The following is a 57,671-nucleotide window of genomic DNA, read 5'->3' as shown; positions in this document are numbered from 1 at the left end:
TTCAGTGTTACTGTCGTGCCTGAAATCGTCAGAACTCCGCTTTCATTCAGCCAGACAGCAAGCTGACGGATCAATGCAGAAACGATAAAGGTTATAACCCCTTTTTTAACGCTGAATTGCATGGCCACCGCAAGTGCCGGGAATGCCATAAAGGTAACGACGACCGGTGTTCCGACCGCTCCCATTGCTTCAAGGAAATTAAGAGGCAGATAATCGAACAGCTTCACAAAGCCTTCGAGCCCGATTAACAGCCCTGCTCCATAAGCACCGCCAATTACTGCCGCAAGCGGTGTTCCCCATTTATTCTTCGGCGTCAGCAAACCGATAATATCTGTTCCCAGCAGGATACTGTGAACGAGGATGATACTGGCCGAGAGTGTAAAAGGTATTCCAAATCCGATTACAAGTCCGAAACTCATCGCAAAGGCAGTAAAGGCCAGGTCCCTTCTCGTCATCCGCCCTTCCACATGTTCGGAGACAATTGGACGGAGCCCATCATTAAAAACGGCAATATTCATATTGGCCAAAACAGCAGCAACGGCACCGATCAGGATAATTAATGTCATTTCCATTTCTTTTTCCCCCTCAATTAAAATGGATTAGCTTTTATTCTTTAAAGCTTTGATAATCATAGGCACTGCGGCTTCTTTGTGGTCAGCTGTAAAGCCGAATGCTTTCTTCCCTTCGCTGACAGCGGTTACAATTTTTTCCTCAACAGGCTTTTTCCCCGGCATGGAAACTGTCTCGCAGTTTGGCTTGCCGAGAAGGGCAATCGCCATGGCTAAAGCACCGCCGCCGCCTGTATGGCAGGCTCCTACATAATAATCTGCCTGTCCCGTCTTAACAGCCATCGCTGCTTCCAGATCGGACTTGACCATCGTCGTTATGCTGCTATCAATCTCTTTTATTAAGCTCTCAATCTCTTTTTTATCCACCTGTCCGCCAACTACAATTTTCATCTTAATTTCCTCCTTTGTTGATTTGCAGTACATTTGTGTAATGTATAAGCAGAAAATCGATTTCCTCTTGGGGGAGCTGATTCTTCCATTGCTGCTGTACAAAATCGATTTCCTTCATTGCTGTGGATGCTTCCGGTGACTGTTTGACTTCATCCAGCAGGGCAGGATGAGGAGCCTCCACCTGTTCGCCATTTTCAATTCTCGTCAGAGCTGTCGGCAAATGGGTGAAAAGCATTTCCGCCCCTTCTATGGCATCCTTTTTCAAGTGTGACTGCAGGTGCATAAAAGCCAATGTCGTTATATCAGCGGCTATTGTGCTGACAACTGATGAGCTTAATAGGATATCCATTCTTTCTTTGAGTTGGTTTAGATCCATAATTTTAACCCCTCCAAAATACAGTATTTAGTATATTAATGGTGCTAAGAAACTAGAACTTCAGTTTCTTAATAGTGCGGATATTTTTCCCCTTCCTCTACCAGCCTTTGGATCTCTTCCACTTTATTGAACTGGAGGAGCTGGATTTGTTCCCTGATATTTGTTCTTTCACTTTCAATGACAATGGCTGCTCTGGTAGCTTTTACGGCCAGTTCCTTTGCTCTTTTCGATTTAAAATCAGAGGAAGCAAACGTTTTTAGCGCTCTCGCTTCATCTGCGTTCCAGACAGCTGCATCAATACTGCCGTTTTTCAGCATATTGAAAAGCTGCATATAGTCCACCTTTATCAATTCAACCTTGTGTTCTTCACATTCAAGGAGAGTGATATTGGCCTGATCGGCAGATGAATAATCGATTCCGATTTTCATGCCATCTGTAATCTTGCTGTTTTTGCTATCTGAAAAAAAGACTTTATGGGACGTGACATAGGTCTCCGGTCCAAGTGTATGAAGAATTTCCAGGCCATCAAACTCCTGTACGGCCTCTTCTGCCGCCAGCTGGGACATGATCGCAAAATCGTAGCGCCGGGTTTTTAATGATTCGACCCGCCTTCGGGCCCCTCTCATATAAGCAAGGCCAGACTTCTTGTTAATCTCTTCAAAACCTTCGACAATGCCAGTCGCCAATCCCTCATACTTGCGGGAATAAGGCAGCGGCATAACGCCCATCACCGGTCCGATGCCGGCAATCTCATACAGCAGGTTGATATCCCTCTTTTTCAAAAAAGTCCCCAGATGCCCTCTGGATTCAAGCGAGATGGCATGCAAATCCTCCAGCACTCTTAATGCCCCCTGCACAGTCCCGCGGCCCAGGGATAGCTTGTCTGTAAAATCACTTACCCGGGGGATTCTCTCTCCCTCTGAAAACTGAATAAGCTCCTTTGCAATAAACTTGGCAGCCAGCCCATTCTTTGAATATAAACTTTCCCAAATACGGCTCATATTGTAATACCTCTTTACTTTGATCAATATACGGAAAACTGTATATTATGAGTGTAGCGTTTTTATTTAAGTAATTCAAGCTAAAGTTTTTTCATTTGTTTGTTTATTTAGTCTATAAAGGATTCATATTTTGTTAAATTTCTGCTTATGTGATTAAGGTGTCCAATAAGCAATACGGTTACCCGGAACAGCTGCAATTAACCATTCCTCCTCGCCTTGACGGCAGCCATCGCCAGCTTGCCAGCACTCATACATTTCATGAGATCCGTTCACAGATAATATTTTTCCTGATTGAAAAGCTACATACAAATGCGGCATATTTTCACCTAACCAAATATCCACAACTTCCTCATTTAATAGACTATCTATAGACATGGTATTTTCTTTAATTGTTATTGTCTTTTCATGAAAGTTCACCGCCTGGTCAAAAACTGTCCATTTAGGATCCTCAATATGAAGCCAGGATTGGGATTGATTGGACGGATGTTTCAAAGAGAAATAGAGATAGAAAGAATCTGGCCCATCAGATTTTATCCTGATGACCATTCCTTTTACAAAGATCTGCTTTAAAGCTGCTTCAGCAAATTCCTTATCTTTTTTATCCAAAGAAACCATTTTTCTTCCCCTAAACCAGTTCACGTTCAATCCCCTTACTATATTGTAATGACCCCAACCCACTGACTTGTTTTTGAAGCTACTTGAAAGGTCCGGTTATCCACCCACTCCGGTTTTCCTAAAAATCTTCCATAAACGACATGGCTTGGCACCTCTTCAACAAGGACTTCTTCCTTAACCATCAGGCCGCTTTTGTGATAAATTTTGGCCATCAGCTTAAAGGACGTAACCGTATGGACTCCGACAACATAGGCAGTGTGTTCTTTATCAGGGCTCTTTTTGGGAGTGCCTTTTAATAAAAACTCTACCGAATACTTGTGTTCTTTAATTTTTTCAAGAGCATCCTTAACCGGAGTATAATTCCAGCTATTTTCTCGAAAAACTGGAGAAATAAACTCATTGAATACTCTGCAATACTCGATATATTTCTCTTCCGGATCACGTAAATCCAAGAATTCCTTTGGATTATATGGGATCTTGATGGTTAAACCATTCTCGATTGTATAGGAATCCACGATGGTTTCCTTCATACCTGCCAAACAGTAAACCATCAAAGATTCCACTTCATCAGTTAATGCCCCTTGCAAGTAACGGCTTACTATCAGTGAAAAAACATTCGTCTGGAGATTAAAGCCAACTTCATTCTTCTTTTGTCTATTGGTTGCGTCGTGAAGAATAATCTCTTTTAATTCCACCTAAATTCCCCTCTGCCTAACGTGATCGAAAGAACTCAATATCATACATTTACTCAAATTCATAGAATATCCTATTTGCTATATTGTTTTTCCCCTCCAAAATCACTTCCCTAAAAAAGAGTTCCAGATTTTTATAGGATTTCAGGATTTTTTTGGATCTATATTCTATCTCCAATATATTCTCGTTAAGCATATCAATCACATAGTACGTATTTTTCACAAGCGAATCAGCAAAAATAAAATGATTTTCCGGGGTTCCTTTTCTTCGGTATAAGTCCTGCATAACTTCTAAATCAAATGCCTGGTGAACCTGTTCTTCATAACTTAGCCCTCTGTAAGTCTCCGGGCCTATTCCTGACACTCTAAGGATGTCAAATAAGTAACAGCCATTGCAGTTTCTTAAAAATTCTTTATAAACTGATGGAAAGTGAACCTTTGTTTTTGTTTCATAATCCACGATCGCCTTAAGTACTAGGCCTGGCTGTATGTGGGTATGCCAGCAGCCTTCTCCTAAATGGCCATATAGGACAGTATTGGTTCGAAGCTTTTTCTTATCTGTCTCATAGATTTGATCTAATTCTTTTTTTAGAACATCAGCTTTGACTATTTTTGACATGTTTAATCCCCTTTTCCGAAAGACTGTATCAATAGGAATTAAATTTTCATTGTTTTAATGTATTATGCGCAAAGGCTCACATTCATAAAAACTTTCAGACTGATAAACATGATACGGGAATTTACTAGGTTCACCTAACAGCAATCCCAATTATAAAGGACATTAGTGAAATTCCTGTTTTTTAAATCTTCTTCTTTTATAAAGAAGTTTGCAACCCCGCTGTCCCCGAACATCAGGTCAATATCATCGTCCGTATCCGCCTGGAATAGCAGTATGGTATATTCTCCTGTTGGATCATTTTTTTCTCTCGGATCCTGCTGGGTGAAGTAAGGATAACCGCCTATTTTATGGCCCTCTGCACCTAACTCCTCAAAGTAGAGCTCATGTAAATCTTCATAGTCGGGATGATCGATGGATTCGAATAAGTCGATATTGACCATGTCCTCAAAACGGAAGTCATCAGCAGGTACAGGAGCGATCTTAAGCTGGAAACTCATCTTTGCTTCCTGGACGATCGGATCATATTCATTACTTAAATCAGGTACATACGAAAAGTCTGCCACCAGGTCTTCCTCATCTTTTACAATACTTGGATGATAAATAACCCGGAAGTTTCTTTGCGCAGTCGGGTTATCAAAATCAAGCCCGTACACATCATCAGCCGGCGAGAGATAGAATTGAAGAATCCCGCTTTCAGGCATCGGCTCAATGTGGGGAACTTCTTCGAAATTAATCTGTGCAAATAGATTCATATAATTCCCCTGCTTATCCTTTGGGTGATCGCTCAACTTTGGAAGGTAGGGATGTCCTCCAAACTTACTTTCAAAAAGGGTGGTCTCCCCTCTTTCTGCTTGGATGCTGACAAACGGTTTAGCTGTTTTTTCTAATTCGGCCCGATATTTTTCAAATTCCTTCGGCAGCTTTAATACTAAACTGGTCATAAGATTCTATCCTCCTGATTCTATTCAATCCACCTATTTAGTCTCTTCTGTTAAAATTTCATCCATATATTCCTTTAATTCTATGCTTATTTCTTCCGGCGATTCATCCAGGAGCTCTCCGGCCACTTTGGAACCAGGGAATTCCCGTAAGACTGGCATGCCTAAAAAGATGCGTTCGCATTCCCAAATTTTAATAATCTTTAAGTCTATGAGGTCACCGTTCTTGTCAGTAAATCCTACTGAAATGGAGGAACTGTATCCAGGCTGAAAGACATCATTGCCCTCTTGGTCAAAGGCAGCTTCCAATTTAAGGCCTTTCTTTGAAAAAGCAGTTCTATGCTCTTTTTGGAGTCTTTCAGCCTGTTCTTTGAGCTTCTGTTCAATATCTTCAATCTTCGTTTTTAACTGTGGGGTAAAGTCTTTATCCTGAATTCTCATACCATCAGCTACTCTCATTATTCTTAGAAACGCGGGTCAGCTCACCGATACTGCTCTTTAAAAATCAGCTTAAACTTGGGCCTTAATGTTATTTCTATAATGTTTTCATATAAATCTGATTCACCATGAAACAATCGAATGATCGCATATTCCTTTTCGTCCGCGGCAATTTCTATTTTCCTTACAGATAGCAGCTTCATATAGGAAAGAACTTCATTAGAGTTTTTTTCTTTTACATCCATTATAAATTCATCATAAAAAGGAGATAGCCTGACCTCCATTACTTCATTTTCGTTTTCAAAAATAAAAGATGAAGTGTCATAATAAAAATTCTCCGTCTCATCTTTTCTCCCCGGCAATGATTCAAACACCGATATTAGGTCAGCTTCTTCTGGAATATCCATGATTAAAACCTCCTTTCAAAAACAGCTATTACCATTCCCTCCACTCCTCTGTGATGTCCCCGTCAAACTCCAAACCCGCTATGCCTGCAGCTTCCATAATGTATTCACAGAGCTCTTCTCTTTCAAGTGTTTCAATAAAGTGAAACTTCAATCAGGGGGTTCCTTATCCCCCACTGATTGTTAGTTGAACCAATCGGGCCTTTACGGGCAGTTTGACCCCCGCTTATCCTCCTTTGATTCCTCTGAGTCTTGAAGTGGGGGTCTTACTGCCCGTTAGACTGCGATAAAGTAATCATACTTTTCATTTAGCTTGTTCAGCTTTAGAGTCACTTGTTTTACATATTTCTTGATCTCTTTTTCCGTCAAACCGCTATCTTGGGTCAGATTTTTCATAAACGAATCAAGAACCTTATTGGCAGCTCTTATATTTTCTTTTGTGAACAGATCATCACCATCTGCCATTCTCGTTTCCCACTCTTTTGTAGGCAGAGCCAGATCCCCAAGCTTCATATCCTTTTCCGGATCCCTATTCTTAATTTTCTGCTTGGTGTAATACACTTCCTCAATGTTTTCACACACAGAGAGATCGCCATCTTGTACATGCGTATCGGGAAAGATAACAGCCTTTAGCTTAGGCAGATTTTCAGTAAAGCGAATTGAGGGTATATCCCCACAATTAATCAGCTTTAATTGTTCCAAATGCATCAATTCACCAATAGACGAAAAATCTTCAACCCCCTTGCAGCTCTCAAACTCCACATCAATCAGCGGAGCCTTCACTTTGCGAAGCGCACTAACATCTTTTAAACTCCTAAGATAATTCAACTGAAGCATTTGCAGGCTCACTATCTCTTGGATTCCTTCAAGTGTGACAATATTTGATTGTGTTAAAATAAGCTCTTTTAAGCTTTTTAACCCACTAAATTCAGTGAGATTCCTGGCTTTCGGCTTATAGCTCCACAGCTGGGCTCTGTTTAGCTTACTTAATTCATTCAGTCCGGCCGTTTTACTCGGCAGTTGCCCGTATACTTCTTGCAGATTCTTAAGTTCTCCTATTTTAAAAACATTTTTAGTGGTTGTTTCATTTATCGATAGAATCCTTAGGTCCCTTAAGCTATAAATGCCGCTCAGGTCTTTTATAAAAGAATTAAAAACATCCAAATGTTCAATGCCCGGGCATTCATTCAAAAAATAAACATCTGGAGAATCAAAATCTGACACACCCACATGTTTAATGCTATGTTTATTGATATATTCCACACTCTCATTAATAGCGGCCGGATTTTCAAAGATTACCTTCTCTCCAGTTTCACTCCTGCGGATATATACATTCCCTTCATAATAAAATGGCATATGGATACCTCTTTTTCATTTAACTTACTGCATACTATAGAATTTCTCCGCCGCCATCCATTTTTCCTATCAACAAAAAAAGAGCTGCTATAAAAGCCGCCCCATCATAACGTTTTATACGTTTTCCTATAAAATACCCTTAAAACCTTTCGCCTGCTCATCCAGCTTTTTTGCTGCTTCCCCGATATCTTTAAATGCGGATACCGCCTGTTCATTAAGAACCTGATTTTCAGAGATGCCTGACTGCGATTGCAGGGTAGCGTCACTAATTTTGTTGATTTCAGTTGATATTCCTTCAATATGGGCGTTGACTTCCTGAATAGAGTCCTGCACCCGGTTTGCGAGCTTTCGCACTTCTCCGGCAACGACGTTGAAGCCTCTGCCATGCTCGCCTGCACGCGCGGCTTCTATGGCTGCATTTAAGGCGAGCAGGTTGGTTTGCGCCGCTATTTCCCGGATCGTTTTTACGATGCTTCCGATGGATTGTGCCTGTGATTTTAGAGAATGGAGGATTTCCAGGTTTCCTTTGGACTCATGAACGAGCTTGCCTATTGCCTGAGCGGCCTCTTCACTTCTCTCAATTCCAGCTTTTGCTTTTTCACTAAGGGCTTCTGACATTTCCTGAAGCTGGTATGCCACCTGTGCTGTATTCGTTTCCCGTTCTGTTATATCTGTTGCAATCTTCACGACACCAGCGACCTTGCCGTCATTCCCGAAGACCGGTGTGTATGTAGCCTCGAGCCAAATAAGGTTTCCCTGTTTGGTCACACGCTGGATTTTTTCCTGAAAGCTTTTGCCTTTGCGCAGATTTCTCCAAAGCTCCTGGTATTCCCTGCTGGCGGCAAATTCTGGGGTGCAAAATTGCTTATGCTGCATATTTGGCATCTCTTCTGCCCGATATTTCACAGTGCGGGCAAAATTTTCATTTGCCCAGAGCACTTTCCCATTCCCATCAAATTCAATCATCGCCAGAGAATTTTCAATTGCAGCCAAAACAGCTTCTTTTTCTAGGACCTGTGTGCTTTTAACATGATTAGGCTGATACGTTGTAAGCATGCTCTTCCTCTTTTCAAAAAAAGTTTGTCAGAACATATCCTTACAAAAGAACTGTTCCCCTGTAAGTGCTGGCCGGTTGCGCTACTAGCTCGAATTCATTCAAGCGCCCAAATTACCTTGAATTCTCATTGCTTCCAACTTGTTCTATTTATATGTCTATAGTACTAGTATCGGTTTGGTATCACAATTTTAAATGCTCTGCTATCCTATATGCTGAAAATTCTTATAATTAAACATTAAGACCCATGATTCCCATAATTAGTAAAAGTAGAATAGAACTGTAAGAGATAATGAAGAAGGGATGGATTTATCTGAAAAATAAGCTGATTGCGTTATCTTTGGCTTCTGTTTTAAGCTTTTCGCTTTTTCCGGAAAGTAGTTTTGCGGAGCAAACTGCTGTGGAAAACCAGGCGATCATACCTGGTGCGCACACAGTAACAGAACAATACTTTGACGGCGCCGGCACCAACTGGCTCACAACAAAGAATCCCCTGCAATATCAGCAGGCAACTCTTTACGGCAATATCGGCCTGACTCCTTATCTATGGGGAAATGCAGCGGAAGGAACCGGATGGCATCAAATGTACAAGCCCGCTTCTGTAACAGGGACTCAGGTAAATGGTGTTTTTGAGGATGCCCAGTTTGTCATCAGGGTTCCGGATCATTGGAATGGCCGGCTGGTTGTTTCGGGAATCCCGGCGACACGAAATGAAACGTCGACCGATCTGCTTTTCAGCGATTATGTATTGGAAAAAGGATATGCTTTTGCTGCGATCGATAAAGGCACCCAGGGGGAGGCTGATTCGGATGATCCATTTGCAAAAGTAAAAAATGCTTTGGTTAATGAAGATGATAGTGTAGCAGAATGGCATCAGCGGTTCCGCCAGGTTACGAAAGCCGCTCAGCAGTACTTAGCCAGCTCACATTCGGATGGGCTGATCGATCCGGCCGATTCTTCTGACCCGGCGAGCGATTTAGTATCCGCACAGCATAAGGTTCCTACATATGCGATGGGAATTTCCAATGGCGGATACGTCGTGCGTTATGCTCTTGAAAATGATGACCCGGAGAAAACCGGAGAACCGCGGCTTTTTGATGGAGGAGTCGATTGGGAAGGTGTTCTCTGGACGGAGAAAAAAGAAAACTTGATCAGTTCCCTGACCACTGTTGTGAATAATGCTGAGGAAGCTTTGTACGGCAACGGCAAAGACCAGCAAAAAGCGGTTAAAGAGCTATATAAAGCAGGTTTGCCAAAAGGGTCGGAAAAACTGTGGGCCTACCATGATCAGGTATACTGGTTTATCTCGCTGAATATCTATCGGGACCATTTCGATCCGGAAGCACCAGGCCGGACGGATTGGAGCAATTACCTGAACTTCGTTAATGGCGTGAGAGATCGTTCCTATGATCCTATTTTTGAAGATTATAAGTATGTGACCCGGCCGAAGGAAGTGAAAGAAAATATTAAGGCGGTGGCCAATACGGGCGATATTGATGTGCCGCTTATTTCTTTTACAGGTTCCCTTGATTCACTTATTTTCCCGGAGATCCATGCAAAGGGATATCAAAAGCTGGTCAAGAAAGCCGGAAAGCAGGATCTTCACCGGATGTATACGATTGAGAACGGCAACCATGTCGACAGCCTGGTCTGGAACCCCGGCACCGATCCGGATCAAGAGCTTCAGCCTCTGCTGCCTTATGCTCATCAATCATTTGACCTGCTAGTTGACTGGGTGGAAAACGGAAATGCGGCCCCTGCGAGCAAAACGGTTGATGCACCGGAGAACCCGGTTAAGGTCATTGATTTGAAAACTGGGCTGGAACGGGATCCTCGTTAGAGTGGCGGAGATGTGGTTCGGAAATTGGACAAATGCCTTCCGCACAGAAAAATTTCTATCCGCACAGAAATTTGGGTTAAAAGCACAGAAAAAATCTTATCCGCACAGAAATTGAGGCTATCCGCACATAACGATATTTATGAATGCATCTAGTTGCAGTTTTAGATAAAATATCTTCTAAATATGCTGCCCCAGTCGTTTTTGATTGGGGCTTTTAAGAGTTTTTTGGTTAATAAGCAGTTCTTTCCTGCTTTGGGTTTGTGCTGGAGGACAAATTAGATCGCTCTGGGCGAAGGTTACCCCCGGGTTCGGACTCTAACGGGCGCTTTCCTGCATTCTGTGTCCGAAGTTACCCCAGGTTCGGACTCTAACGGGCGCTTTCCTGCATTCTGTGTCCGAAGTTACCCCAGGTTCGGACTCTAAATGGCGCTTTCCTGCATTCTGTGTCTGAAGTTCCCCCAGCTTCAGACTCAAAGTGGATAATTTCTGCTTTCTCTGTCTGAAGTTGCTCCAAGTTCAGACTCAAACTACATCATTTCTGCTGATTCGGTCCGAAGTTACCCCAGTTAACCCCGCTCATCCCTCCCAAAACACCCTATCATTTCAGCGAAGAACCTTCCTGCTTCCTGTCAACAGCCACACCACTACCGGAATCAGTCCAAAGGAAACCACGGTAATCCCCGTCCAGCCTCCGGTCTGCCATACCAGACCGGCAAGCGTCCCACCGGTTGCGACTCCAAGATAATAGCTTACGAGATAGAGGCTCGAAGCACCGGCTTTGTGATGGGCAGCGCGCTCATTTACAATAGCCGCCATTAGTGAATGCGCCACAAAGAACCCCAGACAGGTCAGGCATAGGCCTATCACAATTACCGATAAGGATTGCACATTTGTAAGCAAGGTCCCTCCTATTAAAATGACAGTTCCAACCGAAACCAGTGTGGTTTGCCTGAAATAAGAGGATAACCTTCCGCCCAGAATGGAGCCTACTATACCAAAGCTGTACGCCAGGTAGGTAAAAGAAATATTTTTTACAGAGAGATTAAAGGGGTCCTGTTCCAGATAAAAGGCCAGGTACGTCCATACTCCTGTAAACGAGAATTGGAGGAGGATCCCCATCGCGAATGCAGGGAAAAGCTTCGTATTTTTCAGATGTGAGGCCATTCCTGACAAGTCTTTTTGTACAGATCTTTTACTGGGGCTAAAATAATGAGATTTTGGCAGAGTTATAAAATAAATGATGAATAGCAAAATGGAAAATCCAAACAGGCAGTAGACAGAAGTCTGCCAGCTGGCCATATCTGCAATGTACCCGACGAAGATGCGGCCGGCCATTCCGCCAATGGCATTCGCTGCAATATACATGGTGATGCCGAGACTGATGCTGCCTGGGGCGAGTTCCTCCCCTAAATAGGCGATGGCTGCTGCGGGCAGGCCCGCTATACAAAAGCCCTGCAGGAAGCGAAGCACCAGAAAGGTTTCAAAATTAGGCGCAATCGGCAATAGCGCCAGCGGAATCATGGTGCAGACAAGAGTGAAATTCATAATGGAAACCCGTCCGATTCGATCAGACAGAAATCCGAAAAATAATAATCCGAAAATCATAGAAACTACAGCAGCAGACAGTGATAAACCGGCTGCTGCAGATGTGACGTCAAATGAATCTGCCAGCAGCGGCATAATCGGCTGCACAAAGTATAAATTGGCAAATACTAAAATGGATGCACTCGTCATTGCAATCATCATTTTTTTGAAGCCTGCATCCTGCAGCGAATATTTATTTGATTCCTGTTGTCGAGCTTGTACGGCAGTCATTTTTTCACCCTGTTCCATTAAAGCGTTAAATTTATCATACCATTTCCTTTAAAAGGAATCGAAAATTTCCCCCTCTCGATTCCCGTTAAAAACTTCCCTCAACCTTTTTTTGAAACAGTGCGCACCTTCATTCCAGCTGTCCTAAATGTTATAATAAAGGAATGTACTTTACAGGGTCGACTAACCCGTTTTACGGGAGCCTTGTTCTAAATAGATTCGACAAAATTCGGTGGTGCCTGTTACCAATTAGGAGGTATGAATATGATTCCGGAGCGGTTTTTGGAGCCTTTGGAGTTTGCAGCGAATGAGCTGAAGGGGCTGCTGCGGGCTGAGGATGAGGAGGATGCGCGCCTGGTGCAGAAGGGGCTGATGCTTTTTCGGCAGGGGCTTGTGTATCAGCTTCGCTTTGAAGGTGATAAGGTGTTGGCGACCGTACAGGATGTGACTCCCGCAAAGGTAGAACTGGATCTTGAGTACATTCATTTAAGTGAGTGTTCCTGTCCGGCCGAAGGTTTTTGCCGCCATCAGACCGCGGTCTTTCTGCAGCTTCTTTCCAAGGCCAGGAGTGTGTCCACGTGGATTGAAGAGTGGCGGAAGCCGATTAAGGAAAAGCAGACCGCCAAGAATTGGGGACTTCAAAAAGCGAAGGATCTTTTAAAATCCTCCGGCCAGATGAAGGCGGATTATGATCTCTGGGCTGCTTCATTCGACGAAAGCTTTACCGAGCTGATGGAAAAACAGGGAGAGCCCCGTCCTTATGTCCTGCCTGAGCTTTTCCATGTGTATCTGCGCCGCATGAAAGCGGGAGCACCGGTGGAGCAGGAATGGAAGCTTCTTTACCTTCTGATCGGCTATGTTTTTTCATTCAAAAAGCTAATGGCGCTGAGCAGGAAGTACGGCCATGGCGAGGAATTGATTGACCGCTATTACCGCCATCTCTATCAGTCCCTGATGGAGGATTCCGTTGAGATCATGAATAAACTGTCGGTGCACTCCCTCCCGTTCGCGTTCGATCAATTTATCGAAAAGCTGAAGGATGATTCTGCCGGACTGATCACCGGTTCTTTTGGGATGGAATATGAACGAACACATTTATACCGGCTGCTATGGACGCATTTTTTCAAAAAGAAAGAATGGCGTGAAGCGGAGATCGAGAACCTGAAATCCTCCATGGAAGAGGAGCCTAACCTGCCGATATTGGCTGGCTATGTGCACCTTCAGATTCTTGAACGCAATGATGAACAGGCACTTAGTGTTTTAAATGTGCCAAATGTCTTAATGACACCTTACATGCTTTACTGGCTCGATTACTTTTCAGCCAATAAGGACTGGAATCGGATGGGCCCGTATGCAGAAGCATTTATCCATAAATTACGTGATTATCTGAAAGAAATTGATGACTATTACGCCTGCATGGATTTTACCCGGATGTCCGTCAAGGCGATTTCTCCTTATTGCCTGGAGAGCAGCAAAATGGATTTATACGAAAAAGCCTTGATGGAGACGCTGCCGTACAGCTACAGTGACTATGAGTATTTTCTTTTTGAAAAAGGTGAATTCATGAAATGGGCGGACTTGCAGGCATTTATTGGCTTTGATCTTGATTCTCTTGGCAAGGACCGGATCAGGGAAATCAGCAAAAAGGAGCCCTCCATCCTCCTGCCGCTTTATCATCAGTCCATCACAGGCCATATTAATATGAAAAACAGAGATCATTACCGCGAGGCCGTCCGGAAAATGAAAAAGCTTCGCACGCTGTACAACAAGCTGAAACGCCAGGAAGACTGGCAGCTTTTTCTTGAATTGCTGCTTGAAAAAACGAAACGTCTCCGCGCCTTTCAGGAAGAATGCAAAAGGGGTAAGCTAATCGATGCTTAAAACGAGATTTCTTCATGTGAAAGTGAAACCAATAAACAATGACCGCTACCTGATTTTTGCTGTTGATGAAGAGGGGCGCCTGCTTTCTCCGAAGGAATGGAAGCCGCTTCTTTTTAACCATCACAGGGAAAGCTTTTTCGGAACCATGCTTGATGCTGCAGAGGCAGACGGTATTAAAGGGATCTCTGTAAGCGGATGGCAGCTGGTTACCCTGTTTGCGGCAGAGCAATTCAACCGTTTGATTGATTGGAGCTGGGATGAAACGGCAGAAATTCTGCTGGCCTCCTCTCCTGCTCTTTATGACTCGATCGTGGACCAGGAATGGATGCCGGACTTTGCCGCCTGGGAACAGGATCAATTCCGCTGGGCACTGCCTGAAAGTGTGATCACCGAATTCGGCACAAGCTTTTGGGAGCAGGCAGTAGAGGGCTCTCCAGTCAGGGAGTTTATCGGGGATTTATTCCACCTTTCCCTTGATGGCTATATGAATCAAAACCAGGACGCAAAATCACAGTTCGGTGAGAAGCTTGAAGCTTTGCGGAGTGAGCATCTCTCACCGCGTGACCTTGCAGCTTATTTTGATGAAGAAAGCTGGCAGGAATGGATCGGTGTGAAAGCAAATGAAGCTCCTTTTTCAATCGGACTTAAGCTGGAAGAGCCCGGCGATATCAATACCAGCTGGGATTTGACGATTTTTCTGCGCGGAAAAAAGAACCCGGATGTATTTGCCGACTACAAGGATTATTCGAATTATCCGCATGACTGGCATGATTATGAGGACTCAATTGAAAAAGAAATCCAGCGCTGGCTGGAGCTTTTCCCTTGGCTTGAAGGCAAGCCTGGCGAGATTTCGACTATGCTGACGGAAGATGAAGCCTGGACTTTTCTGACAGAGGCTAGCGAAACCATGCTGGCACTTGGCGTGGAAATTCTGCTTCCATCCTGGTGGCAGGCAATGAAGAACGCAAGCCTCAAGGTAAAAGCAAAAGTGAAAGGAACAGGAGGCCATCGCCCCTCGTTTGTCGGCCTCCAGTCCATGCTGGATTATGATTGGCGCTTCAGCATGAATGGCGTTGACTTAACAGAGGAAGAATTCCGGGGCATGGTAGAGGAAAAAAGACGGCTCGTATACGTTCGCGGCCGCTGGATTAAGCTGGACCCCCACTTCGTCCGCCATATCCAGGATTTAATGAAGAAAGCGGAAAAAGAAGGTTTGCATGTCCGCGATTTGATTGAGCAGGAGCTTATGGCTGACGGGAGCCCGCAGGAAGATGATCTGGATAACCCTAAAACATTTGCCCGGATTCAGATCGAGCTTAACCGCCAATGGAAACAGATGGTGAAGCAGCTCCGCGATATTAAAAACCTTCCGCTTGAAGAGGTCCCGGCAAGCTTCAAGGGTGATCTCCGCCCTTACCAGAAGCTCGGGATGAGCTGGCTGCTGTTTTTGCGCCGCTATGGATTCGGCGCCATTTTGGCAGATGATATGGGTCTTGGAAAAACGATTCAGCTGATCTCCTATCTTTTAAAAGTTAAAAAAGAGGAAGACACCGGCCCATCTCTCATCGTTTGCCCTACATCGGTCCTTGGCAACTGGCAAAAGGAGATCGAGCGCTTTGCCCCCGGCATGAGCGTATATCTCCATTACGGATCCAACCGCCTAAAGGGAGAAAGCTTTTCTGAAAAAGTAATGGAGTCTGATATTGTGCTGACTTCCTATGGATTAACCCATATGGATCTGGAGGATTTTGAAGCAGTCCAGTGGAGCTCCATTTCGATTGACGAAGCCCAAAATATTAAAAATGCCCAGACAAAACAATCGAGGGCTGTCCGGAAGTTAAAGGGCAAGCATCATATTGCTCTCACCGGCACGCCGATGGAAAACCGTTTGACCGAACTCTGGTCCATTTTTGACTTCACGAACCACGGCTATCTTGGCAGTCTCGGTCAGTTCCAAAAGCGCTATGTTCTGCCGATTGAGAAGGATGACGACAAAAATAAAGTTAAGCAGCTGCAGGCCTATATTCGCCCCTTCCTGCTCCGCCGCACGAAGAAGGATGAAGATGTGGCCCTGAACCTGCCTGATAAGCTTGAGCAAAAGGAGTATTGTCCGCTGACTGCTGAACAGGCTTCCCTTTATGAGCAGCTTGTCCAGGATACATTCGCACAGATCGAAAAGCTTTCCGGGTTTGAGCGCAAAGGACTGATTCTGCAGTTATTAAGCCGCTTAAAGCAGCTGTGCAACCATCCGGCCCTTTATTTAAAAGAAGAGAAGCCTAAGCATGTCCTTGAGCGTTCTGTAAAGCTCGAGAAATTAAGCGAACTCGTCAGTGCTGTTCATGAACAGGGCGAAAGCTGCCTGATTTTCACCCAATATATCGAAATGGGGAATATGATCGCCGGCCTGCTGAAAAAACAATTCGGATTCGACGTGCCGTTTTTAAATGGAAGCGTGCCAAAGCAGGAGCGGGATTCTATGATCAGCCGTTTTCAGAATCATGATTTCCCGGTATTCCTGCTGTCTCTTAAAGCCGGCGGAACCGGTTTGAATCTGACGGCAGCAAACCATGTTATCCATTATGACCGCTGGTGGAATCCTGCTGTGGAAAATCAGGCGACTGACCGCGCCTACCGTATTGGGCAAAATCGCTTTGTTCATGTGCATAAAATGATTGCCACCGGCACACTCGAGGAAAAAATAGATGCTATGCTTGAAAAAAAGCAATCCCTTAATGACCAGATCATTACGAGCGAGAACTGGATTACCGAGCTTTCAACAGATGAGCTGCGGGATCTGGTTCACCTGACATAAAAATGGTTCAGTCTTCAAGTCCTTGATATGCATAAAGGCTTGGAGGCTGTTCTTCTATTTTCGCATATTCCGGCTTATTGGGCATTTGCGTCAGGAAAGTGACTTTGCTTCCTTCCTTTATAATGAAACAAGATAGCAGCTGGTATGTAGGTTTCTTGTCCCCGGCGTTAATTGCCACCTGACTTAATAAGAAGTTAAACTTGTAGTGAATAGTTCGTTCCGTATCGTTGAACATAAGTGAAGTATGGCTTCTAAGAGGAATTCTTTGATAGGATTTATTATTCTGGAGCTTAATGAGCTGAAGCGCATCAAAGAAGCTTGGCTGATGATTAGTATTAAGATTTTTATTTTCTGTTTGAAAATACAGGTACCCGGTTTTATCTCCTTTACCCACTAAATCCCCTCCTTTTTATTATTTTCAAAAAATATATTCGACATATTCCGTGAAAATCCTCCCTGGTTCTTAATACCTATACAGCAGTATTTACTATTCGTGAATAATAGTCACGTTTGTTAGCGTGACCACCGTTCACAAACAGCCTTTTTACACTTTATTCCCGCTAAGTTAAAAGAAAGAAAGCAAACGGCGGTGAAAAAGGATGTCTTTACCTGAAATACTGAAAAAGTTAAGAACAGACCGAAAGTGGACTCAGGATTTTGCAGCAGAAATGCTGAAAGTGGATCGCTCAACCATCAGCAAATACGAAACAGGCAAGGTCACCCCCACTTACCAAACCCTCGTACAAATGGCAGAAGTATATAAAGTGAATAAGACCTTATTGACTGATGAATTGGAGAGCCCGTCCTCCTACTCAGCGGCGGACAAGTCCGTTTTAAAAGAAAACCCGGATGATAAGGATATGGAAATGATCCGGGAGATCATCAGCCATTATCCGGACCTGAAAAAAGCCCTCCTGGATATATACACCTTTAACGAAAAGAAAAAAGCCCTCGCTGTGAGAATGATTAAGAACAACATTCATGCATTGAAGGAATTTTAGGTTATTCCCTGGCACTGAGTCTGAACTTCGGCCTTCTTCGGACTCAAAATGCGTAAACGCCTGCCGCTGTGTCCGAACCTTGGACTACTTCGGACTAAAAGTTGGGAACAACAGATGGATATTGGCGCCATGAACCCACCACCATAAAAATAACCCGGCACAGGAGTACCGGGTTCCAATTTGGGGAAGTTTTGGGGATATGATTGATTCTCTATATGGAAGAAAAATGTGTGGACAGCTGGATGGGGGATGCCGTCAATTCATGATGGAGAAGCCTTTAGCTGTTTGAAGCTTTTGTGTATGGCCGTTTTGCATGACCGTTTCACGGATGAGCGATTCAAGCTGGAGGACTCGTTTGTTCAGATCATCGACTCTGTGGTTTGATTTTCCGAGCATTTTGATGAGGCTTTCGAGCATATATTCCAATGCCTTTTCTCTTTCAGACACTTCATTCAAAACGGAAGCTCCTCCTTGGTTACAGTCACCAGAATGTCCTCTGCCTTCTTCCGTTCAAGAAAGCGGACGGATTCCGCTACCACCTCTGTTACATAAATGCGCTTCTTTTCCTGATTATCATAATGCCTTGTATGGATCCGCCCGGTTACTCCAATCAGGGTTCCTTTCCGGCAATACTGAGATGTATTTTCAGCCGTTTTCTTCCATAAGGTGCACTGCACAAAATCTGCATCGATTTCACCCTTCTGGTTGCGGTACTGGCGGTTAACTGCCAGTGTCACATTTGTTACCGGAATTCCCTCCTGTGTCCTTTTCAGCTCAGGATCCTTTGTCAGCCTTCCGACCAGGGTCACTTGATTGATCATGGTATTCATCTCCTCTCTTTGATAGCCTTATCATAGCCGGAACTTCTTCACTATGTAAAAAAGCGAAAATGTGTTTTTCACAGTGCTTTTTCGGCAAAAACACCGTTAAAATTTAATTTTCCGCCCCTTTTCCGCAAAAAACTGCCTCGATAATGCGATTTTCAGCATTAATAAAAAGAAAATTCGACAAACTGTCAAATTCGCTTTCAGTTTGGGCTGTGTTATAATTTTTTAAAGACAACTTATTTTAGAGATGGAGGTAAGCCATGAAAACATTTAAACTTGTTTCTCTGCAATTGGTGGAAGAAAAAGGCCTGATTGATATTGAACTGGATGATGGATTGATTATCAATAAAGAAGATGAGAAGAGCAGCTGGCTTCTGGAGGCATTTATTGATAAATCCTATCTTGAGTATTTCAAAAAGCGCGCTGATGATAAGGACGAGCTGACCATCCAAGTTGTTATTACCAAAAAAGAAAACGATCCAGCCGCATTCCAAACTAAAATTACCTCTATCAGCGAACTGGAAAACCATATCAGCATCCTTTTTGAGGGATCACTCAAAAGAACGAAAAATGATTACGCCGAATTGCTGCTTCAGGACCTCTTGGACAAGGGCTATATCGGCGACAATCTCCTCGATGAATTCAAGGTTAAGATGCAAAGCAAGCCGCGCCTTGCCACTGCTAAAAAGGAAAATAAAGAAACTCCCGCTCAGTCATGACGGGAGTTTTTTCTTAACTATTACTGATCCTTGTTATCTTCATCCTGCATATCAAGGTTATCTTCCACAGCATCTTCGCCCGGCTCGTTGTTGTCTTCCATCATGTCGCCGTCGTCATCTGTGTTGATGTCGTTGTCATCTGTGTTTTCATTTAGATCATTCGTCATATCGCCGTTGTCACCGTTCATATCGCCATCATTTACATCACCATTTTCCTCAGTGATTGTATCATCTTCCGGCGGCGGCTCCTGGTTGTCAGTAGCACAGCCTGCAAGTAGCATGGCGGAAAGAGCGGTTCCTCCGATAAGAGTTAAAAGCTTTTTATTCATCGTAAAAGCTCCTTTCAAAAGATGTATTGTTGACCTGCTGCATTGGTCTTCCTTTATATTTCCCAAAAACCGAAACAACTTGCATCTTTTTTTACAGAAAAAATCCCGCACATTGTGTACGGGATTACCAACTCTTATCTTTCAATCGCAAACATAATTTCCGCTTCCATCGCAACTTCGCCATCAACTGTCGCACGGGCTTTGCCTTTTCCGATTCCTCTGCGGACAGAGAGCAATTCGACTTCCATGATGAGTGTATCGCCGGGCCGCACCTGGCGTTTCCAGCGGCATTTTTCCACACCGGCGAAAAAGGCGAGTTTGCCTTTATATTCATCCAGTGACAGCAGTGCCACAGCACCTGTCTGCGCACAGGCTTCAAGCGTCAGGCATCCCGGGAATACATTGTAATTAGGGAAATGCCCATTGAACACTTCCTCGTTGGCACTTATATTTTTTTTGCCGACAGCTCTTTTTCCAGGCTCAAGCTCTTCAATGGAATCCACGAACAGGAATGGATATCGGTGAGGGATGATTTCTTTGATTTCTTCTACATTTAATTTCATATGTATCGCTCCCATGCATTATTTAGTACCAGATACTAATAGCTTATATTTATTTTACTAAAAAATTGATGATACGCAAAGTGCCAACAAAAAAAGAAGGGTTTGCAGCCCTCCTTTTCATTTCCTATTCTTTTTCCACCAGTTCAACTATATGCATCCAGGTGGACTTTGAAAAAATATCCTTTACTTCGCCGCCGCCAATGACACCATACCCGACCGCGGCTCCTGCCGTAACGCTCAGGAAAATTAAAAGCACGACAATAATAATCCGAAGCCAGATCGGAATGAGACGGATGCGAACCCGCCCTTTACGCGGTGACTCATCTTTGCTGCGTTCATTTTTCAGTTGTTCACGCGTCTTGACTGCTTCTTGATTACTGTTGTTTACTGACATTTTATTTCCCCTTTTTATCTAACGTATTCCATTGACCAGTCCCATCATTTGATCAGCCATGGAGACGGATCTGGACTGAAACTGATAAGCCCGCTGGAGGTTGATTAATTCTGTCATTTCCTTGGACAAATCCACATTGGACTGTTCCAGGGAACCCTGGGCCATTCCAATCTGTCCGCGAAGTGCACCGTTCAGCTCTGTAAAAATCCCCTCGCCGTCTATTCCATCCGGCAGGCCAAGAAGATTATCGCCTTTTTGTTCCAGGAATTGAGGCTTGTTGATCAGAACCACTCCAAGATTGAATTCCTGGTTGGCACCATTGGCTGCTTCTGCCAAAAAGCTCCCTGTATCAGTTAGTTTAAAATTTTTAGCCTGTCCATTTATTATAATCGAATTATTATTTTCATCAAGAACCGGCAGTCCGTCAGCTGTCACAAGCATGGTCTCATTTTCTGAAACCGGTGTTAAATAAAAAGCGCCTGCTCTGGTAAAACGCACCGCTGCTCCGTCTTCTGTCTGCTCCAGAACACGGAAATACTGGCCATCCTTTGTGATAGCAAAGTCGAGCGGCCGGTCTGTTGCCTTTAACGCACCCTGCATCATGACGATTTGGGACTGTGCCAGCTTTGCACCCACGCCCTGCCTGATGCCTGCCGGTGTCAGTCTTCCTGCCTCGGCAGCCGGATTCCGCTGATTATTGAACTGCTGAAAAAGCAAGTCAGTAAAATTGGCTTCCCGTCTTTTAAAGCCCGCTGTATCAATGTTGGCCACATTATGACTGACAATATCCATCTGCTTCTGCAGCTGGGCGAGCGTATTTGTTGCCGTGATCATCGTACGATTCATTGTTTTTCCCCCTTAGCGGGTCTGCCGCAGGTCATTACCCGATCCGCCCGATTTCATTTGCGGCTTTCTCCATACTGCGGTCATATGCCTGCAGAACCTTTTGATTTGCTTCAAAAGAGCGATAGGCGGCCATCATATCCGTCATTGTACGGGATGCATCCACATTGGAACGCTCCAAATAGCCCTGCTGAAGCTTGAATTGGATATTCTGTGCATTATAGGCATTTTCGAGGATGCTCTCTTCTGTCGCTGCAAAAAGTCCGTCGCCTTCTTTTCTCAGACTTTCGGGATTTTGGGCAAAAGTGATGCCTAGTCTGGCTGTTTCACCCGCTTCACCGGTAATCACACCATCTTCACTTACTGTAAAACGGTCACTGGAGAGCTGAATCCGCTCACCCGCATCATCTAAAATATATAATCCGCCTGCTGTCGTTAAATAGCCCCCGGCATCGATGGTAAAATTCCCATTCCTCGTATAGCGGGGTTCGCCGTCGTTTCCAGCTGCGTTATAAAAAACAGTCCCACTTAAGCCTGTTTCCGGATTAACCGGCAAATTAAGATCCAGCAATGCCAGGTCAGTACCCAGGCCTGTTTCCTTCATATCTCCCTGCATGAAGGACGGAAGCGTCTCCTGCATATAAACCCCCGTAGTCAGTCTGCCGACTTCATTATTATAAGGAAGGTTTAGTCCATTTTCAGTCGGCACGGTCTGTTGTCCCATGCGCTTGAGAAGCATTTCCGGAAAAGACCTCAGGCTCGTCTGATCTGCTTTAAAGCCGGGTGTATTGGCATTAGCCATATTATTTGTCAGTACTTCCGTTCTCCGCTGCTGTGCAAGCATTCCGGAAGCAGCCGTGTAGAAACCTCTAAACATCTTTTTCACCTCTATTTGTTCCGAACAATCTATTCTAGCTCTATTATAAAAAACTTTTCGACAATAAACATTAAAAATTTGAAGAATGAAGTCAGATTTTGAAAAAAGCTGTACCTTTTTTTCATCGGCTGAAATGGAAAAATGTTTACAGATAAAACCTTTCAGATGAGCCTAAAAGAAAAACCCGCCAGTGGCGGGTCCCTAAGTTATACAAGCTTCTTCTTCGGAAGCTTATCAATATTATCAAGCATGATGCCAGTTCCAACAGCTACGCAATCCATTGGATTTTCGGCAATTAAGACAGGGACTTTCAGCTCTTCCGCCAGAAGCTGGTCGATTCCGTGAAGAAGTGCGCCGCCTCCTGTTAAAATTACCCCGCGGTCAATGATGTCTGCAGACAATTCAGGCGGTGTGCGTTCCAGCACGCTTTTAGCAGCCTGGACGATGACATCAACCGATTCTGCCAAAGCACCCTGAACTTCCTCTGACCGAACTGTAATGGTTCTAGGAAGACCTGACACCATGTCGCGGCCGCGGATTTCCATTTCTTCGTTTTTGCCGCCAGGGAATACAGTCCCAATCGTTACTTTAATGTTTTCAGCTGTTCTTTCGCCGATTAAAAGCTTGTACTCTTTTTTGATGTATTGAAGAATTTCGTTGTCAAATTTATCTCCGGCCATTTTTATGGATGAAGATGTCACAATGTCTCCCATTGATAATACCGCGACATCCGTTGTTCCGCCGCCGATATCGACAACCATGTTACCGCTCGGCTGGAAGATGTCCATGCCTGCTCCGATAGCTGCAACCTTTGGCTCTTCTTCAAGGTAAATCTTTTTGCCGCCGCTTTTTTCAGCCGCTTCCTTGATCGCTTTCTGTTCAACACCTGTCACATTTGTGGGGCAGCAGATCAAAATGCGCGGCTTTGATAAGAAGCCTTTAACATTCAATTTGTTGATAAAATGCTTCAGCATCGCTTCTGTTACATCAAAGTCGGCAATAACCCCGTCTTTTAGCGGCCGGATCGCCACGATGTTCCCCGGCGTACGGCCAACCATGCGGCGTGCTTCTTCTCCTACGGCCAGCACCTTGTTTGTATTTCGGTCAATCGCCACTACCGATGGTTCATTCAGCACAATACCGCGGCCTTTAACGTGGATTAGCACGTTGGCAGTTCCTAAATCAATCCCAATATCCCTAGCAAACATTTCTTTTTTTCCTCCTTGCAACATGGCCAGCTTCTGTCCGCACCTTTGAAGGCTCTCTCTATTTAGGCATTCTTAAAGCGAACTTCGCTTATTAATTTTTTAGTTAGATGATCAAATCATTATTCGCAACAGCAGTTCAAGCCACGCAAAAAAATCAGTTCTTTAATAAAAGAAATGATTTTGCCTGGCGTCTCTTTAGGAGTCCTAGTCTTTACGAACCAAGTTCTATCCTAATTTTATATTTTATCACATTCCTTGTGAAAGCAGTAACATTTTGACAGAATTTGTGAGACTTTTTGCGGGTTTTTGTCGAAATGAGGGAAAGGATGCAGGCGACTTGAAAAGGGGCTTAAATCCATAGAGCAAAGCCAAGGTTTCAGGCTATGGAAACAGCTTATGAGCTTTTAGCCCCCGGAGCCGCAATTGAGGTTCATGTACAGCTTTGAAAATTAGCCGTGACACTTTTTAAAATGGCAGTCTTTAGCCTTTGACGCCTTTATCGGCGTCATTTGTTTCATTTCATTTAACTGGCTCTTCTTCCATTTCTTCTTTTTTATACTTCATTTTAGTGGCTTCTCCCCCGCGCAGATGGCGGATCGATTTATGATAATCCAGGATTTCCTTTACTTCGTTTGCCAGTTCAGGATTGATTTCAGGCAGTCTTTCCGTCAAGTCTTTATGGACTGTACTTTTGGATACGCCAAACTCCTTCGCGATTACGCGAACCGTTTTTTTCGTCTCCACGATATACTTTCCAATCTTGATAGTTCTCTCTTTGATGTAATCGTGCACACCACTCGCCCTCCCCAATTTGGATGTGAGAAGTGTGAAATGAGACTCGCTTTCTGTCTGGATTTTAACTGTATTCCGCATGGATTCCTGATTAATTGAAGTTAATCGTACATGCGCCTGAAATGCTTACTTTCAGTTTGCGATAATTAAACATGTCCTCAACATATTCATTAGTTTAGTAAAACGATCCCTCACCTCATACATTCTCTTTGTAAGGTTTGTAACAGTTTATTAGCTTGGTTGAGGGAATATGCACGAAAAACGCAATAAGGACAAGGTTTTGTTTAATTTTTTTGAAAATAGGACATCTGGAAGTCAAAATAAGAAATGTTTTCAAAAAATTCTATGGGGTATTTAAAAACTAAGCAGTCTAAAGACCAGTGATAATTTTCCTAATATCAATTGTTCCATGGATAAGACTCAGGACTTTCCCCACACATTCGACAAAATTCTTCATTCCTTGTTAATTCATTTCGATGTCAGCAAACTATTTCATTTGCATCAGATACTTGCATATATTTAGGAATTACAGAGCGCATTGAACTATATGGATTTTCGGAAACAAGGGAAAAGAGCCAGGAACTCCTCCCTATTGTGAAGCGGATCGTTATCCCGTACTATTTTTTCGGAAAACAATTCATTTAATTGGTTATGACACCATAATATTCCAAAGGATAGGTGAATATAGAATGCAAACACGCAAGGAAAGAATTCAAAATGATAAAAGAAAGAAGATGAAAGCTAGAGGAATGACGGCAGCCAGCACTGTTTTTGCGGCAGTAATTGCGTCAGCCGGTTTTAGCGCTTCAGCAAAAGAAGCCCAAGCTTTGACAGGATTCTATAAAGTGAAGCAGGGAGATACCTTATACAAAATCTCCAGAGAACATGATATGACTGTTAAAGAATTGAAAGCGGTTAACAACCTTAAGTCTGACAAGATCCAGCCCGGCCAAAAATTGGAGGTTCGGATTGAACGACATACAGAAGATTCCTTTGAGACAGCCGTTTATACTGTGGTGCCTGGCGATACACTTTGGGGAATCGCAAAGCGCTACCGTATGAGTGTCAATGAACTGAAAACATTGAACAAATTAAAAAGGGATATGGTCCTCATCAATCAAAAATTGACCATTAAAGGGGATATTTCCAGAACAAAGGCAATCATCACCGGTGCTGCAGACAATTTTACGGTGGAATTTAAAAACGGGGATGATTATTTCACATTAAAGGTACCGTATGGAACAGCACAGTCCTATCAAAAAATGTCAGGAAAAAAAATCCTCGTGATCTACAAGGACGATGCTCTGATCAATATTCAATAAAGGGATGGAAAGCCGGATTCAGCCGGCTTTTCTCTCGTTACCCACATCACCCACCCGCTCATCAACATTCCAACCACGTATGTCTGACGCTTAATAATGCAGTGATCTCATTTGACTGTCAGTTGCTTTAATCAACTCCCCCCAGGTTTTATGGCCCCTCTGCTGAAATTGATAAAGCAGCTCAACAAATAGATAAGCGGTCGTCAAAGCATCCCCAGCGGCACGATGCCGGTCATAAATGCGGGTGCCGAATGCCATGGCATACCTCTCAAGGTCGCGCATATCGCAGGACGGAGCGATAAAGCCAATCAGATCCAGCGTATCAATGGTCAGGAAATTTTTTAACGAAAGCTTTTCACGTCTACATTCACTTTTAATAGCCAAGGCATCGAAGCTTACATAATGCCCAATCAGGCATACCGCCTCCCTTGATTCGACATACTCAAAAAAGCTCTGAATAGCTTCCAAGGCCTGCGGGGCATCCTTTACCAGCTCATCGGAAATAGAGGTTAATTCTTTTATTTCCCGAGAAATTTGTCGTTTTGGGTTAACATATGTCTGAAAAAGGTCCTTTTCCTGCACTTGAAATCCTTTTACCGGGACGGCGCCAATTTCAATGATCCGGTCTGCTGCAGAAACCTGAAATCCTGTTGTTTCCGTATCAAAGACAATAAAATTCAGGTCTTCCAGGGGAGTGGATAACGGAATAGTTTCATACCTTAACGAACATGACAGATTTTTTCTGAGAAAAAACATACCAGCCTCCTTTTAAAGCTATAATGAAAATCTTGCAACTGCCTGGCTCTGCAGCTCCTTTAAGGTCTTTAAGCTTAGAATCAATTCTTCTTTTTCACGGGTAAACATTCTGGAAAATGAGACAACGGAAGATGGGGCGGCACCGTTTTGTTCCTGCTGCCAGCGCTGGGTGACATACAACGTAAGTATAGTGCTTACAGACCCTCTCAAATCGTGTGCAAACTCCTTTGAGAATACCTGCCTTTCCTGCAGGAAATCTATTTTTTCAAGCGGTGTGCCTGATAGTTTCCCATGCATTAGCGACAGTATCTGCAGACTATGGTGATAGGGAAATAAAACTTCTTTTTTCATATCCATGCTTTTGCGCTGCAGCTTAAATAGGGACCTGAGCGGCTGATCCAACGTGGGAATAGGATGTTCCCTTTCAAGGTGTGCCAGCCGGTACAAAAAAATTCTAGACCTTTTCATCTGCTCCTGAGCCATTGCTTCAAATTTTGCATTGAGCCCTTCACTCCCCGCAATGAACCGATAGGAGAAAAAGTTTTGCGCTAACAATAAATTGTCATTAGTGGATTGAAGCATCCAGGTTCGCAGCCGCTCCTCCCATACTGCCAGCGACCCCCGCCATTTCTCCTCACTGCACATCATGAGACCTTTGCACCGTGCGTAACCTGCACTCTCCATGTTAGAAGTGATCCTTTTCCCAAGCTCTTCAAAAAAATCGCCGGCTTCCTCCGATTGGCTTTCATAAACCAGGAAATGATCCTGATCTGTGAGCATGAACTGCTCTCCACGGCCGCTGGAGCCCATATGATAGAAAGAAAATTCGCATGGCTGCTGCAAGCCTTTTTTCCTCAGTTCAGAAAGAGATAGTGCTACAATTCTGCCGCTCATGCGATCGTATAGCTTTGTAACAATCTCAAGCGTTTTTAATATAGGAACACGATCTTTTATTAAAGAATCAATTAACTCATAGATGCCGGTTTTCACTTGCGGAAGGCTATCCCGATCGGCTTTTTCAATTTTTTGAATGGTCTTTATCACATTCTCATTTTTCTTTCTCAGCAAATCTGATAATGTCACAATCCCAGCGACCTTTGAATCTTCCATTACCGGCAGATGTTTTATTCCCTTAAAAAGAATCATTGAAAGGGCGTCATAATAATAAGCGGACCTTGATACCGTGACTGGACCCGCTGTCATAATGGTGCTTGCTGGAGCAGTAATATCTGCCCATTCAGCTGCCACCCCTTCCACAATGTCGCTTTCCGTAATAATTCCTTTTAAGCTGTCCTTTTCTGTAACGAGGACTGAACTAATCTTTCTTTTAAGCATGAGCCGGGCAGCTTCCTGAATGGTTGCAGCAGTGCTGACTGCGGCTGCCTCACTGCTCATGACATCCTGAACCCGGATCATGAATGCATCGTTTTCCCCATAATCTGTCGCAAGCTTGACCTGTTCTGCAAGTGATGTGTATACATCCTTCAATCTGACGGCTACCTGAGTCAGCAGGTAATCATGAACTGCAGGATCATCCCATCTTTTTCTCACCACTTCAAACGGAATGAATATTGCTCTTACCTCACTGGAAGCCTTGACTTCAACCAACTCTCCCGGGGTCTGTTTGGAAACACCCAGGAAATCAGCGAGGCTGGAGAATCCAATCAGCTCTCCTGTTTGGACCACCTCGAGCACTTCCTCCCTCCCGCTGTGATCATTTTTCACTAATACCTCTGAAAGACCTTCTAAAAGGAGCAGAAGGCCATCACGCGGTTTATTTTTTTTCAGGATCATATCATTCTTTTTGTAGTGGCGCACTTCACACATGGCTAGAAGTGAAAGGGCCGTGTCAGATTCCACCCCATGAAAAAAGGGGTGAAACCGCACAGCCTCCAAATTGTACAGGTTATACAGATTTTGATCCATCATCGTTCATCCATACTTCACCATCTTTATATACCATTTGCTCCGGATAGCGAAGATCCATAACTTCCTCCTGAATTTTTTGCGAAGGAGCAGCTGTCATTAGAGAAACAATGATATTAGCTGCAAATGCAGCTGTAGCACCAAACACGCCGGCACCTGTATCAATGATTCCCAGGATTGTAAATCCGCCATATTTAGCTGCAAAGATGTACGCCAAAGTAACACCTAACCCGACCAGCAGGCCGGCAATAACCCCCTGTGAGTTTGAACGCTTCCACCAGACACCCAGAACGAGCGCCGGGAAGAATGTCCCTGTCGCGAGCGCAAATGCCCAGGCAACAATTTGCGTAATGGCTCCTGGCGGGTTAAGCGCGATCACGCCGGCCAAAAGAGTGGCGATGACAATGGACCAGCGGGCAACGGAGAGACGTGTTTTTTCAGTTGAATTCGGTTTTAGCACCCTGTAAAAAATATCGTGAGCAAATGCGGAAGAAATCGCAATCATCAAACCTCCGGCCGTTGATAACGCAGCAGCCATTGCCCCTGCTGCCACCAGACCAATGACAAACATCCCAAGATTGGCAATTTCAGGTGTCGCCATAACCACGATATCATTTGAGATAATGAGTTCCTTCCATTGCAGGACTCCATCGCCATTGCCATCCGCTACCTGAAGCTTGCCTGTATCCACCCAGGTTTTCGTCCAGGCTGGGAGCTCCGTAATTTTGCTTCCGGCAACCTGTGTCATTAAAATGAAACGGGAGAATGCTGCGTATGCAGGTGCAGACAGATAAAGCAAGCCGATGAACAGCAATGCCCATGCTCCCGACCAGCGGGCTGCCTTCATCGTTGATACCGTATAGAAACGGACAATAACGTGCGGAAGTCCTGCTGTACCAGCCATGAGTGTAAACATAAGGGCAAGGAACTGCCACTTCGTTCCATTGGTGAATGGCGCAAAGTATTCAGAGATCCCAAGCTCCCGGTCGAGTTCACCCATTTTTCCGACAAGTTCACCGTAGGAAATCCACGGCATAGGGTTCCCTGTTAATTGCAGTGCCATGAAAATAACCGGAATTAAGTAAGCGATAATTAAAATGACATACTGAGCAACCTGCGTCCAAGTAATCCCTTTCATGCCTCCGAATGCAGCATAAAAGGCAATCAGAACGACACCGATCATGGTTCCAAGCTTTGCATCAATTTCAAAAAGACGGCCAATAACTACTCCGGAACCGGAAAGCTGACCAATCGAATAGGTGAAACTGATGATGATTGTACAAAGGGCCGCAATCACCCGTGCAGTATGGCTGTCAAAGCGGTCGCCGATGAATTCAGGAACCGTGTAGCGGCCGTATTTCCGCAGCTGCGGTGCCAGCAGGAAGGTTAAGAGCAGATACCCGCCCGTCCAGCCCATAATATAGGCAAGACCGTCATAGCCCAGAAGCATGATTGTTCCCGCCATCCCAATAAAGGAAGCGGCACTCATCCAGTCAGCACCAATCGCCATTCCATTGAAGATCGGCGGCACTCCGCGGCCGGCAACATAGAACTCAGAAGTTTCTTTTGCCTTATTGTAAATGGCTATGCCAATATACAAAGCAAATGTAGCTAAAATGATAGATAATGAGACCAAAAACTGTGTATCCAAGAACATCCCCCTTTTTTTCGATCGATTTTTTGACGCCCCTTTTCTCTCTCTGTATAGCGGAAGCTTGAACAGCCGCTCATTTTTTCGTTAATTAATGATCAAGAACTTTTCCTGAACTGATTTGTTCATTTTTGTTTTCATCAATTCCATATTTCCGGTCAATCGCATCTCCCATTTTTGCATTAACAAACAGCAGAATGATAAATGTCAGTACTGCTCCCTGTGCGCCCATAAAGTAATGGAATGGGAATCCGTTAATGGTAATATCACTTAATGGTTCTGCAAAGAAGACCACGCCAAAAGAGGCAAGAAAGCCAATAGCAAAATAAATGATCATATTCCGAGTCTTTTCACGGAAATAACTGTCTGCTACTTTTTTATCGATTTTCTTCAAAACTCCACCCCCGGTAAAAATGATATGTTTGCAGTTTTAATTTTGATGAAAAGATATTATGGGTCCAAAATCACTCCTTATATTGCGATATGTGCAGCCGAATCGCTGCTATTTTACCGGATCCATTTTCCGGATCCGGACAAAACCATTACCTTAAACTGAAAATAAATTTGACTGTATCCATGAAAGGTGCGGGAACAAGGATGATTTGAACGAGGAAGTAAGCAAAGATGGATAGAAATGGGACTGCCAGGAAGATTGGTCTTTTCTTCCTTAAAGCAAGAAAAAGGCAAGTACCTGTAATGATCATCATAGCCAGTAACGGAAGCAATTCGGTTTCCCCCTTTTTGGAAAGCGCTGTCATTTTCCTGCTGCTTTCCGCTTTAAGTTTTAAAATGAATACTCCATTTTCTGATTTCATTTAATTTTAAGAAAATTCATACTTCATTATGTACAAAAATCTTTTTCAGGTCAAGTACATGCTGGAAAAAAATATAAATATTTTTGAAAGACTTTGATATATAAGGTTTTTTCAGCAAAAATAGTTGGTGAAGGCTTTAGGGTATTAGAGGAAAACACTATAGTAATAATGAAAAATGTCCAGAAAAAAGAGCCAATTCGGCTCCTTAGTCTAATTCTTTTATGATCAGCGTAATTGCCTCCAGCAGATCGGCATCTGACCAGCTTGCCATGCTTTTTTTACTGGCAGCCGCCAGTGCATGGGATGCAGGTATGTGCACAAACCCCGCTGGTATTTCAGTGTTTGTCGATTTTAGCAGGTGAAGCACGGAATACATAACGTTATTGCATAGATAAGTTCCCGCTGTGTTTGAGATTGCTGCAGGATATCCTGCTTCCTTAAGTCTATTTACCATCCGCCGGATCGGCAGGGTGGAAAAATAGCCATCGGGACCACTTTCCTCTATCAGCTTGTCTTCAGGTGCGACTCCGCTATTATCCGGCTCGCCGTCCTGGCAATTGATCGCGATTCTCTCAGGAGTGATGGCTGTCCGCCCGGCAGCCAGCCCGAGAGAAATCACTGCATCCGGCTTCTTCCCGGCCACTTCCTCTACTATTTTCTTTGGTGCGAGATTAAAATCAACCGGCAGAAGATGTCCTATAATCTCATAGTTTCCAACCGTTTTGCCATCCAATGCATTCACAATCTTTTCTGTAGGATTGATCGGAAAATCAAGAAAAGGTTCAAAACCGGTTAATAGCAGCTTCTTCATGTCTTCTCCCCCTATATAACACTTCGTTTATCGAAATATTATACAGGATAATGGAAGAATTGTCGAAATAATGATATTCGAATAAAAACGGGATGGTGCCTGTCAAAAGAAAAGCGGAATCGCCTTGCCCACGAACGAACGCAGACTAAGAACGCCACGTCCTCCCAAAAGCTGCCGCTTTCGGTCGTGCGATGTATCGCTGCCGTAGCTTTCCTTGTCCTGGGGGCCTCACCTCGAGGGGGTAGGCGCTCCTCCTAAAAGCTAACGCTTTTAGTCCTGCGATGTTTATGCTCCCGAAGCGTCCCTTGTGGAGCTAGACATCACCAAAAAAGAGCCTGCCATTTCGGCAGACTCCCTATTATTATGCGTCAGTTGATTCAGTTGCAGTGTCTTCTTCAACTTGGTCGTCAGTTTGACCTTCGTCTTCAGAAGTTCCAGCTGGGTCTTCTTCTGTATCAGCAGATTCGTCTTCGTCCGTATTTCCGGCATTTTCATCTGCAGATTCTTCAGCAGAACCTTCGTCTTCCGTATTGCCGGACTCTTCAGAGGACTTGTCCTCAGAAGGAGCAGCCTCATCATTTTCTTCAGTTGCCCCGCTGTTTTCTTCAGCATCTGCTTTGTCAGCTGTGTCAAGCTCCTGTAAAGAGCTTAGCGGCTTATTGAAGAAATCAAGCGGATTGACCGGTGTTCCGTCTTTGCGGATCTCAAAGTGTACATGTACGCCTGCTTCTTCATTAAACAAGCTTTCGCCTGCCTTTGCAAGGACATCACCTTGTTCTACCTGGTCGCCAACCTCAACATTCATCTCTGTAACAGATTGATATTGTGTTACAATTCCTTTGTCATGCTCCACTTCAATGACATTACCCAACAGTGAATCTTCTTCTACCTTGGTAACTTTTCCGCTTAATGCAGCAAGGACATCAAATGTTTCCCCATCCTTAGTGGCAATATCAATACCTGTGTTCGGATGGTATGTGTTATTGTAAAATACTAGAGCAGCTTCCTGTTCTTCAGCCTTGCCGTCATAGTCATAGAATTGTTTTTGAATGACAGCAGAGTCTGAGTCTTTGACAGGCATTACGAAGTTTTCCATTGCACGGTTAACTTCCAATGCTGGCTCGTCGTACTTTTTGCCGGTAATATCAGTGGCTTCGTAATCGTAGCTGTCAGTGTCTGTAGCGTTGTCGCTAGTCTGGTACCAAAGAACACCGGTTAGAATGATTGCTGCACTTGCAATGTAGATTGCTGGGAATGCCCACCGCTTTTTCATAAAGCGTTTAAAGCTGGAATCTTGAGAAGATCGTTTCTTTTCTTCCTCTCTCATTTATCATCACCTCAGCAATCAGTCTGAACAGATTGAGAGGATTATATACATTTCTCTAAAAAAATTTTTTGGGCTTATTTTTCGACAAACGTTTTTGGATTATGCATAATCTGAGAAAATATTTTTAAAGGAGTTACTGAAGAATGGTTAAGTGGATAATACGGGTGCTGCCTTTCCTGTATATGGCGCTAATATGGATCCTGTCCAGCATGCCTGCTGATGCTGTGGTGGAGCTGCCGGATTTGGCAGTAGACCGGTTTATAAAAGAATCTATGCATCTGATTGAGTTTGGTATTTTATATGTTCTTTTGGTTCTGGCAGCGTTGACTGCCGTTAAGCTGACGCCGGGAGTGAATATTCTTTTGGTTTTTTTTGCGTGCTTCTACGGGGTTCTCGATGAGATCCATCAGTCATTTGTACCGTACCGGTCTGCTACTGTGATTGACGCTGTTAAGGATATTACAGGTGTGGCGGTGTGCTGGTATTTTATCAGCAGAGCTCTTTTTTATGGGAAGTTTGAAAGGCTTGGAAATTTTTTGTTATTAATAAGGCGTCTTTGAATTGTGCCCGTTGATTTCCGCTGCGGGCACTTGCTTTCCGCGGTGAGGAACAGAGCTCCTCGGCTTCGCCTGTGGGGTCTCCCGCTCCCTCTCCTCCCGCAGGACATTGTATATGCTTCCTCGAATGAACACCGCACGAAGGAAATGCGTTAGCATTTTCGAGGATCAATTGCCCTCCGCTACAATCAACTCAGTAGATCATACCAGCCAATACAAACAGAAAGAGCTGATTCCAAGAATCAGCTCTTTCATTTATTTTTTAGCCGTTACTTTCGTCAGCAGTTGGTCAGAAGCTGCAATTTCCACTCCTTTATAATAGTGAGCAACGATTTCTTTGTAGTTCTTTCCTTCAGCTGCCATGCCGTTTGCGCCGTATTGGCTCATGCCGACTCCATGGCCGTAGCCCTGAGTGTTTATAATGATATTGTCACCTTTGCGTTCCCAGGTAAAGTCTGTTGATTTCAGGCCCAGTTTCTCTCTGATGTCTTTTCCGCTGACTACTTTCCCGTTAATATTTACTTTTGAAACCCGCTGGCCGGCTGTTCGCTCAGTCACAGTGCCGATGGTGCTGTCATTTGGAAGCTTCACACCCAATTTCCTTTCAAAATCCTGTACAGTGAATACCTCTCTGCCGTTAAATTTAGGAGACTGCAGGTCCCATTTGCTTTCTACACTTTTTAAATAAGGTACGGAATTTGGCCAGATGGCTTCGGAATTTTCGGTAAAGCCGTTGCTTGTTGAAAAGAAGGAAGCTGTTATCGGCGAGCCGTCAAAGGTGAGAATCTGGCCCCTTGTTGAGTTTACGGCATCTTTAACCTTTTGAATTTTCCATTTGTAATCTGATCCCCAAATTTGCTTAAGTTCACTCTCACTTTTATAAACCTGGTGGGTTACGGTATCATACACTAATGCCCCTTCAGGAAGTTCCACGCTATCTTTGTTCATCATTTGTTTCACGATAAAGGTTCTTGCCGCCAATGCCTGCGCCTTTAAAGCTTCTTCTTCAAACTCGGCCGGCATTTCCGATGCTACCACTCCGACAATATAATCTTCAAGCGGTACCGTCTCCAGCTTCTTCTGTGCAAGGCGGTAGACTCCTACCTCTATGGCTGGCCCTTGAGGAATTTCTGCCGCCGTCTCTTTCTTGGCATCAGTCTTAAGCTCCTCACCAAGCTTCCCGCTGACATTTCCTTCTGTAAAAGGAATCACAAGCAGGGAGGGAACGATGAGTGTGACGGCAAACAACAGTGCGGCTAGTACGATGAAAGGTTTGAATTTTGTCATGTTTTAAGCCTCCATAGCAAATAAATAATTCGAACTCAATTCATGTTTATGGCTATGGACAAGCTAATATGACAACTTAATGAACCAGAATGCGATTTATCCAATTTAAGCTTTACTGCCCCGGATAAATTCGATAAAAGCTTTTGAAACCGAGAAATCCATTGAACTTTCATTAAATACAAGCCATGTTTTCCGGTAAAGCTTTTCACCCTTGCATCTCAATTCCCATGTGTTTAAATCTGTGTAGCCTTTAAGGCAAATTTCCGGCAGAATTCCATAACCCAGCCCATTCAGAACCATTTCACGGCATGTATCGATAATATCTACTTCCATTGTAATAGCCGGAGGATGGTTGAAGTTTTCCTTCCACCAAAGATCGATTATATTTTTTAATGATGGATCAGTGTTATAATCTATTCTCGGCAGAAATGGAAGCTGTTCTAAATCAATTTTATCCTTTGAAGCAAGGAAGATTCTCTCTTCATCTATTAAAATTTTTGGCCCCTTCCAATCATAAGGGTCACGGACAATGCCAATATTCGCCTCTTCTTTATGAACCATTTGGATGACCTCATAGCTGAAGCCGGTTTTTAACTTCAAGTCTACCTGTGGATATTGAATTAGAAACGCAGCCAGTATTTCAGGCAATCTATATCTGGCATACGTTTGCGAGACTCCAAGCCTTAATGCTCCTCTTACCTCCCCTTCCATGCTGCTGAGAAAATCCTTCGTTTCTCTTAGCTGATGAATCATCCTATTGGCATATTCCACTAAATATTCCCCTTCGGATGTGAAATCCACTCCTCTCTTTCTGCGTGATAGGATTTTTACAGCAAATTCTTTTTCCAGCTGTTGAATCCTATACGTTAATGAAGGCTGCGAGATATACAACTGTTCCGCAGCTTTCGTAATATTCCGTTCTTTATGGATCGTCTGCAGTATGAGCCAATCTTTTTCGTCCATTTCAGCCTCCATTGAAATAGAAATTTTTTATCGTTAACAATAAAATATCAATATTTCATTTATTTTACTATTCCCCCTACAATAAAGTTATAAATAGTAAAAATTCGTCGGGAGGAACTTAAAATGGCTAAATATGATGTAGTAGTGGTGGGAGCCGGCAATGCGGCACTATGCGCGGCAATTTCGGCAAAGGAGCATGGTGCAAGCGTCCTGGTTCTTGAAAAAGGTCCTGAACATAAGCGCGGAGGCAATTCTTATTTTACAGATGGGGCCATCCGTTTTGCTTATAACGATTTAAGCGATATCAGAAGAATCATGCCCTCATTGACAGATGAGGAAGCCGGTAAAATTGTTATGCCGGAGTACAGTGATTCTGACTATTATAATGATTTAATGAGGGTGACCGAAGGCCAGAGCCATACGGGGCTGGCAAATCAGCTTGTCTCGAAGTCTTACGAAACAATCGTTTGGATGAAGGAGCAGGGTGTCGAGTTTGAACTGAATTATGATAATCAATCTTTTAAAAAGGATGATAAAATTCACTTCTGGGGTGGCCTTCCTGTTAAAACGAAGGAAAAAGGAATTGGCTTAATGAAGGCACTTTTCCAGCGTGCCAAGGAAGCAGGCATTGATATATGGTATGAGGCTCAGGCAACAAAGCTATTGACGGAAGAAAGCAGAATCACCGGCGCAGTCGTTAATCAAAGAGAGAAAGAACTTACCGTAGAGGCAAACAGCGTCGTGCTTGCCTGTGGAAGCTTTGAAGCCAATAAAGAAATGCGCTCCAGGAATTTAGGACCTGAGTGGGAAGCAGCTGCTGTCCGGGGCACAGAATTCAATACAGGTGACGGAATCAATATGGCGATTAAGATTGGAGCCGAAACATTTGGAGAATGGTCAGGATGCCACTCCATTGGTACAGACTATAATGTTCCAAAGGTCGGTGATTTCACAAAGCCAGGCGATATCTTCAAGAAGCATTCATACCCGCTGGGAATCATGTTAAATAAAGAAGGGTACCGCTTTGTGGATGAAGGCGCCGATTTCAGGAACTATACCTATGCAAAATATGGACGGGAAATTTTAAAACAGCCTGGACATGTTGCTTACCAGATCTTTGATAGCCAAGTGAGACCTCTTCTGCGCAAAGAATATAATCTGGAGGAAGCAACTGTTTATCAGGCAGACACACTCGAGGAATTAGCGGAACTGATCCCTGTAGAAAAAGAACAGTTTTTAAAGACGATTCACGAGTATAATGATGCTGTTCAAGTTGGTGATTATAATCCGTCTGTCAAAGATGGAAAATCAACATCAGGCATCAACCCTGAAAAAACAAACTGGGCACTGCGGGCTGAGAAAGGACCCTTCTATGCCTTCCCGGTTACATGCGGAATTACCTTTGCCTTTGGCGGACTACATGTAAATACAGATGGAGAGGTACTAAATAAAGAACAGACCCCCATTCCAGGGCTTTTTGCAGCAGGAGAGATGGTTGGCGGAATCTTTTATAAAAACTATCCAGGCGGATCAGGCTTAATGTCCGGTGCCGTTTATGGCAAAGTCGCCGGATCTCAGGCCGCATCCTTCGCAGTGCATCAATCCAGGGCTTCAATTAAATAAACAACATGGCGTGCTCAGGTTAATGAGCACGCCATTTTTTCTTCAAGCTGTCTCATCCCTGCCAATAAAATGCGAACGCTCCTAAAATAACCCCGATCCAAATCAAGAAAGAAACAGCACCTGCTTTAAGCAAATCTCTCTCACTAAAATGGCCATATGAATAACTGATTAAATGGACAGGTGATTGTGTGATAAAGAAGAAGCCTGGAATACCTGCCAAAAGCACTGCCTTCACCAGGTTCATGGCAGGGAAGCCTGTTAATACCTCCCCCAGAGAAATAACTAAAGGGAGCATAATGGCCAGGAAACCTAAGACATTCACAAACATAATCCTCATCAATGAAGTTAATAGAATTAGGATCAAAGCAGTCATAAACGGAGTCTTCAGAGCAAGGAGTTGGGTAAGATACTTTACCAGCAAATCGATGGTGCCTGTACTTAACAGCATCCCTGATACCATGAGCGTAGAAGCAAAGAACAGAACGATATCCCAATTAATCGATTTTCTTGCCCGCTCCCATTCCCAGACTCCGATTCCCGGGAATATGGTCAAACAAGCGCCCAAAAGTCCAATGAGGGGAATTGAGTATCCATGCATGCTTTGTGTGATCCATAGAGCAAGTGTAACGCCCATAATCGCAAGCATTTTCTTTTCTCTTGCACTGATCTTTCCCAATTCACTGATTTTTGCTTCAAGCAGACACAGCAAATGTTCTTTGTTTATTTTTTCCGGCGGAAACATGATGATGAATGCCAGACCGAGCAGCACGGCAAAAATCGCAATTGGCACTCCAAAAGTAAGAGTCCATTGCAGATAATCAATATGATGGCCGCTATCGGACAAAAGACTGTAAGCATAGATCGTTGAACTTGCTCCTGTTGCAACAAAAGCCCCTGTAATCGGGATCAAATAGGTGATGCCGATGAACAAGGATTTCGCCAGATTGCTCGATTCGTCCATTGACTTTAAGCTTCTGATCAGACTATCAAATACGGAAGACAGAAGGCTTGCTTTGCCAACATTGGATGGGACAAGGACTGATAAAATAAAGACAAGGAAAAACGAGATGAAGACAAGCACCTTGCCCGCACCGCGAGAGCATTTCAAAATCATTAAGGAAAGCCTGTCGGCTAAACCAGTATCGATAAAGGCCCTTGAGATGATAAATGTCGAAACCAGCAGCCAGACCACATCAGAGGCGATATAGGCCAGCACCTCTTCATAAGTAAAAAAATGAAAGGAAAACATCAGCATGACTAATAGTGAACTGTAGGCCAGGGGAAATACGTTTCCGACCCATAATAGCTGGATGATCACAAGCGCTATGAGAGATTGTACTTTAATATCCCATTGCATCGGGAGGATAAAAAAGAAAAGATACAGCGCGATTGCTATCATCATTAGAATTTTCTTGTTCATAACCTTACTCCTTCGGGGTAAACAGGAAAATCCACCATTGTTCTGGTGGATTTTCCTGGACTCATATTAAGCAGAGATAACTTCTTTATCATCATTTCTGCTTTTCTTCTTGAACTTATTGATCACAATTGGATAGAACAGAGATAGTACAGTCAGTACGATCAGTGTAATCGATATTCCAGAAGAGAAGAAAATACTTAAGCTGCCGTTAGATGAAGTCAGGGCCATTCTGAAATTCTGCTCCATATCCCCGCCTACAATAATTGCCAGCACCAGCGGGGCAATTGGGAAGTCCATTATTTTCATGAAAAGCCCAATTACGCCAAAAAGAAGCAGAAGGAAATAGTCAACGGTGCTATAGCTGAGTGTGTATGTGCCTATAAACGCCAGCATGATAATAAGCGGATACAGGACCTTAGCTGGTGTATCCAGGATTTTCACCAATAAGCCGACAAGGAGAATATTGATTATGACCAGTGCGATATTTCCAATAAACATGCTGTTGATCAGGGCCCATACCATTCCAGGATCATTTTCAAAAAGCAATGGCCCCGGCCTCACTCCTAGCATGATAAGAGCTCCCAGCATAACCGCTGTCGTGCCTGAACCCGGAATTCCCATGGTCAAAAGCGGAATCATTGCCCCGACAGAAGCAGCGTTATTGGATGATTCCGGAGCTGCAAGTCCCTCAACAGCACCTTCACCGAACTCCTCTGGCTTCTTTGATAGCTGCTTTTCGGAGGAATAACTCATCATGGAAGCAATTGAACCACCCGCTCCAGGCAGGACACCAACGATAAATCCTAATGGCGCACTGCGGAGTATCGGCCACTTCGACCTTTTCCATTGTTCCTTGGTAAACCAGATTCTGCCAACCTTTTTCTTTTCTTTTTTTACCTTATCAATCGTTAAAAAGTTATAAAAAACTTCTCCTACTGCATAAACACCGATAATAACAATGAGGAATTCAATGCCTTCACTTAAATGTGGAATATCCATTGTAAAACGGTGCACACCCGTCTGGGGGTCAATTCCAATAGTACTAATCAGCAGACCCAGCGCCATGGCAATGAATCCTTTCACCATTTTACCGATTGAAAGTGATACAATCGCCGATAATGTTAAAAGCATTAATAGGAAATATTCTGATGGGCCAAATTTTAAAGCGAAGTTTGCCAGCGGTTTTGCCAAAAAGATAAAACCAAAGACCGCCAATACACCGCCGATAAAGGAAGCCACTGCGGAGATGGCCATTGCCTCTCCTGCCTGTCCCTTTTGAGCCATCGGATATCCGTCAAAGGTGGCCGCGATTGCAGATCCATCCCCCGGTGTATTGAGGAGAATCGAACTTCTTGAGCCGCCATACATGGCACCATAATAGATGGCTGCCATTAAAATGATCGCACTTGTTGGATCCATCCCAAAGGTAATAGGTATTAACACCGCAACAGCTGTAGCTGGCCCCAGGCCTGGGAGCATGCCGACAATCGTGCCTAAAAACCCGCCAATTACAACCCAAAAGATATTCATTGGCTGTAGAACGATCTGAAACCCCTGCAAGAAAGCTTCCATACTAACTTTTCACCTCCATATTTATGGTAAACTCACACCCAATAATTCACTAAAGCCGTACCACGTTATGAACGAAAATGAAATCGTGACAATAATATTAGCCTTCCATTTCTTCCATCCATTCACATAGAACAACAGACATCCCAGAAAAATAATGGTTGAAATCAGAAACCCAAAAGGTTCGAAAATAAAAGCGTAAATCACTCCCAAGGCGATAGTTACTGTTATTAATTTCAATGTTCTCCCCTCAAAAAGCCCCTGGATTTTCCCATTATGTTCATGCAGGGTTTTTAATTCATTAAAGAGATAGATGATGCTAAGCACCAGCATGAAAATACTTAATCCTATCGGAAAATACAAAGGTCCGTTTGGGTTTCCGAGATTTGCCTTTGGAATGGCGAATGAGCTGATTAAAAAGACGCTGGCAATGATGATCATTAACAAAGGCATTCCTATTTTGACAGCTTTCATCCCCATCGCTCCTTTACTTAACCAATCCGGAATCATTGATCAGATCTTTATATAACTTCTCCTGCTCATCAAAAAACGCTTTGGTTTCTTCACTATTTTGATAGAAGTCATCCCAGTCATTATTCTCAAGCAGCTTCTTCCATTCATCCGTTTTAACCATTTCCGTTAACTTCTCATCCCAATATTTAATTTCTTCTTCAGTCATGTCAGGCGGGCCCATAATTCCTCTCCAGTGTGGAAAGACCATGTCTATTCCTTCTTCCTGGAGTGTAGGCACATCTTCGAGCTCTTCCAATGTCTGATCAGAGGATACAGTCAAGATTCTAAGCTTTCCGGCCAAATGCTGATCCTTTACCTCTGATAACGATGTGGTTACAACATCCACATGGTTCCCCATCAAAGCGGTAACCACATCTCCCCCGCCTCCATCATAAACAAGGAAATTCAAGTCTACAGGGGTAATTCCCTTCATGTCTGCAACCTGTACAAAGGCTAGATGGTCATCATTTCCTAATCCAGGGCCAACTCCGATTTTAATAGACTTTGGATCCTTCTTGATCTGTTCCATTAGGTCATTGATGGATTTATATGGAGAATCAACCGATACGGCTATTGCCTGCCATTCAGTGGCAAGAGTTGCTAAGGGAGTAAAGTCTTTGTGTGTCAGCTTGCTTTGTCCCAGTAAATTATTCGTAAGGAGCAAACTCGAATTTACTGCAAGGTTATGAGAGTCTTTGCTGTGCAGGTAGTTCCAGCCCACCTCACCGCCGCCTCCCGGCTTATTAATGACATTTACATTACTCTTAACTAGTTTGTTATCTTTTAAGATTTTCTGTACGGATCGGGCAGTCAAATCCCATCCGCCTCCCGGAGATGCAGGGGCTACAATCTCAATGTTCTTCGAAGGGTAATCTGCACTGTTAGATGCTTTACCTGATGAACATGCTGCCAGCAATAATACAGATAATAGTAATATTCCAATTTTTTTCATGGTATCCACTCCTTTTATTAATTCTGAATTTATAATAAATTCTAAACAAAGCAATGTAAACGTTTTCAAAAAATTGTCCATATAAACCTTTGTATGCATTTTGTTCATTATGTTCATATGTTCATTGGTTCACATAATTATAAAAAGAAAAAGCCCTGATCAGTAGGACTTTTCCTCATCCTTCTTTTATGTAATAATTCCGTTCCGGCCGTCCTACAATCCCATACTCCTGCTCCACATACGCTTTATTGGCACTTACCAAGTATTCCAGATACCTTCTCGCCGTAGTTCGGGATGCACCCATTTTTTCGCCAACTTTGTCTGCAGACATGCCTTTCGTTTCCTTTTTTAGTATTTTGCTTACTTTGTTTAAGGTAAGGTAGTCAATTCCCGCAGGCAAATCGAGTTTATCTTCTTTCACCTTCCGGCTTCCAAATAACCGGTCAATGGCATCCTGATTCACTTCCACTAATGAGTCCAGGATCTGCTTATCATGTCTATATTTCTCAAGTGTTCCGACAAATGTCTCCATTGTTACCGGCTTAATCAAATAGTTATGGACGCCAAACTTCAGAGCTTTCTGCAAATATTCTTTTTCTCTGGCAGCTGATATCAAAATAACATCCAGTGCAGGAAACTTTTCACGGATTTCCAGCAGCAGATCTGTTCCCAATTTATCCGGCATATATATGTCCAGCAGCAGCAAATCCACTTGATGGACGTTCAATAGATTCATGGTTTCCCTTGCATTTAAGGCCTTCCCGATCAGCTTCATGCCCTTAACCCTTGATAAAAATTCTTCATGGATTTGCGCAATCCGGAAATCATCCTCAGCAATTAGAACATTGATTACCCCACTCAAATTCCCCCTTTATAAGAGATAATCATTTTGGCAAGTAAACAGAAAACAGTGTACCATTTTCTTCATTACTGTCAAATTCAATCATTCCGCCTAATGAGCGTGCTTCATCGTTTACATTTCCAAGGCCATATCCTCTATGTTTTCCCTTGGAAGAAAAACCGGTTTGAAAAATAAATGGCTTATCCTCTTCCTTAATCCCCTTGCCATTGTCATTGATTTCAAAAATAATATCATTTCCGATATCTGTCACAAAAAAATGAACCATCTTTTCTTCTTTTTCTGCAACGGCATCAAATGCATTATTTATGAGATTTCCCAAAATAATGATCAGGGAAGATAGCTTGAATTTTTCCTGAAGGGATTCCAGCGAGCTTTCTGGATCAATAACAAAATTTATTTTCTTTTCCGACGCCTGCGCCATTTTCCCTAATAGAATGGCCTGGACTTTTTCATCCTTTATTTTTGATAATAACAAATCTTCCTCAATCGAATGGATATGGGCCTCATTTTTAATAAACTTAATCGCTTCCTCTTTCCTATTCAGCTGAAGAAGGCCGAGAATGGCATATAGCTTATTGGTGAATTCATGAGCTTGAGCTCTCAGGTCATCGGAATACTGCCTAACCTCTGATAGGGCATCAATCATATGCTTGATCTCTGTCCGATCACGGAAGCTTCCGACCACCCCTTTCTTTTGTTCTTCTTCAATAATCGGCTCAGTACTGACAATCATAATTTTATCTTTGTATTGTATTTCAACATTCATTTGTTTTTCATTGTTTGAAAGGATCCTTAACATTTCTGATGAATCAATTACATCAGTTAAGGGCCGCCCTTCTGCCTGTGCCTCAATATCCAGCATATGCTGTGCAGACGAGTTCATCATGGTGATAGCTCCTTGTTCATCCACTGCAATAATTCCTTCCCGCACCGATTGCAGGATCGCATTTCTTTCTCTGAACAAAGTTGCAATTTCATATGGCTCCAGATTGAGGGTATCTTTACGAATACTGTTGGCTAAAAGGAAGCTTCCAAAAATCCCAATAATTAAGATCAATACGGAGGCCTTTAGAATCTTTGCGATATCATCCCAAATAGAAAGGTATATCGCATCCATTTCATATAAAACAACGACTGTACCCTCGACTTTTTTATATGGTCCATAATCCACCAAAACCGGGGCAATCGCTTTAAGCACCTTTCTGCCGTTTTCCGTTGTTTGAAGTACGTAATAGCTCCCATAGGTAAGGGCTTTATCAATATTGTCTTTGTTCAGCATTTTATATAAACCCTGCTCATCTGTTGAAGCAATCAGCCTCCCATCACGACCCTGAAAAAATACAGTCATGGGCTTGGATTGATATTTAATCTGGTCCATCAATATATTGATATTTTCATGTTCGCCGCCATGCCGGAAGAAATCTTGCAGGGCAGGCATATAAGAAAGGGTCTTGGCCGTTTCCAAGGAAATTTCCCTCGCTTTTATCACATCATCAGCCTGCTTCATATAAATAAATAAGCCTGATAAAGACGTGATGATAAATATAATCAGCATGAGGACCAGTCCCAGAATTTTCACCTTCAATGAAACCTTAAGGAATTTTTTCATGATTTCTTCATTAGCGGTTCACTATATCCCATCTTTTTCTTTTATATTAGTATAAATATTCAAAATTATCCATGAATCCTTCTTACTAGTCGGCCTTAAGCTTGCCATAGAAAGCTAGACAGTAAATAAAAACCGCAGAATCGATTTGTCAGTCCTCTGACAGCTCGATTCTGCGGTTTCAGTTTGAAATGCGCGCAAGGCGACTATTTTGACGACTCTTAAAGGCCGCCTTGATTGGCATTATTTAGGCGTTCATGTCAGAAACAAGGCCATTATTAACAGATGTTTCTTCCACTTCTGTCACACGTTCGATATCTGCTCCCAATCCGGCAAGCTTTTCGTGGAAGTCCACGTATCCGCGGTCAAGATGCTTCAGCTCTGTTACGCGTGTTACGCCTTCTGCCACCAATCCAGTAAGGATCAAGGCTGCAGCTGCACGAAGGTCTGTCGCTGCTACTTCTGCGCCCTGCAGATTGCTTGGTCCGTTCATGATCACAGAACGGCCTTCAATTTTAACATCGGCGTTCATGCGGCGGAATTCCTCCACATGCATGAAACGGTTTTCGAATACAGTTTCCGTAATCACACTTGTACCCTGAGCGTGAAGCAAGAGGGCCATCATTTGTGATTGCATGTCTGTCGGGAATCCAGGATGAGGCATTGTTTTAATATCAACGGCCTTCAACTTGTCTGGACCCATAACACGGATGCCTTCAGCTTCTTCAATGAAGGTAACACCCATTTCTTCCATCTTGGCGATTAATGAAGCAGAATGCTCAAGTACAGCACCTTTTACAAGAACGTCTCCGCCTGTAATGGCAGCTGCTACCATGAAAGTTCCTGCTTCAATGCGGTCAGGTATGATGTTGTGTTCTGCACCGAACAGTACGTCCACACCTTCAATGCGGATCGTGCCCGTTCCTGCTCCCTTAACCTTGGCTCCCATTTTATTAAGGAAGTTAGCCAGGTCCACAATTTCAGGTTCCTTTGCTACGTTTTCCAAAACCGTTGTGCCTTTAGCTAATGTTGCAGCCATCATAATGTTTTCCGTAGCACCAACGCTAGGGAAATCGAGATATATTTTTGCTCCGTGCAAGCGGCCTTCAGGTGCTTCCGCTTCAATAAAGCCATTACCAACCTTTACTTTTGCACCCATCGCTTCAAAGCCTTTTAAATGCTGATCGATCGGGCGGGAACCGATTGCGCAGCCCCCTGGCAATGCCACACGGGCACGGCCATTTCTTGCTAATAAAGATCCCATGACTAAAACTGAAGCACGCATTTTGCGTACATATTCAAATGGTGCTTCTACCTTCAACTCTCGAGATGCATTTACTGTTACTGTATTATTTTCAAACTCCACTTCGGCGTTTAAATAGCGTAATACTTCATTAATAGTATATACATCGGAGAGTGTTGGGACATCACGAATTACGCTTTTGCCATCACTTGCTAACAGTGTTGCGGCGATAACCGGTAAAACAGCGTTTTTTGCTCCTTCAACTTTGACAGTACCGCTTAACCTATTTCCGCCGCGGACGATGATTTTATCCAAAGTGTATTCCCCTCCGCGTCCAATTTCTCTATATTAATATTCAATCGTTATGATGGGTGTGCCAATAACAATGTTTGTCTTGGCGCCCATTCCATTTGTCCGTAATCCAAGCTGCATGTTCATTTCATTGCCATTTGTCTCAATGAATTCACCAAAAAGCGGCGAATTTGCTGATGCTGAAATAAATTGGTCTTCTTTTAATGCTTCTATTTCTGTCGCATTAAAAGCGTCCAGTAGCTGACTTGCAGTATCAGGCAAAGACTTATTAATCTTATCATTGAATTCGCCTTGGATACAAGAGAAAATTGTGGCATTTCCTCGAAAAATGTCAGAAATCCTACTATTTAGTTCTGCAGCCAGTTTGCTCTGTTCTTGTTTCCACCCCTGACCTTTGGCCTCATAAATCACATACGTCTGAACTTGACCATTTGTGGGGGTTGATAAAATTTTCACTGCTTCTGACTGAGCATCTGTCTGCTTAATAATAGCTTTTGCTTCCCATGATTTTTCTGTTTTTTGAAAGCTCCATTCCCAATCAGGATATTGAGACTGCAGTTCTTTAGTGAATGCTTTTACTTCCTGAAGGTTTTGGTTTTCCATTTTTTCTCTCGCATGCAAAGTCCAATCTTTGATTAAAATATTCTCGCCCTGTAAAACCGAGGCCATCGTTAACAGGTCAAGCTCCCCTTTGGCTACAGTCGTCTTATTCCCAATGTTTATCATCATGAAACCAATAATGGCAATAATAGATAATGTAATGAATAATTTTTTCATCTGTAAACTCCTCCCCTTAGTACCATTGTTACCAAGGACAGAGTGAGCATACTTGGGAATTGTCGTCACTTTTTGACAAACTGAAAAGGCTGCAAAATCACTGTTATTTCCGATGCTTTTTTTGCTTTTTTATGCATACTTTGAAAACCATTTCACAAGATAGTATGTATGCAGGAAAACAAGCAACAAAAAGATTTTACTCAATAATTGTCAAATTGAAAACATGTATGAAGACCTATATTTATAAAAAATATGGCTATCATATACAGCACTTAAAGAAAGGTGATGTTCTGCAGTATAAGCGGAAGCTGCTGGGACCATAAAAGATAATCGAGAAAGAAGTTGCTGACGGAAGATCCAATTACAATTGAAAGCAGAACATACAATACACGTGCCTGAAAAACATGATTCGCCCGCAAAAGGGTTTCAAACCGCAATGCCTGAAGCGCCCACCAGGCCAGCGCAATAAACACCAAATGAGACATAATGCTGATGAGTGCCTGCTGCCCAAATCCTGATATCATCTTCTTCCCTCCTTTAATTCATTGCCACTTCGCTTACCTGCTTTTTGCGCTACAATACCATTTGACGTTTATACTATCAGGTAAGTTTCATGACTGGTTATTTTTTGAAAATTAAGTTTCTTTCTTTTTCGCAGTTTATTAAGTCCATTATATCGAATTGTCGAATAAACCCGAAATCTAAACCAAGGCAAACAAAAAAGAAGGGGAGATTTCCCCCTCCTATTTATACCCCTTTTGTCCCCTATTTCGTAACAGCTTTTTAAAACCCCCATTTTAGAAAGCTGTTTTCCTTAAAAATCCTGTCCATTGATTTCCACTGCGGCCACTTGCTTTCTGCGGGGAGGAACGGCAGCCTCCCCGGCTTCGCCTGTGTGGTCTCCCGCTCCCTCTCCTCCCGCATGACATTGAATATGCTTCCACGAATAAGCACCGCACGAAGAAGATGCGTTAGCATTTTTCGAGGACCAAGTGGCCTCCGTTCCAATCAACTCAGTGGAAGAACTTATGATTGTTTAGATTAAACACGCTTATTGAAAGAAATCATTAAACTGATTGAAATTGCTCTGCAGGAAATCAAATGCGATATTTGGTGCAATTCCGAACAAGATGGTGGCTGCCAGGCTGATACCGATAACAGCTGTTAAAGCCGCTGGAATCTTAACTTTTCCTGTATCAGCATCAGCTGCAGGCCTGAAGAACATTTGCACCATGACACCGAAATAGTAGAAGTATGAAACGACTGTTGTGGCAATCATAATTGATACCAGTACATAATGACCTTCATTCGGCACTAATGCACCCATAAAAATATTCAGTTTGCCAATAAACCCGGCTGTCCCCGGAATACCTGCAAGTGACAGCAGGAAGATAGCCATTGCGATGGCCAGGAACGGTGTGCGGCGGTAAAGCCCGGCAAATTGGCTGATATCTTCTGAACCCGATTTATGTGTCACATGCTGGATAATCGCGAAAGCGCCTAGGTTCATGAATAAGTAAGCACCGAGGTAAAACCAGAGCGTATCAAACATGAATAGTGACATGCTCGCAATCACAACCAGCAGGTAACCGGCCTGAGCGATGCTGGAATAAGCAAACAAACGCTTGATATTGCGCTGTCTTAGCGCAATCAAGTTCCCAATAATCATCGTGGCTCCTGCCAGGAAGGCAATGTAATCCTGAAGAGCCAGGATCATCGGAAGCCCCTGTACATCACCGGATGGCGCATTCGCAAAAATTGAAAACAGAATGCGGATAACAATGATGAATCCGGCTGTTTTGGAAACTACGCTTAAAAAAGCTGTTACAGGCGTAGGTGCACCCTGGTACACATCCGGCGCCCACATATGGAATGGCGCTGTAGCCAATTTAAAAGAAAGTCCCACCACGATCATAAAGAATGCAAGGCCTAACAGGTAAATATGCTGTTCATTATAGATGGATGTCAAAAATCCGGACATTTCCTTTAAGTTCGTAGTTCCAGTTAAACCGTATACATAACTCATTCCGAACAACGTGATCGCTGTGGCAATACTGCCGTTGATCACATATTTCATGGCCGATTCGTTTGAATGCAGACTTCTTTTTCTCATGCCTGCCAAAATGTAGGACGAAATGGAAAGAAGCTCAAGCCCTACAAACAGGGTGATTAAATCTCCGCTTGAAGACATGATCATTGCCCCAAGCAATGCAGCCATGAACAGATAGAAAAATTCCCCCCTGAATTCTTCCAATCCTTCATTCGGCTCATAGCCAATGGCAATCAACAGTACCATCGCAGATCCGATTAAGAGCAGCAGCTTAAAAGCTTTTGCAAAGGAATCAAGCCTGAACGTATCAAATAAAATGGATTCCGGACTATGCCCGATAAGGCCCAGTAAGGAAACAAGAGCCGCGAGTATTCCGGCAAAGCCGACCCAGCCGAGAATTTTTCGGCTTTGGGATTTCGGCATAAACAAATCCATTAATGAAAGAGCGGTCGCAACACCAAGGATGATGAACTCCGGCGTCATTATGCCCCATTCATAAGATAATAATGTTTCGAGATCCATCCTTCATCACCCTCCTATCCCAAGCATGATCGTTTCAAGTGTTGAGGTCAGCGGTTCGCTCAGCACACTTGGATAAACACCAATCAGGACAATTAAGCCGACTAAGACCAGGACAGGCACGAACTCAAACTTTTTCATATCCGTTATGCCGGCAAAGTCCCGATGCGCTTTGCCGTATGTGATACCCAGTACCGCGCGAAGCAGGTAAACAGCTGTCATAATGATTCCGATTGTACCGACTGCAGCGAGAATCGGCATTTCTTTAAACAGGCCTAGGAAGGCCATAAATTCACTCACAAAACCTGACATGCCAGGAAGGCCAAGGGAGGCCATTGCCCCTGCAAGAAGGAAGCCTGCCGTAATCGGCATCCCTTTTGCCAAACCACCGAGATTTTGAATATTGGAGGTTTGAAACCGTTCATAAAAGACACCCACAAGGAAGAATAATAGTGCTGCGATTAAACCGTGAGAAACCACCTGGAAAATCGCCCCCTGTATTCCTGCCTCATTTAATGCTCCTAATCCGATTAAAACGATTCCCATGTGGGAAATAGAAGAGTAGGCGAGCACCATTTTAAAATCGGTCTGAACAAACGCCAGGAACGCTCCATACAGTAAATTCACGACTCCAAGGACAGCCAGCCATACAGCAAGGCTTTGGAATTGCTCAGGAAATATTCCCATTCCGAAGCGGATTAAACCGAATGCCCCTATTTTCAAAAGCACTCCGGCATGCAGCATGACGATTGATGGCGGAGCTTGTACGTGGACCCGCACCATCCAGCTGTGCAGCGGGAAAATTGGGAGCTTCACACCAAATGCAATTAAAAGCGCAATCAGCATGCCCATTTTCATATTTTCAGAGATTGGCGCAACAAGCTGCGGATTATCCGCGTTCATTGCGGCCATCAAAGCATCAATATTGGCTGTGCCAGTACGGGCAAACAGTACCATAATGACAATCAGCAGAACAGCAGATCCAAGCCCGTTATAGATCAGGAAGCTGTATGCAGCATTTTCTTTTTCATAGTAACCCCATTTCCCAATCAGGAAGAAGGTCGGAATTAATGTGATTTCAAAGAAAATAAAGAAAAGAATCAGGTTTTCAGCGGCAAATACACCCAGCATGCCGACTTCAAGCAGCAAAAACAGCATGAAGTAGCCCTTCCATTCTTTTTTAATATGAATAGAAGCAATCGCTGCAAGTGTAGAAAGTACAGCTGTCAGGACAATCATGATAAGTGAGAATCCATCCAGCCCCAATTCATAATCAATGGAAAAAAGATTTCCAAGCTGGCCGGAATCGCCAAACTGAATCCAGCTTACTTTTTCATTCAGCTGTTCAAGGCTAGCACCTGCCCGGTATTGAAAATAGGCGATCAGCGCCAATATCAGCGCAGGAAGCGTGGCCAGGAAGCCAACTGTCTTGATCAATGATTCCTGCGTTCTCGGCAGGAAAGATAACACTAAAATACCAAGCAGCGGGGAGAAAACTAAAATGGATAGAAAATAAGCTAAGTTCATTTTAAGTACCCCCCTGTAAACGCATAGATGACAACTAAAATAGCCAGGCCGACAAACGCCACTGTTCCATATGTCTGAATCTGGCCATTATGGAATTTAGAACCAAGTTTTCCGAGAGCAGATATGATTCCAGCTACACTCTTTACAAGGCCTTCAACCAGGAATACTTCCAGGAAGCGCAGGAATGAGCTGATGAATTTCGCCCCATTCACTACGGTCAGCGAATAGAATTCATCGATATAGTATTTATTGTACAGAACGTTGTATGAAAGCGGCATTCTGCTTGTCAGCCAATCTCGTGAAAGTGAGCGTTTGCCGTACATTAACCAGGCAAGGAAAATTCCAAGCAGGGATACTGCAGTTGCAACAATCATAATCCAGGCAGGCCCTTCAATATGGCCATGGCCAAGGGCATGGTTATCTTCTACCAGCCAATCACCTAGAAATGTTCCAAACCATGGTGTATTCACATATCCAGCTACTATAGCCAGAACCCCAAGCACTACCATTGGCAATGTCATAACACTTGGCGATTCATGAACATTTTTCATTTCACTTCTTGCTTCACCAGTGAAAACCATAAAGAACAGGCGGAACATATAAAATGCCGTAAAGAATGCGGCAATTACCGCAAGCCAGAACAGTACCGTGTTCCCGTGTGCCCAGGCAGCGATTAATATTTCATCTTTACTGAAGAACCCTGAAAATAATGGCACACCGCTGATCGCCAGTGTTCCGATCAGGAACAGAGGGCCGGTTACGCGCAGCTTTTTCCACAGACCGCCCATATGTTCAATGTTCTGTGTATGAACGGCATGGATGACACTTCCTGCTGCGAGGAACAGCAAAGCCTTGAAAAAAGCGTGCGTCATTAAGTGGAACACGCCGGCTACATATCCTGCAGAACCCAGTGCCAGCATCATATAGCCGAGCTGGCTGACGGTTGAATAAGCGAGTACCCGCTTTATATCCTTCTGAACCAGGCCGATGCTGGCTGCAAAGATGGCTGTGAAGGCCCCAATGACAGCAACGGTCATCAGTGCTGTTTCGCTTGCTGCAAACAGCGGGAATAGCGCCGCCACTAAATACACACCTGCCGCTACCATTGTCGCTGCATGGATTAATGCGGAGACTGGCGTCGGCCCTTCCATTGCGTCAGGAAGCCATGTGTGCAGCGGGAACTGGCCCGATTTGCCGACAGCCCCTACAAAAATAAGAATCGCTGTTAATGTAATCATTGTGCCTGAAATGGCACCCGCTTCAACTGCTGCAAAAATCTCATCATATTCAAAGCTGCCAGCCTGCCAGAATAATAGAATCATTCCGATCAAAAGGCCGACATCTCCAATACGCGTCATGATAAATGCCTTTTTGGCCGCAGCCTTTGCTTCCTCTTTGTAAAAATAGAAACCGATCAGCAGGAAGGAACCAAGTCCGACAAGCTCCCAGAAGAAATACGTCTGAAGCAGATTAGGCGAGATGACAAGGCCCAGCATGGCAAATGTAAATAACCCTAAATAGGCATAGAAAACAGGAAAACGGTCATCCCCCTGCATATAGCCTTTCGAATACGTATGTACCAGGAAACTGACAAGTGAAACAATCACCAGCATCAGTGCATTTAACTGATTAACTTCAAAACCCGCTGTTAACTGAACATCCCCTATAGTCAGCCAAACGCCTTCTGCTTTATAAGTTGGTGCCGAAAACCGGTCAAATAGCACCAATAAGGAATAGACAAGCGATGCCAGGGTAAACAGAATCCCAATATAAGCACTCGCTTCTTTTAGCCGTTTGCCGAATAAAATAAGGAACAAAAACGATAAAAGCGGGAAAAGCGGTATGATCCATGCATTCTCCATCATTATCACAATCCCCTTTTTTGAACACACCCTAGAGCACGGCGTGCCAGATTGGGACCTTATGAACAGGTCCTTTAAGGCGGGAGCCACTTATGGCCGCCTTTTCAATTCTCTATTCTCAGCCAGCGCGGCTGCATTTTTTACAGTATATTTAGTGCTTCATAGCATCCATTTCATCAATGTTAACGCTCTTTTTGTTACGGTAAAGTGAAATCAGAATTGCTATTCCTACTGCCACTTCTGCTGCGGCAACCGCAATAACAAATAGCGTAAAAATCTGTCCGGTAATGGACGGTGTGATGCCATATTTACTGAATGCCACAAGATTAATATTAACCGCATTCAGCATCAGTTCGATTGAGATCAGGACAATCACAGTATTGCGCTTAGTCAAAGCACCATACAGACCGATGCAAAAGAGGATTAAAGCCAATGCCAGGTAAGCTTGAACGGGAACTGTACTCATTCCTTTTCTGCCTCCTTTTCATCGTCTTTTTTAGCCAGAACAACGGAACCAATCAAAGCGACCAATAATAGGACAGATGTTACTTCAAACGGAATAATGAATTTTGAGTAAAGCTCAATTCCGATTTGCTCTGTATTATTGACATGAAGGTCATTCGGCGCTGACGGCAAATCAAGGTTATAAATTCCGATGTAGACCGCGAAAGCGAAGCCAAGAACCCCCACGAATACTAACAGCTTACGCCAGCGGCCGGTTTTGGGCTCGCTTGTGTCGTTATGGCGCGTCAGCATGATCCCGAACAGCATGATGATGGTAATCGCTCCAGAGTAAATCAAAATCTGGACCGCGGCCAGGAATTCAGCTGAAAGCAGCACGTAAATTCCGGCGATGCTTACAAATGTAAATACAAGAGCGACAACCATATGCACAACTTTGGTAAGGTTCAATAAAAGCACGCCGCCGATGACCGCAACTAAAGCTAGAGACATAAACGCTAAAAACTCACCTGAAAACGTCATGCTTTATTCACCTTCCGTATATTTTCATCATTTTCATCGAGCCATTCAAGGTTTTTAAACAGCTCATCACGGCTATATTCCGCCAGTTCAAAATTATTGGTCATGATAATCGCTTCGGTTGGGCATACCTCTGTACACAAGTCGCAAAGGATGCAAATTTCGAAGTTGATATCATAGGTATCAATGATTTTACCCTTTTTGGCAGGGTCCGGATGTTTTTTCCCTGTCAGCTCGATACAATCGGTAGGACAAATATTTGCACACTGATTGCAGACAATGCATTTTTCAGGATAAAACTTTTGAATTCCCCTGAACCGGTCCGGAAGCGGAAGCGGCTCATTCGGGTAATCATACGTTACCTTTTTGCGTGTCAGGTTTTTAAGGGTATACGATAATCCTTTCGCTAAACCAAGCATGTTTTTCACCCCTTGTATAGAAATGCGGAAGCGCCTTGCCCACCCCCGACAAGCACAAGACGAGCCTCACGGAAAGGCGTTCTTTGCCTTTTGGGAGGATTGCCCGAAATGTGGAGGCGACTGCTCAGGGACGACAGGCATAATACGGTTCCTGTAAGAAGGCGTTTTTCCTTCTGGAAGGAAACGGCTTATGATCCCGAGTCCCTAGGAGCTGAAACAAGACAAGCTTGTGACCTCGAGGGGGGTAGGCGCTCCTCCTAAAAGCTAACGCTTTTAGTCCTGCGATGATTATGCTGCCGAAGCGTTCCTTGTGCAGCTAGACAATTCTCGAAGTTATGAGGCTGTTCCTCATTAAAATATATTCAGCCATTCTTTCAGCAAAGCTGTTAAGAAAATATTCGCAAGTGCTACCGGCAGCAGAACCTTCCAGCCAAATTCCATAAGCTGGTCTGCACGGAGGCGCGGGAATGTAACACGAAACCAGACTAAAACAAAGATTACAGCTGTAAACTTAAGCGCAAACCAGACGGCACCCGGAATGAACTCCAGGAACGGCAGCGGTAGCCACCCGCCAAGGAATAGCACGGTTGTCAATGAAGCCATGGCAAAAAAGTATACATATTCCGCAAGCATGAAGAATGCCCAGCGGAAGCCGGAATATTCAACATGGAAACCGGCTACCAGCTCTGATTCCGCTTCAGGCAAGTCAAATGGAACACGGTTTAGCTCCGCTGTGGAAGCAATCAGGAATACGATGAAAGCAATAGGCTGCCAAATAATGAACCAGCCATTTTTTTGCGCTTCAACAATTTCATTCAGGTTTAGACTGCCTGTTAAAAGGATAATGCCTAATACAGACATTACGAGTGGAATTTCATATGAAATCATCTGTGCAGCGGCACGCATTCCGCCAAGCAATGCATATTTATTATTGGAAGCCCATGCTCCGGTGACAATACCGACTGTTGTCAGCCCGGAAATGGCGATGTAATACAGCAATCCAACTCCAATATCAGCAAACTGCAGTTTGTCTGTAAATGGAATTGTCGCCAGCACCATGAATGCCGGTGCAAATGCAATAACCGGTGCAAGAATAAACAGCGGCCTGTCTGCAAGCTTAGGAATGGTGTCTTCTTTTAAAAGAAGCTTTAATACGTCCGCAACAGTCTGCAGCAGCCCCCAGCGTCCGCCGACCTGATTCGGCCCGTGGCGCAGCTGCATAAATCCCATGACTTTACGCTCCGCCAGAATGGCGTAAGTAACAAATCCCAAAACGACTAGCAGTAAAACGGTGGCAAGCAAGAAGAAAATACCGAAATTCAGCAGACCTGCTTCGGAATGGAGAAGTTCTTCTACCATTAACCGTCCACCTCCCCAAGGACAATATCAATTGCCCCTAAAATAGCAATCAAGTTCGCAATGTTTTCGCCTTCAAGCAATTTCGGGAGAATCTGAAGATTATAGAATGATGGCCTCCGGAATTTCATCCGGTATGGCTCCTTCTTTCCATCACTCGCGATATAGCAGCCGATTTCTCCCCTTGGAGATTCGATTCTGACAAACGCTTCCCCTTTTGGCGCTTTGATGATTTTTGGCACTTTGGCCAGAATATCGCCTTCAGACGGGAATTGCTCCACCGCTTGTTCAAGGATTTTTAGTGATTCTTCAATTTCCTGCATACGCACATGATACCTGGCCCACGCATCCCCGCCATCCTGAACCGCCACATCGAAATCAAAGCGATCATAGATGGAGTATGGCTCATCTTTGCGGAGATCCCATTTTACACCTGTGCAGCGCAGATTTGCACCGCTTAGCGAGTAGTTTAAAGCATCCTCTTTCGTATATTTTCCTACCCCTTTGACACGGTTCATGAAAATTTCGTTTCCGGTTACCAGCTGATGGTAGCCTTTGAGCTGTTCACGCATATATGGAACAAACTCTCTTACTTTATCAATCCAGCCCTCAGGAGCATCCCATTTAACGCCGCCGACACGCATATAGTTAAACGTTAGGCGGCCTCCAGAGATCTCATTCAGCATATTGATGATCATTTCACGCTCTCTGAATGCATACAGGAATGGGCTTGTTGCCCCAATATCCAGTAAATATGTACCCCACCATACGAGATGGCTGGCAATCCGGCCAAGCTCCATCGTAATGATCCTCAGATATTCTGCCCGTTCCGGAATTTTCAAATCCATCATCGTTTCCACCGCATGGACAAGGATATAATTATTCGTCATGGCGGCAAGATAGTCCATTCGGTCTGTATAAGGAATAATTTGCGTATACTGCAGGTTTTCAGCCAATTTCTCCGTTCCGCGGTGCAGGTAGCCGATGACCGGTTGCGCTTCTTTGATGATCTCCCCGTCAATTTTCAGAACAAGGCGAAAAACACCGTGGGTACTTGGATGCTGAGGTCCAACATTCAATAGCATTTCTTCTGTTCGCAGCATTGGTTACACCTCCACATCGTACGGTTCATAGTCTTTTCGCAGCGGATGTCCGATCCAGTCTTCCCCCAGCATAATCCGGTATAAGTTAGGGTGTCCCTTGAATCGGATGCCCAGCAAATCATATGTCTCACATTCCGGCCAATTGGCTCCTGCCCATAACGGCTGCAGTGAATCAATTACCGGCTCATCACGGTCAATTTTAACCTTCAGTGCAACAGATTGACGTTTTTTGTATGAGTATAAGTGAGCATACACTTCCATGTGGGTCTCAAAATCGGTGCCATGAAGCTCGGATAAATAATCAAAGCCAAGCTGTTCATTATATTTCAGGAATTCTGCCAATTTAAAATATGATTCAGCCCTGGCAACCAAAGTCGGCACTTCCTTGGAGAGATTATTGATATAGTACTCTTCAAGAACCTCGGCACCAAGGTTTTCTTCAATTACCTTCACATAATTATCAAGGTATGGCTGATTAACAGATGGAGCTTTTTCTGCAGCTGGTTCAGTGTCAGCCTTGGTTCCGGCAGCTTTTGCCTTCGCGGCTGCTGCGGCTGCGGCCTTTGCTTTCGCTGCGGCGATTGCCTTTGCCTTTTCATCATCTGCTGCTCCGTCTGCTTTGCCTGCTGCGGCTAATTTTGCTTTTGCTGCTGCGGCGGCTTTCGCCTTTGCTGCTGCAATCGCTTTTGCCTTTTCATCGTCCCCGCCTGCTTGTTTTGCTTGAGCTGCTGCTTTCGCCTTTGCAGCTGCGGCGGCCTTGGCTTTTGCTGCTGCAATCGCTTTTGCCTTTTCGTCATCCCCGCCTGCTTGTTTTGCTTGAGCTGCTGCTTTCGCCTTTGCGGCGGCTGCAGCTTTGGCTTTTGCTGCTGCGGCGGCTTTTTGCTTCGCCAGATCCATGTCTTCTGCAGGTGTTTCTTCCTTTGTTTCTCCCTGCTCTTTCGCTTTCATTTTAGCCAGGGCCGCTGCCTTCGCTTTTGCTGCTGCGGCGGCTTTTTGCTTCGCCAGATCCATGTCTTCTGCAGGTGTTCCTTCCTTTGTTTCTCCCTGCTCTTTCGCTTTCATTTTAGCCAGGGCCGCTGCCTTCGCTTTTGCTGCTGCGGCGGCTTTTTGCTTCGCCAGATCCATGTCTTCTGCAGGTGTTTCTTCCTTTGTTTCTCCCTGCTCTTTCGCTTTCATTTTAGCCAGGGCCGCTGCCTTCGCTTTTGCTGCAGG

At 43.9% G+C, this 57,671-nt stretch carries 59 protein-coding genes and 1 riboswitch (1 of these 60 cut by a window edge); of the genes, 8 read left to right on the top strand and 51 right to left on the bottom strand.

The annotated features are described in order from the left end of the window. The 13 genes from AC3WTL_RS13445 to AC3WTL_RS13385 all read right to left on the bottom strand — a co-directional run. Window positions 1-572 carry the beginning of a YhfT family protein gene (locus AC3WTL_RS13445; RefSeq protein ID WP_252220281.1) on the bottom strand. It extends 721 nt beyond the left edge of the window, so the window shows 572 of its 1,293 coding nt (coding positions 1-572); the start codon lies at window positions 570-572; its stop codon lies off the left edge, out of view. 27 nt (window positions 573-599) lie between these two features. Next, on the bottom strand, window positions 600-959 hold the full coding sequence (locus AC3WTL_RS13440) for a DUF2620 domain-containing protein (RefSeq protein WP_061792828.1): 360 nt from the start codon (window positions 957-959) through the stop codon (window positions 600-602). A gap of 1 nt (window position 960) precedes the next feature. Beyond that, on the bottom strand, window positions 961-1,335 hold the full coding sequence (locus AC3WTL_RS13435) for a PRD domain-containing protein (protein ID WP_048007993.1): 375 nt from the start codon (window positions 1,333-1,335) through the stop codon (window positions 961-963). A 68-nt stretch (window positions 1,336-1,403) separates the two neighbouring features. After that, window positions 1,404-2,336, bottom strand: coding sequence for a GntR family transcriptional regulator YhfZ (gene yhfZ / locus AC3WTL_RS13430; RefSeq protein WP_252220284.1), 933 nt, complete (start codon window positions 2,334-2,336; stop codon window positions 1,404-1,406). A gap of 153 nt (window positions 2,337-2,489) precedes the next feature. Next, window positions 2,490-2,975: a hypothetical protein gene (locus AC3WTL_RS13425; RefSeq protein ID WP_222499317.1), complete on the bottom strand. Its 486-nt coding sequence runs from the start codon at window positions 2,973-2,975 to the stop codon at window positions 2,490-2,492. Window positions 2,976-2,989: 14 nt separating this feature from the next. Beyond that, window positions 2,990-3,646, bottom strand: coding sequence for a hypothetical protein (locus AC3WTL_RS13420; RefSeq protein ID WP_492369523.1), 657 nt, complete (start codon window positions 3,644-3,646; stop codon window positions 2,990-2,992). Window positions 3,647-3,695: 49 nt separating this feature from the next. Further along, a complete protein-coding gene (locus AC3WTL_RS13415) occupies window positions 3,696-4,262 on the bottom strand; it encodes an SMI1/KNR4 family protein (protein ID WP_492369522.1) in 567 nt (188 codons plus the stop codon). A gap of 134 nt (window positions 4,263-4,396) precedes the next feature. Then, window positions 4,397-5,203 carry a YwqG family protein gene (locus tag AC3WTL_RS13410; protein WP_492369521.1) on the bottom strand — a complete coding sequence of 269 codons (807 nt, stop codon included), beginning with the start codon at window positions 5,201-5,203 and terminating at the stop codon, window positions 4,397-4,399. Window positions 5,204-5,236: 33 nt separating this feature from the next. Then, a complete protein-coding gene (locus AC3WTL_RS13405) occupies window positions 5,237-5,641 on the bottom strand; it encodes a hypothetical protein (protein ID WP_248349955.1) in 405 nt (134 codons plus the stop codon). Between the two features lie 41 nt (window positions 5,642-5,682). Then, window positions 5,683-6,045: a hypothetical protein gene (locus tag AC3WTL_RS13400; protein ID WP_252220293.1), complete on the bottom strand. Its 363-nt coding sequence runs from the start codon at window positions 6,043-6,045 to the stop codon at window positions 5,683-5,685. A gap of 28 nt (window positions 6,046-6,073) precedes the next feature. After that, window positions 6,074-6,196 carry a hypothetical protein gene (locus tag AC3WTL_RS13395; protein WP_262175425.1) on the bottom strand — a complete coding sequence of 41 codons (123 nt, stop codon included), beginning with the start codon at window positions 6,194-6,196 and terminating at the stop codon, window positions 6,074-6,076. A 122-nt stretch (window positions 6,197-6,318) separates the two neighbouring features. Next, window positions 6,319-7,398 carry a leucine-rich repeat domain-containing protein gene (locus AC3WTL_RS13390; protein WP_492369520.1) on the bottom strand — a complete coding sequence of 360 codons (1,080 nt, stop codon included), beginning with the start codon at window positions 7,396-7,398 and terminating at the stop codon, window positions 6,319-6,321. Between the two features lie 126 nt (window positions 7,399-7,524). Next, a complete protein-coding gene (locus AC3WTL_RS13385; RefSeq protein WP_252220299.1) occupies window positions 7,525-8,454 on the bottom strand; it encodes a methyl-accepting chemotaxis protein in 930 nt (309 codons plus the stop codon). 61 nt (window positions 8,455-8,515) lie between these two features. Next, window positions 8,516-8,599, bottom strand: a riboswitch (cyclic di-GMP riboswitch). A gap of 166 nt (window positions 8,600-8,765) precedes the next feature. Here AC3WTL_RS13385 and AC3WTL_RS13380 point away from each other — a divergent pair. Continuing rightward, the gene (locus AC3WTL_RS13380) at window positions 8,766-10,292 is read left to right on the top strand and encodes an alpha/beta hydrolase (RefSeq protein WP_492369652.1); all 1,527 of its coding nucleotides are present in this window, start codon (window positions 8,766-8,768) and stop codon (window positions 10,290-10,292) included. A 603-nt stretch (window positions 10,293-10,895) separates the two neighbouring features. On the opposite strand, the gene AC3WTL_RS13375 is transcribed toward AC3WTL_RS13380, so the two are convergent. Next, entirely contained in the window at window positions 10,896-12,107 is a 1,212-nt protein-coding gene (locus AC3WTL_RS13375) for an MFS transporter (RefSeq protein WP_248349961.1), read from the bottom strand. A gap of 261 nt (window positions 12,108-12,368) precedes the next feature. On the opposite strand from AC3WTL_RS13375, the gene AC3WTL_RS13370 reads away from it, so the two are divergent. Both AC3WTL_RS13370 and AC3WTL_RS13365 read left to right on the top strand, forming a co-directional pair. Next, window positions 12,369-13,985 (top strand): SWIM zinc finger family protein, encoded by a 1,617-nt coding sequence (locus AC3WTL_RS13370; protein ID WP_492369519.1) that lies wholly within the window; start codon window positions 12,369-12,371, stop codon window positions 13,983-13,985. Continuing rightward, window positions 13,978-16,797 (top strand): DEAD/DEAH box helicase, encoded by a 2,820-nt coding sequence (locus AC3WTL_RS13365; RefSeq protein ID WP_492369518.1) that lies wholly within the window; start codon window positions 13,978-13,980, stop codon window positions 16,795-16,797. Before AC3WTL_RS13370 ends, AC3WTL_RS13365 begins: the two co-directional genes overlap by 8 nt. A 7-nt stretch (window positions 16,798-16,804) precedes the next feature. Here AC3WTL_RS13365 and AC3WTL_RS13360 read toward each other — a convergent pair whose 3' ends face one another. After that, on the bottom strand, window positions 16,805-17,191 hold the full coding sequence (locus AC3WTL_RS13360; protein WP_252220310.1) for a hypothetical protein: 387 nt from the start codon (window positions 17,189-17,191) through the stop codon (window positions 16,805-16,807). 205 nt (window positions 17,192-17,396) lie between these two features. Here AC3WTL_RS13360 and AC3WTL_RS13355 point away from each other — a divergent pair, with 205 nt between their 5' ends. Continuing rightward, window positions 17,397-17,798, top strand: coding sequence for a helix-turn-helix domain-containing protein (locus AC3WTL_RS13355; RefSeq protein WP_163142370.1), 402 nt, complete (start codon window positions 17,397-17,399; stop codon window positions 17,796-17,798). Between the two features lie 255 nt (window positions 17,799-18,053). Here the strand turns inward: AC3WTL_RS13355 and AC3WTL_RS13350 are convergent, their stop codons facing one another. Further along, the gene (locus AC3WTL_RS13350; protein ID WP_492369651.1) at window positions 18,054-18,245 is read right to left on the bottom strand and encodes a hypothetical protein; all 192 of its coding nucleotides are present in this window, start codon (window positions 18,243-18,245) and stop codon (window positions 18,054-18,056) included. 5 nt (window positions 18,246-18,250) lie between these two features. Then, on the bottom strand, window positions 18,251-18,619 hold the full coding sequence (gene ssb / locus AC3WTL_RS13345; RefSeq protein WP_252220313.1) for a single-stranded DNA-binding protein: 369 nt from the start codon (window positions 18,617-18,619) through the stop codon (window positions 18,251-18,253). Window positions 18,620-18,885: 266 nt separating this feature from the next. Here ssb and AC3WTL_RS13340 point away from each other — a divergent pair, with 266 nt between their 5' ends. Further along, entirely contained in the window at window positions 18,886-19,344 is a 459-nt protein-coding gene (locus AC3WTL_RS13340) for a YwpF-like family protein (RefSeq protein ID WP_248349967.1), read from the top strand. 20 nt (window positions 19,345-19,364) lie between these two features. Here the strand turns inward: AC3WTL_RS13340 and AC3WTL_RS13335 are convergent, their stop codons facing one another. The 7 genes from AC3WTL_RS13335 to spoIIID form a co-directional block, all read right to left on the bottom strand. Beyond that, complete coding sequence (locus AC3WTL_RS13335) at window positions 19,365-19,739, bottom strand: midas domain-containing protein (RefSeq protein ID WP_252220316.1); 375 nt, start codon at window positions 19,737-19,739, stop codon at window positions 19,365-19,367. Window positions 19,740-19,807: 68 nt separating this feature from the next. Next, on the bottom strand, window positions 19,808-20,236 hold the full coding sequence (gene fabZ / locus AC3WTL_RS13330; RefSeq protein WP_048007971.1) for a 3-hydroxyacyl-ACP dehydratase FabZ: 429 nt from the start codon (window positions 20,234-20,236) through the stop codon (window positions 19,808-19,810). Between the two features lie 124 nt (window positions 20,237-20,360). Then, entirely contained in the window at window positions 20,361-20,630 is a 270-nt protein-coding gene (locus tag AC3WTL_RS13325; RefSeq protein WP_159346421.1) for a DNA-directed RNA polymerase subunit beta, read from the bottom strand. Window positions 20,631-20,648: 18 nt separating this feature from the next. Continuing rightward, window positions 20,649-21,476: a flagellar hook-basal body protein gene (locus tag AC3WTL_RS13320; protein ID WP_252220319.1), complete on the bottom strand. Its 828-nt coding sequence runs from the start codon at window positions 21,474-21,476 to the stop codon at window positions 20,649-20,651. 34 nt (window positions 21,477-21,510) lie between these two features. Then, the gene (locus AC3WTL_RS13315; protein WP_492369517.1) at window positions 21,511-22,350 is read right to left on the bottom strand and encodes a flagellar hook-basal body protein; all 840 of its coding nucleotides are present in this window, start codon (window positions 22,348-22,350) and stop codon (window positions 21,511-21,513) included. Window positions 22,351-22,556: 206 nt separating this feature from the next. After that, a complete protein-coding gene (locus tag AC3WTL_RS13310) occupies window positions 22,557-23,558 on the bottom strand; it encodes a rod shape-determining protein (RefSeq protein ID WP_248349981.1) in 1,002 nt (333 codons plus the stop codon). A 519-nt stretch (window positions 23,559-24,077) separates the two neighbouring features. Continuing rightward, window positions 24,078-24,350: a sporulation transcriptional regulator SpoIIID gene (gene spoIIID / locus AC3WTL_RS13305; RefSeq protein WP_009332173.1), complete on the bottom strand. Its 273-nt coding sequence runs from the start codon at window positions 24,348-24,350 to the stop codon at window positions 24,078-24,080. A 689-nt stretch (window positions 24,351-25,039) separates the two neighbouring features. On the opposite strand from spoIIID, the gene AC3WTL_RS13300 reads away from it, so the two are divergent. Beyond that, window positions 25,040-25,672, top strand: a complete 633-nt coding sequence (locus AC3WTL_RS13300; protein ID WP_492369516.1) for a LysM peptidoglycan-binding domain-containing protein — start codon at window positions 25,040-25,042, stop codon at window positions 25,670-25,672. Between the two features lie 90 nt (window positions 25,673-25,762). Here the strand turns inward: AC3WTL_RS13300 and AC3WTL_RS13295 are convergent, their stop codons facing one another. The 7 genes from AC3WTL_RS13295 to spoIIQ all read right to left on the bottom strand — a co-directional run bounded on the left by AC3WTL_RS13295 (window position 25,763) and on the right by spoIIQ (window position 32,958). Continuing rightward, window positions 25,763-26,428: a 3'-5' exonuclease gene (locus AC3WTL_RS13295; RefSeq protein ID WP_492369515.1), complete on the bottom strand. Its 666-nt coding sequence runs from the start codon at window positions 26,426-26,428 to the stop codon at window positions 25,763-25,765. 18 nt (window positions 26,429-26,446) lie between these two features. Beyond that, complete coding sequence (locus AC3WTL_RS13290; protein ID WP_492369650.1) at window positions 26,447-28,354, bottom strand: DUF294 nucleotidyltransferase-like domain-containing protein; 1,908 nt, start codon at window positions 28,352-28,354, stop codon at window positions 26,447-26,449. Next, entirely contained in the window at window positions 28,335-30,005 is a 1,671-nt protein-coding gene (locus tag AC3WTL_RS13285) for a sodium:solute symporter family protein (RefSeq protein ID WP_048007963.1), read from the bottom strand. Before AC3WTL_RS13285 ends, AC3WTL_RS13290 begins: the two co-directional genes overlap by 20 nt. 91 nt (window positions 30,006-30,096) lie before the next feature. Beyond that, on the bottom strand, window positions 30,097-30,399 hold the full coding sequence (locus tag AC3WTL_RS13280; protein ID WP_035328377.1) for a DUF4212 domain-containing protein: 303 nt from the start codon (window positions 30,397-30,399) through the stop codon (window positions 30,097-30,099). Window positions 30,400-30,547: 148 nt separating this feature from the next. Then, window positions 30,548-30,730 carry a hypothetical protein gene (locus AC3WTL_RS13275; RefSeq protein ID WP_048008002.1) on the bottom strand — a complete coding sequence of 61 codons (183 nt, stop codon included), beginning with the start codon at window positions 30,728-30,730 and terminating at the stop codon, window positions 30,548-30,550. Between the two features lie 295 nt (window positions 30,731-31,025). Next, window positions 31,026-31,631, bottom strand: coding sequence for a pyroglutamyl-peptidase I (locus tag AC3WTL_RS13270; RefSeq protein WP_048007962.1), 606 nt, complete (start codon window positions 31,629-31,631; stop codon window positions 31,026-31,028). Window positions 31,632-31,992: 361 nt separating this feature from the next. Further along, entirely contained in the window at window positions 31,993-32,958 is a 966-nt protein-coding gene (spoIIQ, locus tag AC3WTL_RS13265; RefSeq protein ID WP_222499276.1) for a stage II sporulation protein SpoIIQ, read from the bottom strand. A gap of 143 nt (window positions 32,959-33,101) precedes the next feature. Between spoIIQ and AC3WTL_RS13260 the strand changes: the two genes are divergently transcribed. Further along, entirely contained in the window at window positions 33,102-33,518 is a 417-nt protein-coding gene (locus tag AC3WTL_RS13260; protein WP_492369514.1) for a VanZ family protein, read from the top strand. A gap of 252 nt (window positions 33,519-33,770) precedes the next feature. Here the strand turns inward: AC3WTL_RS13260 and spoIID are convergent, their stop codons facing one another. Together spoIID and AC3WTL_RS13250 are read right to left on the bottom strand one after the other, a co-directional pair. Beyond that, on the bottom strand, window positions 33,771-34,802 hold the full coding sequence (spoIID, locus tag AC3WTL_RS13255; protein WP_492369513.1) for a stage II sporulation protein D: 1,032 nt from the start codon (window positions 34,800-34,802) through the stop codon (window positions 33,771-33,773). A gap of 105 nt (window positions 34,803-34,907) precedes the next feature. After that, complete coding sequence (locus tag AC3WTL_RS13250) at window positions 34,908-35,765, bottom strand: LysR family transcriptional regulator (protein ID WP_222499273.1); 858 nt, start codon at window positions 35,763-35,765, stop codon at window positions 34,908-34,910. A 123-nt stretch (window positions 35,766-35,888) separates the two neighbouring features. Between AC3WTL_RS13250 and tcuA the strand changes: the two genes are divergently transcribed. After that, window positions 35,889-37,388, top strand: a complete 1,500-nt coding sequence (gene tcuA, locus AC3WTL_RS13245) for an FAD-dependent tricarballylate dehydrogenase TcuA (RefSeq protein ID WP_492369512.1) — start codon at window positions 35,889-35,891, stop codon at window positions 37,386-37,388. Between the two features lie 52 nt (window positions 37,389-37,440). Here tcuA and AC3WTL_RS13240 read toward each other — a convergent pair whose 3' ends face one another. The 18 genes from AC3WTL_RS13240 to AC3WTL_RS13155 form a co-directional block, all read right to left on the bottom strand. Beyond that, window positions 37,441-38,808 carry an SLC13 family permease gene (locus tag AC3WTL_RS13240; protein WP_492369511.1) on the bottom strand — a complete coding sequence of 456 codons (1,368 nt, stop codon included), beginning with the start codon at window positions 38,806-38,808 and terminating at the stop codon, window positions 37,441-37,443. A 66-nt stretch (window positions 38,809-38,874) separates the two neighbouring features. Next, a complete protein-coding gene (locus AC3WTL_RS13235) occupies window positions 38,875-40,380 on the bottom strand; it encodes a tripartite tricarboxylate transporter permease (RefSeq protein ID WP_222499267.1) in 1,506 nt (501 codons plus the stop codon). Window positions 40,381-40,401: 21 nt separating this feature from the next. After that, window positions 40,402-40,851, bottom strand: coding sequence for a tripartite tricarboxylate transporter TctB family protein (locus AC3WTL_RS13230; protein WP_159344324.1), 450 nt, complete (start codon window positions 40,849-40,851; stop codon window positions 40,402-40,404). A gap of 13 nt (window positions 40,852-40,864) precedes the next feature. After that, on the bottom strand, window positions 40,865-41,842 hold the full coding sequence (locus AC3WTL_RS13225) for a tripartite tricarboxylate transporter substrate binding protein (protein WP_222499265.1): 978 nt from the start codon (window positions 41,840-41,842) through the stop codon (window positions 40,865-40,867). Window positions 41,843-42,017: 175 nt separating this feature from the next. Further along, window positions 42,018-42,704, bottom strand: a complete 687-nt coding sequence (locus AC3WTL_RS13220; protein WP_159344326.1) for a response regulator — start codon at window positions 42,702-42,704, stop codon at window positions 42,018-42,020. 22 nt (window positions 42,705-42,726) lie between these two features. Further along, complete coding sequence (locus AC3WTL_RS13215) at window positions 42,727-44,313, bottom strand: sensor histidine kinase (protein WP_404322847.1); 1,587 nt, start codon at window positions 44,311-44,313, stop codon at window positions 42,727-42,729. A 244-nt stretch (window positions 44,314-44,557) separates the two neighbouring features. Beyond that, window positions 44,558-45,868, bottom strand: a complete 1,311-nt coding sequence (gene murA / locus AC3WTL_RS13210) for a UDP-N-acetylglucosamine 1-carboxyvinyltransferase (RefSeq protein WP_048007958.1) — start codon at window positions 45,866-45,868, stop codon at window positions 44,558-44,560. Window positions 45,869-45,901: 33 nt separating this feature from the next. Next, the gene (locus tag AC3WTL_RS13205) at window positions 45,902-46,642 is read right to left on the bottom strand and encodes a YwmB family TATA-box binding protein (RefSeq protein WP_248350012.1); all 741 of its coding nucleotides are present in this window, start codon (window positions 46,640-46,642) and stop codon (window positions 45,902-45,904) included. Window positions 46,643-46,914: 272 nt separating this feature from the next. Further along, entirely contained in the window at window positions 46,915-47,166 is a 252-nt protein-coding gene (locus tag AC3WTL_RS13200; protein WP_035327878.1) for a DUF1146 family protein, read from the bottom strand. 527 nt (window positions 47,167-47,693) lie between these two features. Beyond that, entirely contained in the window at window positions 47,694-49,214 is a 1,521-nt protein-coding gene (gene nuoN / locus AC3WTL_RS13195) for an NADH-quinone oxidoreductase subunit NuoN (protein ID WP_492369510.1), read from the bottom strand. 6 nt (window positions 49,215-49,220) lie between these two features. Then, window positions 49,221-50,738, bottom strand: coding sequence for an NADH-quinone oxidoreductase subunit M (locus AC3WTL_RS13190; RefSeq protein WP_248350014.1), 1,518 nt, complete (start codon window positions 50,736-50,738; stop codon window positions 49,221-49,223). After that, window positions 50,735-52,603: an NADH-quinone oxidoreductase subunit L gene (gene nuoL / locus AC3WTL_RS13185; RefSeq protein ID WP_252220349.1), complete on the bottom strand. Its 1,869-nt coding sequence runs from the start codon at window positions 52,601-52,603 to the stop codon at window positions 50,735-50,737. Before nuoL ends, AC3WTL_RS13190 begins: the two co-directional genes overlap by 4 nt. A 148-nt stretch (window positions 52,604-52,751) precedes the next feature. Next, entirely contained in the window at window positions 52,752-53,066 is a 315-nt protein-coding gene (nuoK, locus tag AC3WTL_RS13180; RefSeq protein ID WP_035327883.1) for an NADH-quinone oxidoreductase subunit NuoK, read from the bottom strand. Beyond that, entirely contained in the window at window positions 53,063-53,584 is a 522-nt protein-coding gene (locus tag AC3WTL_RS13175) for an NADH-quinone oxidoreductase subunit J (protein WP_048007953.1), read from the bottom strand. The genes nuoK and AC3WTL_RS13175 overlap by 4 nt, the downstream gene beginning before the upstream one ends. Next, window positions 53,581-54,000 carry an NADH-quinone oxidoreductase subunit NuoI gene (gene nuoI, locus AC3WTL_RS13170; RefSeq protein WP_035327886.1) on the bottom strand — a complete coding sequence of 140 codons (420 nt, stop codon included), beginning with the start codon at window positions 53,998-54,000 and terminating at the stop codon, window positions 53,581-53,583. The genes AC3WTL_RS13175 and nuoI overlap by 4 nt, the downstream gene beginning before the upstream one ends. Window positions 54,001-54,351: 351 nt before the next feature. Continuing rightward, the gene (nuoH, locus tag AC3WTL_RS13165; RefSeq protein ID WP_048007952.1) at window positions 54,352-55,359 is read right to left on the bottom strand and encodes an NADH-quinone oxidoreductase subunit NuoH; all 1,008 of its coding nucleotides are present in this window, start codon (window positions 55,357-55,359) and stop codon (window positions 54,352-54,354) included. Then, window positions 55,359-56,459, bottom strand: coding sequence for an NADH-quinone oxidoreductase subunit D (locus tag AC3WTL_RS13160; protein WP_197246495.1), 1,101 nt, complete (start codon window positions 56,457-56,459; stop codon window positions 55,359-55,361). Before AC3WTL_RS13160 ends, nuoH begins: the two co-directional genes overlap by 1 nt. 3 nt (window positions 56,460-56,462) lie before the next feature. Then, window positions 56,463-57,671: NADH-quinone oxidoreductase subunit C (locus AC3WTL_RS13155; protein ID WP_492369509.1), on the bottom strand; the 1,209-nt coding region annotated here is incomplete at its 5' end.

The sequence above is a fragment of the Cytobacillus sp. EB106-05-05-XG126 genome (genome assembly GCF_058791715.1).
Note: the sequence above shows the minus strand (reverse complement) of the source record. Positions and strands in the feature narration are given on the sequence as shown.

What these genes read in the sequence shown, in the direction of transcription:
- AC3WTL_RS13440 (WP_061792828.1), bottom strand. Translation starts at nt 959, where the DNA reads ATGAAAATTGTAGTTGGCGGACAGGTGGATAAAAAAGAGATTGAGAGC.
- AC3WTL_RS13435 (WP_048007993.1), bottom strand. Translation starts at nt 1,335, where the DNA reads ATGGATCTAAACCAACTCAAAGAAAGAATGGATATCCTATTAAGCTCA.
- yhfZ (WP_252220284.1), bottom strand. Translation starts at nt 2,336, where the DNA reads ATGAGCCGTATTTGGGAAAGTTTATATTCAAAGAATGGGCTGGCTGCC.
- AC3WTL_RS13415 (WP_492369522.1), bottom strand. Translation starts at nt 4,262, where the DNA reads ATGTCAAAAATAGTCAAAGCTGATGTTCTAAAAAAAGAATTAGATCAA.
- AC3WTL_RS13410 (WP_492369521.1), bottom strand. Translation starts at nt 5,203, where the DNA reads ATGACCAGTTTAGTATTAAAGCTGCCGAAGGAATTTGAAAAATATCGG.
- AC3WTL_RS13405 (WP_248349955.1), bottom strand. Translation starts at nt 5,641, where the DNA reads ATGAGAATTCAGGATAAAGACTTTACCCCACAGTTAAAAACGAAGATT.
- AC3WTL_RS13400 (WP_252220293.1), bottom strand. Translation starts at nt 6,045, where the DNA reads ATGGATATTCCAGAAGAAGCTGACCTAATATCGGTGTTTGAATCATTG.
- AC3WTL_RS13390 (WP_492369520.1), bottom strand. Translation starts at nt 7,398, where the DNA reads ATGCCATTTTATTATGAAGGGAATGTATATATCCGCAGGAGTGAAACT.
- AC3WTL_RS13385 (WP_252220299.1), bottom strand. Translation starts at nt 8,454, where the DNA reads ATGCTTACAACGTATCAGCCTAATCATGTTAAAAGCACACAGGTCCTA.
- AC3WTL_RS13375 (WP_248349961.1), bottom strand. Translation starts at nt 12,107, where the DNA reads ATGACTGCCGTACAAGCTCGACAACAGGAATCAAATAAATATTCGCTG.
- AC3WTL_RS13370 (WP_492369519.1), top strand. Translation starts at nt 12,369, where the DNA reads ATGATTCCGGAGCGGTTTTTGGAGCCTTTGGAGTTTGCAGCGAATGAG.
- AC3WTL_RS13365 (WP_492369518.1), top strand. Translation starts at nt 13,978, where the DNA reads ATGCTTAAAACGAGATTTCTTCATGTGAAAGTGAAACCAATAAACAAT.
- AC3WTL_RS13355 (WP_163142370.1), top strand. Translation starts at nt 17,397, where the DNA reads ATGTCTTTACCTGAAATACTGAAAAAGTTAAGAACAGACCGAAAGTGG.
- ssb (WP_252220313.1), bottom strand. Translation starts at nt 18,619, where the DNA reads ATGATCAATCAAGTGACCCTGGTCGGAAGGCTGACAAAGGATCCTGAG.
- AC3WTL_RS13340 (WP_248349967.1), top strand. Translation starts at nt 18,886, where the DNA reads ATGAAAACATTTAAACTTGTTTCTCTGCAATTGGTGGAAGAAAAAGGC.
- fabZ (WP_048007971.1), bottom strand. Translation starts at nt 20,236, where the DNA reads ATGAAATTAAATGTAGAAGAAATCAAAGAAATCATCCCTCACCGATAT.
- AC3WTL_RS13325 (WP_159346421.1), bottom strand. Translation starts at nt 20,630, where the DNA reads ATGTCAGTAAACAACAGTAATCAAGAAGCAGTCAAGACGCGTGAACAA.
- AC3WTL_RS13320 (WP_252220319.1), bottom strand. Translation starts at nt 21,476, where the DNA reads ATGAATCGTACGATGATCACGGCAACAAATACGCTCGCCCAGCTGCAG.
- AC3WTL_RS13315 (WP_492369517.1), bottom strand. Translation starts at nt 22,350, where the DNA reads ATGTTTAGAGGTTTCTACACGGCTGCTTCCGGAATGCTTGCACAGCAG.
- AC3WTL_RS13310 (WP_248349981.1), bottom strand. Translation starts at nt 23,558, where the DNA reads ATGTTTGCTAGGGATATTGGGATTGATTTAGGAACTGCCAACGTGCTA.
- AC3WTL_RS13300 (WP_492369516.1), top strand. Translation starts at nt 25,040, where the DNA reads ATGCAAACACGCAAGGAAAGAATTCAAAATGATAAAAGAAAGAAGATG.
- AC3WTL_RS13295 (WP_492369515.1), bottom strand. Translation starts at nt 26,428, where the DNA reads ATGTTTTTTCTCAGAAAAAATCTGTCATGTTCGTTAAGGTATGAAACT.
- AC3WTL_RS13290 (WP_492369650.1), bottom strand. Translation starts at nt 28,354, where the DNA reads ATGGATCAAAATCTGTATAACCTGTACAATTTGGAGGCTGTGCGGTTT.
- AC3WTL_RS13270 (WP_048007962.1), bottom strand. Translation starts at nt 31,631, where the DNA reads ATGAAGAAGCTGCTATTAACCGGTTTTGAACCTTTTCTTGATTTTCCG.
- spoIIQ (WP_222499276.1), bottom strand. Translation starts at nt 32,958, where the DNA reads ATGAGAGAGGAAGAAAAGAAACGATCTTCTCAAGATTCCAGCTTTAAA.
- AC3WTL_RS13260 (WP_492369514.1), top strand. Translation starts at nt 33,102, where the DNA reads ATGGTTAAGTGGATAATACGGGTGCTGCCTTTCCTGTATATGGCGCTA.
- spoIID (WP_492369513.1), bottom strand. Translation starts at nt 34,802, where the DNA reads ATGACAAAATTCAAACCTTTCATCGTACTAGCCGCACTGTTGTTTGCC.
- AC3WTL_RS13250 (WP_222499273.1), bottom strand. Translation starts at nt 35,765, where the DNA reads ATGGACGAAAAAGATTGGCTCATACTGCAGACGATCCATAAAGAACGG.
- tcuA (WP_492369512.1), top strand. Translation starts at nt 35,889, where the DNA reads ATGGCTAAATATGATGTAGTAGTGGTGGGAGCCGGCAATGCGGCACTA.
- AC3WTL_RS13240 (WP_492369511.1), bottom strand. Translation starts at nt 38,808, where the DNA reads ATGAACAAGAAAATTCTAATGATGATAGCAATCGCGCTGTATCTTTTC.
- AC3WTL_RS13235 (WP_222499267.1), bottom strand. Translation starts at nt 40,380, where the DNA reads ATGGAAGCTTTCTTGCAGGGGTTTCAGATCGTTCTACAGCCAATGAAT.
- AC3WTL_RS13230 (WP_159344324.1), bottom strand. Translation starts at nt 40,851, where the DNA reads ATGAAAGCTGTCAAAATAGGAATGCCTTTGTTAATGATCATCATTGCC.
- AC3WTL_RS13225 (WP_222499265.1), bottom strand. Translation starts at nt 41,842, where the DNA reads ATGAAAAAAATTGGAATATTACTATTATCTGTATTATTGCTGGCAGCA.
- AC3WTL_RS13215 (WP_404322847.1), bottom strand. Translation starts at nt 44,313, where the DNA reads ATGAAAAAATTCCTTAAGGTTTCATTGAAGGTGAAAATTCTGGGACTG.
- AC3WTL_RS13205 (WP_248350012.1), bottom strand. Translation starts at nt 46,642, where the DNA reads ATGAAAAAATTATTCATTACATTATCTATTATTGCCATTATTGGTTTC.
- AC3WTL_RS13200 (WP_035327878.1), bottom strand. Translation starts at nt 47,166, where the DNA reads ATGATATCAGGATTTGGGCAGCAGGCACTCATCAGCATTATGTCTCAT.
- nuoN (WP_492369510.1), bottom strand. Translation starts at nt 49,214, where the DNA reads ATGGATCTCGAAACATTATTATCTTATGAATGGGGCATAATGACGCCG.
- AC3WTL_RS13190 (WP_248350014.1), bottom strand. Translation starts at nt 50,738, where the DNA reads ATGAACTTAGCTTATTTTCTATCCATTTTAGTTTTCTCCCCGCTGCTT.
- nuoL (WP_252220349.1), bottom strand. Translation starts at nt 52,603, where the DNA reads ATGATGGAGAATGCATGGATCATACCGCTTTTCCCGCTTTTATCGTTT.
- nuoK (WP_035327883.1), bottom strand. Translation starts at nt 53,066, where the DNA reads ATGAGTACAGTTCCCGTTCAAGCTTACCTGGCATTGGCTTTAATCCTC.
- AC3WTL_RS13175 (WP_048007953.1), bottom strand. Translation starts at nt 53,584, where the DNA reads ATGACGTTTTCAGGTGAGTTTTTAGCGTTTATGTCTCTAGCTTTAGTT.
- nuoI (WP_035327886.1), bottom strand. Translation starts at nt 54,000, where the DNA reads ATGCTTGGTTTAGCGAAAGGATTATCGTATACCCTTAAAAACCTGACA.
- nuoH (WP_048007952.1), bottom strand. Translation starts at nt 55,359, where the DNA reads ATGGTAGAAGAACTTCTCCATTCCGAAGCAGGTCTGCTGAATTTCGGT.
- AC3WTL_RS13160 (WP_197246495.1), bottom strand. Translation starts at nt 56,459, where the DNA reads ATGCTGCGAACAGAAGAAATGCTATTGAATGTTGGACCTCAGCATCCA.